Source organism: Nocardioides oceani, from assembly GCF_030412965.1.
In the GTDB taxonomy this organism is placed as follows: Bacteria; Actinomycetota; Actinomycetes; order Propionibacteriales; family Nocardioidaceae; genus Nocardioides; species Nocardioides oceani.
In genome coordinates, this window is sequence record NZ_JAUHJQ010000004.1 from 128,460 (window position 1) to 185,176 (window position 56,717).

Consider the following 56,717-nt stretch of genomic DNA (forward strand, 5'->3'; position numbering starts at 1 on the left):
GTCGTCGACCGGCGGCGACAGCAGGTTGTCGCTGTCGGGGCGCTGGAGCGCCTCCTTGCCGAGGAAGTAGAGCATCGTGAAGCGGCCGACGTAGTTGAGCATGATCGTGGTGATCACCTCGTGCGCGCCGGTGCGGGCCTTGAGGACACCCGCGATCGCGCCCCACAGGCCGCCGGCGACCAGCGCGCCGGCGAGCGCCGCGAGCAGGTGGATGCCGGCCGGGAGGTCGTAGTGGAAGCCGATGAACCCGCCGACGAGCGCCCCGAGCAGGATCTGGCCCTGGGCACCGATGTTGAACATGCCGGCGCGGAACGCCAGGCTCACGCCGAGGCCGGCGCAGATCAGCGGGGCGGCCCGCTCGAGGGTGCGGGTCCAGGCGGTGCCGGACCCGACCGAGCCGGAGATCAGGGCGCGGTAGCCGTCCCAGATCGCCTCGCCGGAGAACTTGAAGAAGTCCCAGGGGTAGCTGAAGAAGTAGCTCAGCGACTCCACGACCCGCGGGGTCGAGAACATGATGAGCACGGCGCCGACGACCAGCGCGAGGACGACCGCCGCGATGCTGTCCACGACGGTGGGCAGCCACGAGGCCAGGTCGCGGTCGCGCCCGGCCTCCTTCTTGCCGGCCGGTACGCCGCCCTGGGTGGTCGTGCCCTGGCCCTGGTCGCCCGCCGGCGGCGGGGTCCCCGGGTTCCCGGGGCCCGCGGGGCCGGCCGGGCCGTTCGGGGTCTCGCTCATGCCGCACCACCGTTCGCGGCTGCAGGGGTGCTGGCCCCGGCCATCATCAGTCCGATCTCCTCACGGGGGATGCTGGGGTCGACGGTGCCGACGATGCGGCCGTCGTACATGACCGCGATGCGGTCGGAGAGCGCGTAGATCTCGTCGAGCTCGGTCGACACGATGATCACCGCGGTGCCGCGGTCGCGCTCGGCGACGATCCGCTTGTGGATGAACTCGATCGAGCCGACGTCCACGCCGCGGGTCGGCTGGGAGGCGATCAGCACCTTCAGCGGCCGGGAGAACTCCCGGGCCACCACGACCTTCTGCTGGTTGCCGCCGGACAGGGACGCCACCGGCGTCTCCATCGTCTCGGTGCGGATGTCGAACTCCTCGATCCGGTGCCGGGCGTTGGCCTCGATGGCGTCGCGCCTGAGCACCGGCCCGCGGGAGAACTCGTCGTTGCGGAACAGGTCCAGCACCAGGTTCTCCCGGACGCTGAAGGACCCGACGAACCCGTCGTGCGAGCGGTCCTCGGGGACGTAGCCGATCCCCTCCTCCAGGCTCTGGCGCGGGCCGTGACGGCTGATGTCGCGGCCCTCGACGAAGATCTGGCCGGCGTCGGGCCGCACCAGCCCGAGCAGCGACTTGATCAGCTCGGTCTGCCCGTTGCCCTGGACGCCCGCGATGCCGAGCACCTCGCCGCCGCGCGCCTCGAACGAGACGTCCTTGACGACGAGGTGGCCGCGGGGGTCGACCACGCTGACGTGGCGCGCCTCGAGCACGACGTCGCCGGCCGTGGGGGCGGCCTTGTCCACGGTCAGCTGCACCGAGCGGCCGACCATCAGCTCGGCCAGCTCGGCCTCGCTGGCCGACGGCTGCGCCGTACCCACCACCTTGCCGCGGCGGATCACGCTGATCCGGTCACCGATCGCCTTGACCTCGCGCAGCTTGTGGGTGATGAAGATGATCGAGGTGCCCTGCTCCTTGAGCCCGCGCATGATGCCCATGAGCTCGTCGATCTCCTGCGGCGTCAGCACCGCGGTCGGCTCGTCGAGGATGAGCACCTTGGCGTCGTTGGCCAGGGCCTTGAGGATCTCCACGCGCTGCTGCACGCCCACGGGGAGGTCCTCGACCAGCGCGTCGGGGTCGACCGCGAGGCCGTAGCGGTCGGAGAGCTCGCGCACGAGCCGGGAGGCGGCGCGGCGGTCGAGCACGCCGGCGCCGCGGGTCTGCTCGCGGCCGAGCATGACGTTCTCGGCGACGGTGAAGACCGGGACCAGCATGAAGTGCTGGTGGACCATGCCGATGCCGGCGTCGATGGCCTCGCCGGGCGTGGCGAAGGTGACCGGCGTCCCGTCGGCCACGATCTCGCCCTCGGTGGGGTCGAGCAGGCCGTAGAGCATGTTCATCAGGGTGGACTTGCCGGCACCGTTCTCGCCGAGGAGGCAGTGGATCTCGCCGGGCTCGACCGTGAGGTCGATGTGGTCGTTGGCGGTGAAGGAGCCGAACCGCTTGGTCAGCCCCTTGATCTCCAGCTTCATGGTCTCCTCGACTGGTGTGCCGGTCGCGGCGCGTCGTTGCGCCGCCGGCCGTCCGCACCCGGTCCCGGGCTCCGGACGACCACAAGACGATAAGGGGCAGGCCGGGGGTGGGTCGCCCCGCCCCGGGCCTGCCCCGCTGGCCCGCCCGGCCCGCCGGGTGGCGGGACGGGCGGACCGAGGTCACTCGACGGTGATCTCGCCGTCGATGATCTGCTGCTTGAGCTCGTCGATCTTGCTGGCGAGCTCGTCGTCGATGTCAGCCTCCGGGCCGAACGGCGCCAGGCCGACGCCCTCGTTCTCCAGCGTGCCCTCGTAGAGCTCGCTGGAGAAGGTGCCCTGCGCCGACTCGAGGATGGCCTGCTCGACGGCGACGTCCATGGCCTTGACGACCGAGGTCAGCAGCACGTCGCAGTACTCGGCGGCCGACTCGCAGCCGTCGGTGTCGACCCAGATGGCCTTGACGTCGTTGTCCTGGGCGGCCTGCAGGCCACCGAGGCCCGCGGGACCGGCGACCGGGAAGATCACGTCGGCACCCTGGGTGATCATCTCCTCGGCGGTGGACTGACCGAGGGTCTTGTTCTCGAAGTCGTTCGTGAACGAACCCTCCTGGGTCTCGGGGTTCCACCCGATGACCTGGACGTCGGCGCCCTCGTCCTCGTTGTACTTCTGGACGCCCTGGTAGAAGCCGTTCATGAAGATGGTGACGGTGGGGATGTTGACGCCACCGAAGGTGCCGACGGTGCCGGTCTCGGACTTCGCCGCGGCGAGGTAGCCCGCGAGGAAGGACGGCTCGGCGGTGTTGAAGGTCAGGCCCTTGACGTTCGGCTGCGGCTTCTCGTAGGCGAAGTCGACGATCGAGAAGTCGATGTCCTTGTTCTTCTTCGCAGCGGCCTCGGTGGCGTCACCGAGGAGGAAGCCGACGGTCGTGATGCTGTTGCAGCCCTGCTGCACCATCTCGTTGATGTTGTCGCCGAACTCCGAGGGAGCGTTGGACTCCACCTCGGCGGTCTGCACGCCGTAGTCCTCGGCGGCCTTGGTCAGGCCGGCGTACGAGGTCTGGTTGAAGGACTTGTCGTCGAAGCCGCCGGAGTCGGAGACGATGCAGGCCTTGAAGTCGGGGAACTGCTCGCTCGGCGCCTCGGAGGTGGCCTCGCTGGTGGGGGCCGACGAGGTCGGGTCGCTCGCGCTCTCCTCGCTGTCGCGCTCACCGCACGCCGTCAGCGAGAGGGCCACCAGCCCGGCCACCATTGCCATACGTGCCGTCTTCTTCACGGCATCCCTCCTGGGGTCTGTTTGTCGCTCTGTGTCGCTCGCCCCGGACGGGGCATCGAGACACCCTAAGGCGACCGGAGGACCCCGACGACCGGATCGGGGGCGTCGTGTCCCGGTTGTTACCTGCGCCGTGACCCGCCCGCTACCTCTGGACCCGGGCGGCCCGGGCGCCGGCTAGCGGTCGGTCGCCACCGCGGCGGCCGCCGCCTCGGCGAGCACCCGGGCCCCGATGCCGATCGCCCGCTCGTCGACCCGGAGGTCGCCCTGGTGCAGGTCGTACGTCGGCCCGCCCGGCGTACGCGTGCCCAGGCGCATCATCGCGCCGGGGACCTGGTCGAGGTACCAGCCGAAGTCCTCTCCGCCGAGGCTCTGCGGCGCGACCACCTGGCCGCCGTCGCCGAGCACGTCGTGCACGGCGCGGGCGAGGATCCGGTTGGAGATCGGCTCGTTGACCACCGGCGGCACGCCGCGCTGGTAGTCCACGACGGCCGTCACGCCGTACGGCGCCACGATCTCGTGCACGACCTCGCGCACGATCTGCTCGCAGTCGGCCCAGGCGACCGCGTCGAGGATGCGGACCGTGCCCGCCAGCGAGCCGACGTCGGGGATGACGTTGGGCGCGGCGCCGGCCCGGACCATGCCCCACACGACCGAGACGCCCGCGCGGGGGTCCATCCGGCGGCTGAGCACGGCGGGGAGCTCGGTGGTCACCTTGGCCAGCGAGAAGGTGAGGTCGCCGGTGAGGTGCGGGCGGCTGGTGTGCCCGCCGCGGCCCTCCAGGCGGACCTCGACCCGGTCGGCGGCGCTGGTCAGCGGGCCCAGCCGCAGCCCGACCTGGCCGACGTCGACCCCCGGGTCGCAGTGCAGGGCGAAGATCCGGTCGACGTCCTCGAGGACGCCCAGGCTCATCAGGTGCACCGCGCCGCCGGGCATGACCTCCTCGGCGGGCTGGAAGAACAGCCGCACTCGGCCGCCCAGCAGCCCCTCCTCGTGCACCCGCGCGAGCGCGAGCGCCGCCCCCACCACGGCGGTGGTGTGCACGTCGTGGCCGCACGCGTGCGCGACGTCCGGCACGGTGCTGCGCCACGGGTCGTCGGTGACGTCGTGCACGGGGAGCGCGTCGAGGTCGGCGCGCAGCGCGGCCACCGGACCCCGCTCCCCCAGCTCGGCGACGACGCCGGACCGCGGCATCCGGGTCACCCGCCAGCCGGCCTCCTCGACCCGATCGGCCACGAGCGCGCACGTGCGCTCCTCGTGCCAGGACAGCTCCGGGTGGGCGTGCAGGTCACGTCGCAGGTCGACGAGCTCCGCCTCGTGCTTCTCGACGGCCTCGCGGATCAGGTCGTGCACGCGGGGGTCCCTGGACATCAGGCTCCCCAGGTTAGTCCCCCGCACCGCACCCCTCGCGCCCCCCACGCACCCCCGCCTCGTGATGCCACGCGTGCGCCGGGGCGCACGGTGGGCATCACGAGGCGGGGAGCGGGCAGGGGAGAGGGCGGCGGGTCAGAGGCCGAAGCGCATGACCTTGCCGTTGGGGACGTCGCCGGGCTCGCCGGACAGGCCGGTCATCGCGTTGGTGGTGGCCCACAGGGAGCCGCCCTTGAGCTCGACCGCGGCAGGCATCGCCGGGCGCCGCACGACGACGCGGTCCCCGCCGCCGGCCGGGACCTTGGTGATCGCCCCGCCGAAGAGCTCGGTGACGTAGACGTCGCCGTTGGTGGCGACCGCCAGGCCGGTGACGCCGACGAAGCCGCTGACGTGCCGGGTGACCGTGCCGGTGGCCGGGTCGATCTTGAACACGCCGCCCTCCGCGCCGAGGAGCGGGTTCTCCGGGCCGAGGCTGCTCACGTAGAGCGCGCCGTCCCGGCCGACCTCGATGTCGGTGGGCACCGCCTCGAGGTTGAGGGTGTGCCCCGCGACGCAGGGGTCCCACTCCTGCGCGGCCGCCGCCTCCTCGGAGACCTCGACCGCCACGGGCGGCAGGGCCGCCACGGGCGTCACCTCTCCCCCGGTGACGGCGAAGACCGCGTTGGCGCCGGCGTCCGCGACGTACACCGTGTCACCGGCGACCGCCGTGGCGTACGGGTGGGTCTCGGTCACGCCGCCGCGCGGCTCGGTGAATTCCGGCGCCTCGCAGCCCTCCTCGAGGCCCTGGAAGCCGTAGGCGTTCCCGGCGTCGGGGTCGGTCGCCCGCTCGGCCGCACCGATGTCGCCGATGGTGCGGGTCCTGCCGTTGCGGACCTGCCGGACGATGCCGCCCTCGTTCTCACCCCACGACACGGCGTAGGTGATGACGTTGCCGGTCACGTCGACGGCGCCGATCTCGCGGCCCTCCATCGCGGTGGCGACGACGACGGGCTTCTCGCCCTTGCGGACCTTCATGAGCCGGCCGGCGAAGTTCTGGGCGACGTAGGCGGTGCCGTTGGACTTCACCGCGAGGCTGAGCGGGCTGAGCAGCCCCTTGGCGACGACCTGGGCGTCGGCGGCCGGGGCGGGGGCGGCGGGGGCTGCCGTGGCGGCGCCGGTCGTCGGCAGGGTCAGGGCGAGCGCGGCGACCGAGGCCGCGGCGAGCGTGGTGCGCTTCATCGGGTTCCTCCAAGCAGGGGTGACTGTGGTCACGATCCTGCGCGGCCCGATGTCCCGTCCGCATGAGGCAGATGTCCCATCTTCGGGGGACCCGTCCGGGTCACTCCCCCGAGGTTCGCCCCTCGTCGTACGCCGCGAGGACGCGGTCGGCGGCCACGGTGGCGGGCAGCTCGCCGGCCAGCACCGCGGCGCGGACGTCGTCGCGGACGGCCCGGACCGCGGGCGAGTGCCGCAGCCGCTGCTCGAGCTCGTCGCGGACCATCGCCCACGTGAAGTCCAGCTGCTGCTCGGCGCGCTTGCGGGCCAGCCCGTCGGTGCCGAGGTGCTCGCGGTGGGCCAGGACCCGCTCCCACAGGTCGTCCACGCCGACGTCGGTCAGGCCGGAGCAGGTGACCACCGGCGGCGCCCACTCCTCCATGCCGCGCACGAGGCGGAGGGCGCCGGCCAGGTCGCGGGCCGCGACCCGCGCCTCGCCCTCGCGGTCGCCGTCGGCCTTGTTGACCGCGATGACGTCCGCGATCTCGAGGATGCCCTTCTTGATGCCCTGCAGCTGGTCGCCGGTGCGCGCGAGGGTGAGGAAGAGGAAGGTGTCGACCATCCCCGCGACCGTGACCTCGGACTGCCCGACGCCGACCGTCTCCACCAGCACCACGTCGTACGCCGCCGCCTCGAGCACCGCCATCGCCTGCACCGTCGCGCGGGCGACGCCACCCAGGGTGCCGGCGCTCGGCGAGGGCCGGATGAACGCCCGGGGGTCCGAGGCGAGCCGGCCCATCCGGGTCTTGTCGCCCAGCACCGACCCGCCGGTGCGCACCGAGGACGGATCGACCGCGAGCACCCCGACCCGGTGCCCGGCCGCGGTCAGCCGGCTCCCGAGCGCCTCGATGAAGGTGGACTTCCCGACCCCGGGCACGCCGGAGATGCCGACCCGGACGACCTCGCGGCCCCCGGAGACCTCGGCCAGCTCGGTCAGCAGCTCGCGGGCCAGCGCCCGGTGCTGCGGGCGCGAGGACTCCACCAGCGTGATCGCCTGGGAGACCGCGGCCCGCCGGCCGGCCCGGATCCCCTCGACGAGCGTGGGGACGTCCGGCGGCATCAGTGACCGAGCTGCTCGCGCAGCCGGGCCAGCAGGTCGAGCGCCGACTCGGCGATCACCGTGCCGGGGAGGAACACCGCGGCGGCGCCCATCTCCACGAGCGTCGGGACGTCGTCGGGCGGGATCACCCCTCCGATCACCATCATGATGTCGGACCTCCCCTGCTCGGCGAGCGCGTCGCGCAGCGCCGGCAGGAGCGTGAGGTGGCCCGCGGCGAGCGAGCTGACCCCGACGATGTGGACGTCGGCGTCGACCGCCTGCTGCGCGACCTCCTCGGGCGTGGAGAACAGCGGCCCCACGTCGACGTCGAAGCCCATGTCGGCGAAGGCGGAGACGATGACCTTCTGGCCGCGGTCGTGGCCGTCCTGGCCCATCTTCGCGACGAGGATGCGCGGGCGGCGGCCCTCGTTCTCCTCGAACTCCGCAGTGGCGGCGAGGACCTGCTGGACCAGGGTGCCGTCGCCCTCGCCGGCGGTGTCGCGGTACACGCCGGAGATCGTACGGATGACGGCCTGGTGCCGGCCGTAGACCTTCTCCAGCGCCTCGGAGATCTCGCCGACGGTCGCCTTGGCCCGCGCGGCATCGACGGCCAGCCCGAGCAGGTTGCCGTCGAGGCCCTGCCCCGCGCCCCGCTCGGCGCTGCCCGTGAGCGCCTCGAGCGCGCGGCGTACGGCGTCGTCGTCACGCTCCGCGCGCAGCCGCTCGAGCTTGGCGACCTGCTGGCGGTAGACGTCGTCGTTGTCGACCTTGAGCACGTCGAGCTTGTCCTCGGCGGCGAGCCGGTAGGTGTTGACGCCGATGACCTTCTGCGCGCCGGAGTCGATCCGCGCCTGGGTGCGGGCCGCGGCCTCCTCGATGCGCATCTTCGGGATGCCCTGCTCGATGGCCTTGGCCATGCCGCCGGCCTGCTCGGCCTCCTGGATGTGGGCCCAGGCGCGCTCGGCGATGTCGTGGGTCAGCCGCTCGACGTAGTAGGAGCCCGCCCACGGGTCGATCGTCCCGGTGGTGCCGCTCTCCTGCTGCAGCAGGAGCTGGGTGTTGCGGGCGATGCGCGCCGAGAAGTCGGTCGGCAGCGCGATCGCCTCGTCGAGGGCGTTGGTGTGCAGCGACTGGGTGTGGCCCTGGGTCGCGGCCATCGCCTCGATCGCGGTGCGCTGGACGTTGTTGAAGACGTCCTGGGCGGTCAGCGACCAGCCGGAGGTCTGGGAGTGCGTGCGGAGGCTGAGCGACTTGGGGTTCTGCGGGTCGAACTGGCGCACCAGGCGCGACCACAGCGCGCGGGCGGCGCGCATCTTGGCGACCTCCATGTAGAAGTTCATGCCGATCGCCCAGAAGAAGCTCAGGCGCGGCGCGAACTGGTCGATGGTCAGGCCGCTCTCGAGGCCGGCGCGGATGTACTCCACGCCGTCGGCCAGCGTGTAGGCGAGCTCCAGGTCGGCGGTCGCCCCGGCCTCCTGCATGTGGTAGCCGGAGATCGAGATCGAGTTGAACCGCGGCATCCGCTGGCTGGTGAAGGCGAAGATGTCGGAGATGATCCGCATCGACGGCGCCGGCGGGTAGATGTAGGTGTTGCGGACCATGAACTCCTTGAGGATGTCGTTCTGGATCGTCCCCGCGAGCTGCTCCGGCTTCACCCCCTGCTCCTCGGCCGCCGCGATGTAGAGCGCGAGCACCGGCAGGACGGCGCCGTTCATGGTCATCGAGACCGACATCTCGTCGAGCGGGATGCCGTCGAAGAGCGTGCGGGTGTCGTAGATCGAGTCGATCGCCACGCCGGCCATCCCGACGTCGCCGCGGACGCGCGGGTGGTCGGAGTCGTAGCCGCGGTGGGTCGCGAGGTCGAAGGCGACCGAGAGGCCCTTCTGGCCGGCCGCGAGGTTGCGGCGGTAGAAGGCGTTGGACTCCTCGGCGGTGGAGAAGCCGGCGTACTGCCGGATCGTCCACGGCTGGGTGGTGTACATCGTCGGATAGGGCCCGCGCAGGAACGGGCTCAGGCCCGGAAACGTGTCGAGGGCGTCGAGGCCGGCGATGTCGGCGTCGGTGTAGACGGGCTTGATCTCGATGCCCTCGGGCGAGGTCCACGCCTCGGCGTCCGGGGTCGTGGACGGCGCGCCCGCGCCACCGGTGAGCGGCAGGCCGGCGAAGCTGTTCGGGACCGTCATGACAGGTGCTCCCTCGTGCGGGTGAGGAACGCGAGGGCGTCGACGCCCATCGCGCAGGAGTCGTCGACGCCGTCGCGCGGCTTGCCCGCGACGACGACGTGCCGGGCGCCGGCCTCGCGCAGGGCGGGCACCAGCTGGTCGGCCCACTCGTCGTACGCCGCGTCGGAGCCGGCGAGGCAGACCACCGGCGTGGTCGAGGCGTCGTACGCCGCCACCACGTCGTCGACGCCCTGGGTCGGCCCGGCGAGCTCGACGGCGATGCCGCCGGCGGCGAGCAGGTTCGTCGCGAACGTCGCCCGCGCGGTGTGCGCCGCGACCGTGCCCATCGTCGCGAGGAAGACGGGTCGGGCCGCCGGGGCGTCGCGCAGCTCCTCGAAGGCGGCCCCGTAGCGGCGGACCGCCTCGGCGGCCGGGTCCGGCGTGCGCTCGGGCAGCTGCTCGGCGAGGTTCGGGAACTCGGTGAGCCCGGTGATCGGGCGCTTGCGGGTGGCGATCTCGCGCTCACGGCGCGCCACGGTCTCGGCGATCGCGTCGTCGAGAGACTCGCCGGAGTCGAGGCGGCCGAGCACCTCCCACCCGGCGACGGCCAGGTCGTCCGTGAGCTTCTCGACGGCGTACGAGCCGCCCGCCGGGTCGGCGACCTTGGCGACGTGCGCCTCGTCGACCAGGAGGTGTGAGGTGTTGCGGGCGATCCGGCGACCGAAGCCGTCGGGGCGGCCGAGCGGGGTGTCGAACGGCAGCACCGTGACCGCGTCCGCGCCGCCGACGCCGGCGGAGAACGCGGCGACGGTGGTGCGCAGCATGTTCACGTAGGGGTCGTACTTGCTCATCATCGGCCGGCTGGTCACGACGTGCTGGCGCTGCTCGGCCGGGGCGGCCTCGCTCAGCTCGAGCACGCGGGCCCAGAGCCGGCGGGCGGCGCGCAGCTTGGCGATGGTCGGGAACTGCTCGTCGGTCGCGGCGTACCGGAACTCCACCAGCGCGGCGGCCTCGTCGAGCCCGATGCCCGCCCCGGTCAGCACGCGGAGCACGCGGGCGGCCACCCACATCGAGTAGCCGAGCTCCTGGGCGTCGGAGGCGCCGAGGTCGTGGGCGACGGTCGCGTCGACGACGACGCCGAGCACGCCCCCCTCCTGCGCGAGGCGGGCGACGGCGACCAGGTCCTCCTCGGACGCACGGCCGTCGACGCCGAGGTTGGTGCCGTCCGCGGGCGTCGTGCCGCAGAGGTGCGCGAGGAACGCCTCGGCCACGGCGACCGGCGCGGTCGGCGCGTCGAGGACGACCGGGGCGAGGTCGAGCAGCACGCCCTCGAGCAGCGCCGGCAGGTCGGTGTCCGCGTCGGCGGTGAGCCACAGCGAGGCCACGCCGCCGTCGAGGTCGACGAGCGCCTCCTCGTTGGCCTGCTTCGCCGCGACCCCGGTCCCGCCGAGGTGCGCCCGCACGTCCCAGGGACCCACGCGGGTGGGCCGCCCCTCGGTGTGCAGGTCCTGGAGGAGGGACGGCGTGCCGAGCGGGGTGACCTCGATGCCGTCCAGCGTCGTGCGGGTCAGCTTGGTCCAGACCGTGGCGTCCGGGTCGTCGTCCCTGAGCCGGCGGGACTTGCGGAGCACCGCGGCCGCGGCCTGCTCCCAGTCCTGCACCGTCCAGCGGTCGCCGTCACCGGCCAGGTCGAGCGTGCCCTGTTCCGGCTCCAGCTCGGTCGGCTCGTCCAGGCCGCCCTCCACCGCGCCTTGGGGTTGCGTCATGGGGCGAACGATAAGGACGTGACGTGACGGTGACCACCGAGTGTGACCTTTTCGACCCGTCCGGTCCGGACGTCGCCGCTACGGTGCCGCTCGTGAAGGTCAAGGACCCCTCGGGCCAGACGTGGCGGATCACCCGTCGCTGGGTGCCGTGGCGGCGGCGGTTCAGGGACGGGCTGGACGCCGTGCCGAGCGGGAGCTTCTCCCTCGCGGGCGACGACCCCGTCAGCCTGGTGCTCTCCCTCCTCGCGGTCCTGCTGCTCCTGCCCTTCCTCCTCGTCGTCGCCGTCGCCTGGCTCGAGCTGCTCGTCCTGTTGCTCGTGCTGCCCTTTGCGGTCGCCTGGCGGGTGGCGCGCGGGAGGCACTGGCACGTCGAGGCGCGACGCGGCTTCACGCCGTGGTGGGAGGTCGACGCCGGCAGCTGGTCGGCCAGCCGGGACCGCATCGCCGCCGTCGCGGACGCCGTCCGCCGCGGCGACACCCCCGAGCGCACCATCGACGCCCCGCCGCTCGAACACCCCTGACCCGACCCGCAGGGCCCGGACGTTCACCCACCGTGCACGCCGACGCGGTCGGGGCGTCACCCGACGTCGTCACGGTGGGCGCATGCGGATCTCGATGGTGACCGAGACCTACTACCCGGCCGTCGACGCGACGACCACGACCGTCAAGGCGACGGTCGACCGGCTCGTCGACCTCGGCCACGAGGTGCGCCTGGTCGCACCGGCGCCGGGGCTGGCCGACTACCGCGGCTGCCGGGTCGACCGCGTCGGCCCGCTGGAGCGCACCGGCGCGCAGGTCCGCGCGTCGCTCGAGGCGTTCCGGCCCGACGTGGTCCACGTGACCTCGCCCGGGGCCCTCGGCCGCAAGGCGCTCAAGCACGCCCGGCGCCTCGGCGTACCCACCCTCGTGGTGCAGCAGGCCGCCCTCACCACCCCCGAGCTCGACCGGTGGCGCACCCGCGTCGCCGGCCGCGCCGACCGGGTGCTCGTGACCGCACCGTGGTTCGCGGCCCGGATGGCCGGCGCCGCGATCGACACGCAGGTGTGGCTCCCCGGGGTGGACACCGCGCGGTTCAGCCCGGCCCTGCGCGACCCGTGGCTCCACGACCGCTGGGCCCGGGCGCGGTCCGCGGACGGCCCGCGGGTGGTGGTCGGGTACGTCGGCGGGCTCCACAAGCGCCACGGTGTACGCCGCCTGGCGGGCCTCGCCCAGGTGCCCGGCATCCGTCCGGTGCTGATCGGCGACGGCCCGCAGCGCGACTGGCTCGCCGAGCGGCTGCCCGAGGCGCGGATCACCGGGGCGCTCGGCCCCGGCGACCTGGCCGTGGCCCTCGCCAGCCTCGACGTGCTCGTGCACCCGGGCGAGGAGGAGACCTGCTGCCACGTGCTCCGTGAGGCGGCCGCCAGCGGGGTGCCGGTCGTCGCGCCGCGCGCCGGCGGCGCCCGTGAGGTGGTGCGGCCGCTGGAGACCGGGTTGCTGCACCCGGTCGGCGACCCGCTGGGGCTGGCGCGGGCCGTGGCGGTCGTCGCGGGCGACCGGCACCGCTGGCTGCTCGGCGAGCGGGCCCGTGAGCTCGCCCTGGAGCGGTCTTGGACCGACGCGGTCGACGAGCTCGTGGAGCGTCACCTGGCGCCGCTGGCCACGCGGCGTACCGCCCTCGTCCCGGTGGGGTGACCAACCCCGGGACGACGTCCGAGGACCGCGCGAAGTTCCTGACCCGCCGGTAACAAGGCGTATGTCACACGCCTCGCCGCGCACGGGGCCCGGGCCGGGAGGTAGCGTGGCACCTCGTGGCAACCCCGACCCTCGTCAAGGGGGCGCGCGCGACGCGCTCCACCGTGGCGCTCAAGATCGTCATGGCCGTCAGCGGCCTCGTCTTCATCGGCTACGTGCTCGCGCACATGTACGGCAACCTCAAGGCGTTCGCCGGCCACGACGCGTTCAACGAGTACGCCCATCACCTGCGGGAGTTCGGCGAGCCGCTGCTCCCCCACGAGGGCTTCCTCTGGGTGATGCGCCTGCTGCTGATCGTCGCGCTCATCGCGCACGTCGCCTCGGCGTACGCCCTGTGGCGCCGCGCCGCGAAGGCGCGCACCGTGAAGTACCAGGTCAAGAAGAACCAGCACTCCTCGCTCTCCTCGCGCACCATGCGCTGGGGCGGCCTGGCGCTGCTGCTGTTCATCGTCTGGCACCTGCTCAACTTCACGGTCCCGAAGGTGAATCCCGCAGGCGGGTCGACCGACGACCCCTACAACCTGATGGTCGACTCCTTCGACGTGTGGTGGATGACCGTCATCTACCTGCTGGCGATGCTCGCCCTGGGCCTCCACCTGCACCACGGGACCTTCAGCGCGATCCAGACCCTCGGCTTCACCAACACCGCCTCCTCCCGCGCCCGCGCCAAGCAGGCCGGCTGGGTGCTCGCGGTCGTGATCGCCGGCGGCTTCTCGCTCGTCCCCCTGTCCGTCCTCGCCGGCATCATCGAGAAGTAAGGAAGGCGCACCATGGCCTCCGCCCAGGGCACCTCGCCCCTCAACCAGCCCTCCCAGCAGGTCTCCGACGACGCGCGCGGCTACTACACGCCCGGTGACCCGCTGGTCGACCCCGTGGCCCCCGCCGGCCCGATCGGCCAGCGCTGGACCCAGCGCATCTTCGACAACCGCCTGGTCAACCCGGCCAACCGCCGCAAGCTCGACATCATCATCGTCGGGACCGGCCTGGCCGGCGGCGCCGCGGCCGCCACGCTCGGCGAGGCCGGCTACAACGTGAAGTCCTTCTGCTACCAGGACTCCCCGCGCCGGGCCCACTCGATCGCCGCCCAGGGCGGCATCAACGCGGCCAAGAACTACAAGGAGGACGGGGACTCGACGTTCCGTCTCTTCTACGACACCGTCAAGGGCGGCGACTACCGCTCGCGCGAGTCGAACGTCTACCGCCTGGCCGAGGTCAGCGCGAACATCATCGACCAGTGCGTCGCGCAGGGCGTCCCCTTCGCCCGTGAGTACGGCGGCCTGCTCGACAACCGCTCGTTCGGCGGCGTGCAGGTCTCCCGCACCTTCTACGCCCGCGGCCAGACGGGCCAGCAGCTGCTGCTCGGCGCCTACCAGGCCATGGAGCGGCAGGTCGCGGCCGGCACGGTCCAGCAGTACACCCGCCACGAGATGCTCGAGGTGATCGTCGCCGACGGCAAGGCCCGCGGCATCATCGCCCGCGACCTCGTCACCGGTGAGATCGAGACCCACCTCGCCGACGTCGTCGTGCTCGCCAACGGCGGCTACGGCAACGTCTTCTTCCTCTCGACCAACGCGATGGGCTCCAACGTCACCGCCGCGTGGCGCGCGCACCGCAAGGGCGCCTACATGGCCAACCCCTGCTACACGCAGATCCACCCGACGTGCATCCCGGTCTCCGGCGCGCACCAGTCGAAGCTGACGCTCATGTCGGAGTCGCTGCGCAACGACGGCCGGATCTGGGTGCCCAAGCGCGCTGAGGACTGCGACAAGGACCCCCGTGACATCCCCGAGGAGGACCGCGACTACTACCTGGAGCGGATCTACCCCTCCTTCGGCAACCTGGTCCCTCGCGACATCGCCTCGCGCCAGGCGAAGAACATGTGCGACGAGGGCCGCGGCGTCGGTCCCGCCGTCACCGAGGTCGGCGAGGACGGCCGCGAGGTCCAGGTCCGTCGCGGTGTCTACCTCGACTTCGCCGACGCGATCGCCCGGATGGGTCGCAAGGCCGTCGAGACGAAGTACGGCAACCTGTTCGACATGTACGCCCGGATCACGGGCGAGGACCCGTACGCCACGCCGATGCGCATCTACCCGGCGGTCCACTACGTGATGGGCGGCCTGTGGGTCGACTACCACCTGCAGTCGACGATCCCCGGCCTGTTCGTCACCGGCGAGGCCAACTTCTCCGACCACGGCGCGAACCGGCTGGGCGCCTCGGCGCTCATGCAGGGCCTGGCCGACGGCTACTTCGTCCTCCCGAACACCATCCGCGAGTACCTCGCCGACGGCCCGTTCGAGAAGATCGACGAGGCCCACCCGGCCGTCGTCGAGGCCCGGACCGACGTGGAGCAGCGGATCCAGAAGTTCCTCTCCATCAACGGCACCCGCAGCGCCGACTCCTTCCACAAGCAGCTCGGCAACATCATGTGGGAGTACTGCGGCATGGAGCGGAGCGAGGAGGGCCTGCGCAAGGCCATCGACCTCATCCGCGAGCTCAAGCAGGAGTTCTGGACCAACCTGAGGGTCCTCGGCACCAACGAGAGCATCAACCAGAGCCTCGAGCGGGCCGGCCGCGTCGCCGACTTCATCGAGCTCGGCGAGCTGATGTGCATCGACGCCCTCAACCGCCGCGAGTCCTGCGGCGGCCACTTCCGCGCCGAGTCCCAGACCGAGGACGGCGAGGCGCTGCGCCACGACGACGAGTTCGCCTACGTCGCGGCCTGGGAGTGGGGCGGCGAGGACGGCCTGCCCGTCCTGCACAAGGAAGACCTGATCTACACGGCCATCGAGATGAAGCAGCGGAGCTACAAGTGAGACTCACCCTCAACATCTGGCGTCAGCGCGACGCGGCGTCGGCCGGGTCGATGCAGAAGTACGAGCTCGACGGCGTCTCGGAGGACATGAGCTTCCTCGAGATGCTCGACGTGCTCAACGAGCAGCTCAACGAGCAGGGCGAGGAGCCGGTCGCCTTCGACTCCGACTGTCGCGAGGGCATCTGCGGCACCTGCGGCCTGATGATCAACGGGCAGGCGCACGGGCCGGAGGTCACCACGACCTGCCAGCTGCACATGCGCTCGTTCAAGGACGGCGACGACATCACCATCGAGCCGTGGCGCTCGGACGTCTTCCCGGTCCTGCGCGACCTCATCGTCGACCGCGGCGCGTTCGACCGGATCATCCAGGCCGGCGGCTACATCTCCGCCAACACCGGCTCGGCCCCCGACGCCCACGCCGCCCCGGTGGAGAAGAAGAAGGCCGACCGCGCCTTCGACGTCGCCACCTGCATCGCCTGCGGTGCCTGCGTCGCGGCCTGCCCCAACGGCTCGGCCTCGCTGTTCATGGGTGCCAAGATCACCCACCTCGGCGAGCTCCCCCAGGGCCAGCCGGAGCGCTACGAGCGGGTCGTCAACATGGTCGGCCAGCACGACGCCGAGGGCTTCGGTGGTTGCACCAACATCGGCGAGTGCACCGCCGCCTGCCCCAAGGAGATCCCGCTCGACGTGATCTCCCAGCTCAACAAGGACCTGCGCACCGCGCTCAAGCAGGGTCGCTGACCCCGCCGGTCCCCCCGCCTCGTACGACGGCCCCTCCCCTTCCGGGTGGGGCCGTTCGTGCGTTCTGGGGTGCAGGGGTCACCGGTTGACCGGGGACCCCTGCGCCCCCTGCACCACCGGCTACCGCCGGCGCAGCGCCTTCACGCCGAGGCGGGCGAGGACGACGCCGATGGCGACGTTGACGACGATGAGCACGGAGTGGGCGACCCAGTAGCCGGTGGGGCGGTCCTCGCCCTCGGCGTGGGCGCTCCAGAGGTTGCGGGTGAACATCGCGTAGGTGAGGAAGTTCCACACCGCGACCCCCACCAGCAGCCAGCCGTGCCGTCGTTCGAGCTTCATCCGGTCCTCTTCCTCCTCAGCAGCGCGACCAGCCCGAGGGCGGCCGCTCCTCCGGCCGCGAACGGGGCGAACGCGGCCCGGACGCCCGAGTGCTGCGCGCGCAGCTCGCGGGGCGTCGGCGTCCGCGGCCCCTGCACCGGGTCGGCCGGCTCCAGCACGCGCTGGGCCATGGCCGCGGGCGAGGTGTACGCGAACGCAGCCGAGTACAGCACGACCCGCGAGAAGTAGTTGATCCAGACCAGCAGGATCAGCGCGATGCCGAACGCCTGGAAGGCCGGCTGCTCCTTGGTCGAGGCCAGCAGCAGCCCCGAGGCCTGCTTGAGCACCTCGAAACCGACGGCGCCGAGCAGGGCCGCCTGCAGCAGCGAGGAGCGCGGGAGGCGGGGCTGGGCGAGCAGGGCGTACAGGGCGTAGAACAGCACCGCGTTGGCGCCCAGGCCGAGCGCCACGGTGAGCAGCTTGACCAGCCAGCCGAGCTCCTGGTCGAGCCCGAGCCAGCCCAGGATGTCCTCGGAGAACCGGCCGACGAAGCCGGCGACGGCGACCGCGACGAGCAGCACGGTGCCGATCACCGCGAGGGTCATCGCGTCGCGCAGCTTGCCGAAGACGAAGTTCGGGTGCTCGCGCTGCGGCATCACGAAGACCGTCTGCAGGGCGGCCCGCATCGCGGAGAGCCAGCCGAGGCCGGAGTACAGCACGCCGGCGAGACCGATGACCGCCGCCCAGCCGCGGAAGGTGCGGATCTGCTCCAGCGACACCTGCCCCTCGTCGGGCCCGACGATCCCCGGCAGGACCGAGGCGATCGCGTCGCGCAGGTTGCGGTTGGCGTCGGGGTAGACCTCGGAGACCAGGCCGACCGTGAACAGCGACAGGGCGAGGATCGGGAAGAACGACAGGAACGCGAAGTACGTCACCGCGCCGGCCTGCTGCGAGGCCTGGGTCGAGCCGTAGTGCTCCTGCATCCGGACCAGGTGGTCGACGAACGGCCGGCGTCGCCGTACGTCGTGCACGCCGTCGGTGACGCGCGCCTGCAGGGATGGCATGCCCCGCAGGTACCCACCGCCGCGGGATGCGGCCCGATCAGCCCTGCAGGGTGAAGTCGCGGCTCGGCTGCCAGCCGAGCGCGGCGTCGTGGACGTAGAGGTGGAACTCCTCGACGAGGAACTCGCACTCGAAGTCCGCCAGGTCCTCGAAGGCCTGGTCGAGCTGCTCGTCGCCGAGGTGGTGGGCGATGGTCACGTGCGGGTGGTACGGGTAGGCCAGCTCCACCTCGAGCGGCCCGCGACGTACGGCGGCGGCCAGCTGCTCGCACTGGGAGATGCCCTCGACCAGCGACACGAAGACCACCGGCGAGACCGGCCGGAAGGTGCCGGTGCCGCGCAGGTGCACGAGGAACGTCGGCTGCCGGTCCGCCACCGCGGCGAGGTGCTCCTCGACGGCCGCGACGTCGTCCTCGGCGAGCTCGGTCGGCGGGACCAGGGTGATGTGGGTGGGGATCATCGTCGCGGTCTCGTCCCCGAGCGCGGTCCGGTAGTCCTGGAGCTCGCTGGCCCAGGGCTGGGGGATCGCCACGGCAACCCCGATCGTCGGCATCCCCCCGACCCTACTGGGCCGCCGCGACGAAGCCGACCCGCTGGTAGACGTCGCGCAGCGTCGCCTCCGCCACCGCCCCCGCGGCCTCGGCGCCCTGCTGCAGCACCGACGTCAGGTGGGCCTGGTCGTCCAGCAGCTCGAGGGTCCGCTCGCGGAACGGCGTCACGAAGTCGACGACGATCTCGGCGAGGTCCTTCTTCAGGTCGCCGTAGCCGCGGCCGGCGTACTCCTGCTCGAGGTCGCCGATCGCGGTGCCGGTGAGCGCGGAGTGGATGGTGAGCAGGTTGCTCACGCCCGGCTTCTCCTCGGTGTCGAAGCGGATCTCCGAGCCGGAGTCGGTGACCGCCGAGCGGACCTTCTTCGCGCTGACCTTGGGGTCGTCGAGCATGTCGATGATCCCGGCCGCGGAGGACGCCGACTTCGACATCTTGCGGGTCGGCTCCTGCAAGTCGGCGATCTTCGCGGTCGCCTTGAGGATGTAGGGCTCCGGGAGCCGGAAGGTCTTCTTGTAGCGGCTGTTGAACCGCTGCGCGAGGTCGCGGGTGAGCTCGAGGTGCTGGCGCTGGTCCTCGCCGACCGGCACGTAGTGCGGGCGGTAGAGTAGGATGTCGGCGGCCTGCAGCACGGGGTAGGTGAACAGCCCGACGCTCGCCGCGCCCTCCCCCTGCTTGGCCGACTTGTCCTTGAACTGCGTCATCCGCCGCGCCTCGCCGAAGCCGGTCAGGCACTGCAGCACCCACCCCAGCTGCGCGTGCGCCGGCACCTGGGACTGGATGAAGATCGAGGACCGGGCCGGGTCGATGCCCATCGCGAGCAGCTGCGCGGCCGCGCGCAGCGAGCGCTCGCGGAGCACCTTGGGGTCCTGCTCGACGGTGATCGCGTGCAGGTCGGCGATGAAGAAGAACGGCTGGTGGTCGCGCTGGAGGTCCACCCACTGCCGCAGCGCGCCGAGGTAGTTGCCGAAGTGGAACGAGTCGGCCGTCGGCTGGATCCCCGACAGCACCCGGGGGCGGGCGCCACCGGACGCCGCGGTGGGCGCGGCCGTCGCAGGCTGGGTGGTGGTGGACATGGGCCTATTCTCCCCCGGACGCGCCCCCTCCCGAGCAGGGGGTACGACGCCGGTCGCCGTGGACGGTCGCCCGCCACGGCCGAGGAGGCCCGACCCCGGCGACGAGGCGTGACAGGCTGCCGGCCATGAGCACCGCCACCGTCCTCGACCTCGGGTCCGGGCGCGCCGAGCTCCGGCTCCCGTCCGGGCCGCTCCCGGCGCTGGCCGACCTCCGCGAGCTCCTCGCTGCGGCCTTCGCCGCTCCCGACCTGCAGTGCGTCGCGGCGTACGTCGCCGTCGACGCGTGGGAGGTCCGCCACCTGCTGCACGCGGCCGGGTTCTCGGGCGACGGGATGCTGCGCGACTGGCTCCCGGGGCCGGACGGCGGCCGGTCCGACGCCTGGGTCGGCACGCTGCTGCGCGAGGACCCGCTCGAGCCGCCGCACCCGTGGCTCGTGGTGCCCGAGCTCGAGGCGGGCGGCCTGGTGCTGCGCCCGTGGCGGGAGTCCGACGTCCCGCGGATCGTCGAGGGCTGCGCCGACGCCGAGACCCAGCGCTGGCTGGGCCAGGTGCCGTCGCCGTACACCCCGGACGCGGCGCGGACCTGGCTGCGGCAGACCGCCGAGCGGCTGGCGGCCGGCACCGGGATGAACTGGGCCGTGGTCGACCCGGCCGACGAGCAGGGACCCGACCGGGCGCTCGGCTCGGTCGGGTGGTTCGACCTGACCGAGGGCGTCGACTGCGAGGTGGGCTACTGGACCCACCCGGACGCGCGCGGGCGCCGGGTGGCGGCGCGGGCGACCGAGGCGGTGGTGGCCTACGCGTTCGACACGCTCGGGGTGCGCCGGGTCCGCGCGTTCGCCGCGGTGGGGAACACCGCGTCGCGGCGGGTGATCGAGGCCTGCGGGTTCGAGCTCTACGGCGTCGAGCGGCTCGGCGCCTGGACCCGCGCCGGCCACGTCGACATGGCGCTCTACGACCGGATGGCGGCCTCGGAGCCGGACGCGACGTCCTGACCCCGGCGGTGGCTCACCGCGGACCACAGCAGGATCGCGACGCCGAGCACGGAGAGCCCCGCGCCGACCAGCGCGGGCGCCCGGTAACCCAGGCCCGCCGCGATGACCAGGCCGCCGAGCCAGGCGCCGAGGGCGTTGGCCAGGTTGAGCGCGGCGTGGTTCATCGCCGCGCCGAGGGTGACGGCGTTGCCGGCGACGTCCATCAGCCGCACCTGGAGGTTGGTGACGAGCACGGACCCGATCACGGTGATCGCGAAGACCACCGGCAGCAGCCACCAGCCGTACGGCGCGACGGCCCAGAAGAGCACCATCACCAGCGTCGAGCCGATGCCGGACCAGATGAGCGAGCGGAAGACCGACCAGGCGGCCAGCTCGCCGCCGAGCCAGGTGCCGACGACCATGCCGAGGCCGAAGGCCAGCAGGAAGAACGGCACCGTGCCGCTGCCGAGCCCGCTGACGTCGGTGACGGTGGTGGCGATGTAGGAGTACACCGCGAACATCCCACCGAAGCCGACCGCACCGGCCGCCATCGTCAGCCACACCTGGCGGTTGCCGAAGAAGTCGCGGGCCTCCTTGCGGCCGGTCGCCTCCTTGTCGCCGGGCACCGACGGCACGAACGCCAGGATCAGCAGCATGGTCAGCGCCGCGATCGCCGCGGTGATGACGTACGCCGCCCGCCAGCCGAGGTGCTGGCCCACCCACGTCGCGGCCGGCACGCCGACGACGTTGGCCACGCTGAGGCCGAGCATCACGCTGGCGACCGCACGGCCGCGCTTCTCCGGCGTGGTCAGGTTGGCCGCGACCAGGCTGGCCACGCCGAAGTACGCACCGTGCGGCAGCCCGTCGAGGAAGCGGGCGACGGTCAGCAGGCCGTAGCCGGTGGCCGCCGCGCTGAGCAGGTTGAACGCGGCGTACGCCGCCATCAGACCGACGAGCAGGCCGCGTCGCGGGAGGCGGGCGGCGAAGAACGACAGGATGGGGACGCCGACGACGACGCCGAGGGCGTACGCCGAGATGACGTGCCCGGCGGTCGGCTCGGAGACCTCGATGCCCTCCGCGATCTGGGGCAGCAGGCCCATCGTCACGAACTCCGTCGTGCCGATCGCGAACCCGCCGACCGCGAGGGCGAGCACCGCCAGCACGAACCGGCGTCCACCGGGAGGGGTGGCGACGTCGGCAGGAGGCGCGGACGCGGGCGCGGTGGAGGTCATGAGGCCTTCCGGTCGGGGGCGTGCCTCATCCTCCAACCGGGGCCGGGCCCCGGCCTATTCCGCGTCGGGTCAGCAGACGGTCGTGATCTCGCCGACGGCGCCGTCGAGCTGGCGCTCGGCCTCGTCGACCGCGACGTCGTCGACCTGCGTCCCCTCGGTGGCGCCGCGCGCCTGGGTGAGGAGCTCGTCGACCGCCTTCCCGGCACGGTCCACCTGCTCGCGGGTCTCGCCGCCGAGGCCCTGCTCGGCGGCGGCCAGGACGTCCCGGACGGCGCTGAGCTCCCGCTCTGCGGCCCGGGGGTCGGCCCGCAGGTCCCCGACGGCGTCGCGGACGCGGCGCTCGGCCTCGTCCATCGCCTGCTGCGCAGCGGCGCACCCGGCGTCCTCGGCCGCCCCGCGCACGATGTCCTCGGCCTCCGAGCACCCGGCGAGCACGGTGGTGGCCAGGGCGGTCGTGAGGGCGGTCGTCACGAGGAGGGTGCGCACGTCGGTGCAACGACCGGGGGTCGCCGGGGGTTCCGGGATCAGCCGGCCAGGTGGCCCCAGCCGCCGGCGAGCTCCGACCACGGCCCGCTCGCGGCGACCCGCCCGTCGACGAGGACCACGACCCGGTCGGCGCGTGCCAGCGCGGACCGCTTGGAGGTGGCCCCGACGACCGTCGTGCCGCGCCGGCGCAGGGCGTCCCAGAGCTCCAGCTCGGTCGCCGCGTCCAGCGCGCTCGACACGTCGTCGGCCAGCAGCAGCTCGGCGTCGGTCGCCAGCGCCCGGGCCAGGGCGAGGCGCTGCACCTGCCCGCCGGAGAGTCGTACGCCGCGGTGCCCGACGAGGGAGTGCGGGCCGCCGGCCTCCTCGACGTCGCGCCCGAGCCGGGCGTCGGCGACCGCCGCGTCGAGCCCGCGCTCGACGGCGTGGTCGAGCACGACGTTGTCGGCGAAGGTGCCGGAGAGCACCCGCGGCACCTGCGCGACGTGCGCCACCTGGCCGGGTCGCAGGAACACCTCGGGGTCCTCGACGTCCTGGCCGTTCCACCGGATGTCGCCGGTGTGGTCGACCAGCCCGGCGAGCGCCGCGAGCAGGCTGGACTTGCCGGAGCCCACCTGGCCCAGCAGCAGCACGAGGTCGCCGGCGTCGACGTCGAGGTCGACGCCGGTCACGCCGCGGGTGCCGTCGTCGTGGATGGCGTCCACCCCGCGCAGCTCCAGGCGCTGCAGCGGGACCCGCGGCGTCGGCGGCGGCTCGGGCGCGCTGCCGCGCACCAGGTCCACGCCGGGCGGCAGCGACATCAGGTCGGCGCCGGCGGCGAGCCGGCTCGTCGCGCGCTGCCACGACCGGGTGCCCGGCGCCTCGGTGATGACCGAGCCCGCGACCCGGCCGAACCAGTCGAAGCCGTTGACCGCCGACGAGACCAGCAGCGCGGTGGCGAGGCCCCAGTGGCCGGCCACGAGGACGGCCCAGGCGGCGACCACGCCGCACTGGACGACGACGACGGGGACACCGTCGAGCGCGGCCTGCACGCGGTGCTCGCGGACCGCGGCGTCCACGCGGCCGGAGTCGACCCGGGAGAGGTGGCGGCGGACCGCCGGCGTCGCGGCCGCGAGCTTGACGGTCCGCACGCAGTCGAGCACGGAGACCAGCGAGCGGCCGAAGCCCGCGCGGGCGCGCGACGCGGCCGCCGCCGACCGGCCGGCGATCGGGCGCCCCACCGACGAGGCGAGCGTCGAGGCGACCATCACCGCGAGCAGGACGCCACCGGCGAGCAGGCTGCCGCCGGCCACGCTCGTGGCCACCACGATGACGAGCCCGGTGGAGAAGTCGACCCAGCGGTCGGCGTACCGGGCGAACCGGTCGGCGTCCATCGTCCGCGCGACCACCTCGCCCGGCGGCGTCCGCGGCAGGCGCTTCTGGCGGGTCTGCCCGACCAGCACCGACATCCGGGTGCGCAGCAGCACGGCGATCCACCAGTGCGGATAGCGGCTGAACGCCGCCGCCAGGGCCAGCGGCGCCGTGAGCAGGCTGGCGACGACGACCGTGGTGAGCGCCGTGGGCGTCCCGCCGTCGGCGAGGTCGGTCACCAGCCGGCCCCACGCCCAGCCGGTCACCGTGCCGAACGCACCGGTGAGCGAGCCGACGAGGAACAGCCCGACGCCGGCCAGCCCCCAGCGCGGGTGGATGGCCAGCGCGTGCACGATGCCGCGGCTCAGCGAGGGTCCGTCGCCGACCTCGGGGCGTTCCGGCGGCGGCCCGCTGCGGCGGGTGCCACCGACGGCCGTCGCCATGGGCATGGGCAGGCCCTCGCCCGCGTCCACCGCAGCGTCCACCGGAGCGTCCACCGCCTCGGGGGCGTCCCCGGCCGACTGCTCGGCGTCGCCGGAGCGCAGCAGGTCCTGGAACCGGCCGGGCGTGGCGGCGAGCTGCGCGTGCCCGCCCTGCTGCACGACCCGGCCCTGCTCGAGGACGGCCACGAGACCGGCGCGCTCGACCGTGCCGAGGCGGTGGGCGACCAGCAGGCCGGTACGTCGCGCGAGGAGCCGGTCCGCGGCGCGCACGACGAGGTCCTCGGTGACCGGGTCCATCCGGGCCGTGGCCTCGTCGAGCACCACCACGCGCACGTCGCGGACGAGGAGCCGGCCGAACGCGACCAGCTGCTCCTCCCCCGCGGACAGGGTCGTGCCTCCCGGGCCGAGCGGGGTGTCGACGCCCTGCGGGAGACCGGCGACCCATCCCTCCAGGCCCAGCTCGGCGAGCGCCTGCTCGACCCGGCCGGCGGGGACGTCCTCGAAGAGCGCGATGTTCTCCGCGAGCGTCCCGGCGAGGATCTCGGTGCGCTGGGTGACCACGCCGACGGTCCCCCGCAGCTGCTGCAGGTCCAGCTCCAGCACGTCGACCCCGCCGAGCAGCACGGTCCCCGGCTCGGGTTCGACCGCGCGGGAGACGAGCGCGGCCAGCGTCGACTTGCCCGAACCGGTGCGACCGACCAGCGCGCAGGTCTCCCCCGCCGGCACGAGCAGGTCGACGCCCTCGAGCGCGAACCGGCCCTCCTCGTAGGCGAAGTGGAGGTCGCGGAAGTGCAGCTCGAGCGGCCCGTCGGGGACCGGCCGGCCGCCGGCGGGCTCCGGCGGCGACTCGAGCAGCTGGCGCAGCCGGATGAGCGCGCCAAGGCCCGCCTGCAGCTCGGGCAGGTGCTGGGCGAGGTTGTTGACCTGGCCGACGAAGGTCGAGGTGACCAGGAAGAGCGTGACGAGCCGGGCCACCGACATCCCGTCGCTGCCGACCAGCGCGACGCCGGAGACCACGACCGCCGCGAGCAGCCCGTGCAGCAGCAGCCCGGCCCGCCGCGCGAGACGCATCTCGACCTCGAGCACCGACCCCAGGCGTCGGTGCGTCTCGGCGGACAGCTCCGCCACGCGACGTACGACGTGGGCCTGGCCGAGGCTCGTGCGCAGGTCGTCGCGGCCGGCGATGCCCTCCTCCAGCGCGGCCGCGTGGTCGGTCCAGGCCATCTCCTCGAGCACCTTGCGCCGCGAGATCTCCGGCAGCAGCGGGCGCACCACGAAGACGGTCACCGCGGTGACCGCCGGCAGCAGCAGCCACGCCGGCCACCACGTCAGCCCCGCGATCACCCACATCGGCACCGTCGCGAACAGCGTGCGCAGGGTGTCCCACACCTGCCGCCGGACCAGGGCACCGACCTCGTAGGTGTCGTCGTCGACGCGGTCGAGGACCTCGCCGACGGCCTGGTCGTTCAGCCGGGCGAGGGGCTGGGCCAGAGCGGCGTCGAGCAGGTCGGCGCGCAGCCGCCCCTCGGCGCGGTCGACCACGCCGGACCACACCACGCGCGCGGCCGAGTCGAGCACCGCGGCTCCGACGACGCACAGCGCGAGGAGGAGGACCAGGTCGGTCCGCGGGTCGGCCGCGAGCCGGCCGGCGACGACCGTGCCGAGGGCCTGGCCGACCGCGGCGACGAAGAGCGCGACGAGGGCCGCTCCGGCCACCCGCGAGCGCAGCCGTCGCCAGTCCACGACGCGCGAGTCCGGCAGCGGCGGCCCTCCGGTGCCGGGCTCGGTCGGGGACGTGCCGTGCTCGGCCGGGGGTGCGCTGGTCACGGTCATCGCGGCTGACGCTACGGGGCGCAGCCGACACTCCTCATCTGGTTTTCACCCCCCGCGCCGGCCGGTGCGGAGGGACCAACGGACGCGGGGGTGGTGGTGCAGGCGGGACTGGTGGGGCCGGCGAGACTGGTGAGGCTGACGGGGCGGGCGGGAGACTTAACGCGAGGTTCGCTGCTGTGTCGGCACGCTGCAGCGTGCCGACACAGTGGCGAACCTGTCGTTGCATGCGGTGCCGCCGGCCGCGTGACATGCGACGCGGCCCGCCACCGGCGAGGGTGACGGGCCGCGGCGCGGGACGAGTGCCTCAGAGCGAGGCGAGCGCCTCGTTGAGCGTCTGCGAGGGACGCATCACGGCCGAGGCCTTGGCGTCGTCGGGGCGGTAGTAGCCACCGATGTCGGCCGGGGCGCCCTGGACGCCGTTGAGCTCGGCGACGATGGTCTCCTCCTCCGCGGCCAGCTTCTCCGCGAGCGGCCCGAAGGCCGCGGCGAGGTCGGCGTCCTCGGTCTGGTTCGCCAGCTCCTGGGCCCAGTAGAGCGCCAGGTAGAAGTGCGAGCCGCGGTTGTCGATGCCGCCCACGCGACGGGTCGGGGACTTGTCCTCGTTGAGGAACGTCCCGGTCGCCCGGTCGAGGGTGTCGGCGAGGACCTTGGCGCCCGGCTTGCCGGCCTGCTCGGCGTACAGCTCCAGCGACGGCACGAGCGCGAAGAACTCACCCAGGCTGTCCCAGCGCAGGTAGTTCTCCTTGACCAGCTGCTGCACGTGCTTGGGCGCCGAGCCGCCGGCGCCGGTCTCGAAGAGGCCGCCGCCGTTCATCAGCGGGACGACCGACAGCATCTTCGCGGAGGTGCCGAGCTCGAGGATCGGGAAGAGGTCGGTGTTGTAGTCGCGCAGCACGTTGCCGGTCACCGAGATGGTGTCCTCGCCGCGGCGGATCCGCTCGAGGGAGTACGCCGTCGCCTCGGCCGGCGCCATGATCTCGATGGTCAGGCCGTCGGTGTCGTGGTCCGCGAGGTACTCCTTGACCTTGGCGATGAGGTTCGCGTCGTGGGCGCGGGTCTCGTCGAGCCAGAAGACCGCCGGCGTGCTGCTCGCGCGGGCCCGGGTCACGGCGAGCTTGACCCAGTCGCGGATCGGCTCGTCCTTGGTCTGGCAGGCGCGCCAGATGTCGCCCGGCTGGACGTCGTGCTCCATGAGCACGTCGCCGGCGCCGTTGACGACGCGGACCGTGCCGGCCGCGGGGGCCTCGAAGGTCTTGTCGTGGGAGCCGTACTCCTCGGCCGCCTTGGCCATCAGGCCGACGTTCGGCACCGAGCCCATCGTGGCCGGGTCGAAGGCGCCGTGGGCGCGGCAGTCGTCGATGACGGTCTGGTAGACGCCGGCGTAGGAGGAGTCCGGGATCACCGCGAGGGTGTCGGCCTCCTCGCCGTCGGGGCCCCACATGTGGCCGGAGGTACGGATCATCGCCGGCATCGAGGCGTCGATGATGACGTCGCTCGGCACGTGCAGGTTCGTGATGCCCTTGTCGGAGTCGACCATCGCCAGCGCCGGGCCGTCGGCCAGCCCCTGCTGGACGGCCGCCTTGATCGCGTCGCCCTCGGGGAGCGCCTCCACGGCGTTGAGCAGGGCGCCGAGGCCGTCGTTGGGCGAGATGCCCGCGGCGCGCAGCTGCTCGCCGTACTGCTCGAAGAGCGTCGGGAAGAACGCCTGCACCACGTGGCCGAAGATGATCGGGTCGCTGACCTTCATCATCGTGGCCTTGAGGTGGGCGGAGAACAGCACGCCCTCGGCCTTGGCGCGCGCGACCTGCTCGGTGAGGAAGCGGCGCAGCGCGGCGACGTCCATGTAGGTGCCGTCGACGACCTCGCCGGCCAGGACCTTCACGCCGTCCTTGAGGACCGTGGTCGACCCGTCGGCGGCGACGAGCTCGATGCGCAGGGTGTCGTCGGACTCGATGACGACCGACTTCTCGTTGGAGCGGAAGTCGTGCTCGCCCATGGTCGCGACGTTGGTCTTGGAGTCGCTGCTCCAGGCGCCCATGCGGTGCGGGTGGGCCTTCGCGTAGTTCTTCACCGAGGCCGGCGCGCGGCGGTCGGAGTTGCCCTCGCGCAGGACCGGGTTGACCGCGGAGCCCTTCACCTTGTCGTACTTGGCGCGGGCGTCCTTCTCGGCGTCGCTCTGCGGGTTCTCCGGGTAGTCCGGGATGTCGTGGCCCTGCTCCTGCAGCTCCTTGATCGCGGCCTTGAGCTGCGGGATGGAGGCGGAGATGTTGGGCAGCTTGATGATGTTGGCCTCGGGCGTCGTGGCCAGCTCGCCGAGCTCGGCGAGGGCGTCGTCGACCAGGCCGAACTGGGCCAGGATGCGACCCGAGAGGGAGATGTCGCGGGTCTCGACGTCCACGCCGGCCTTCGCGGCGTACGCCGAGACGATCGGCAGGAACGAGTACGTCGCGAGCAGCGGCGCCTCGTCCGTGTGCGTGTAGATGATCTTGGCCATGGAACGGCAGCTCCTGTAGCTCGGTGGCTGTGGCGGGTGAAGGGCCGGATCGCGGACGATCAGGTTTCTTGACGTCAAGATACCTGACCTCTCCGCCCACGCCCACCCTCGCACCCGGGCGGTCGCGCTGCCATGCCCCGCCCACGTTTGGGTCGCACCCTCCGCGGGGAGCACCCAGGGCATGAGCACCCCGACCACCGCCCTGCCCTCGACCGGGCAGCGGATCGCCGCCGAGGCCCTCGGCACCTTCCTCCTCGTCATCGTCGCCGCCGGCACCCTCGTGCGCACCGACGACGCGCTGACCGCCGCGCTGGCCTACGGCCTCGCGTACGCCGTCGCCATCGCCGCCTTCGGCCGCGTCTCGGCGCACCTGAACCCCGCCGCCACCCTCGGCTCGGCCGCCGCCGGCCGGACGCCGTGGCGCGAGGCGGGCGTCCTCATCGGCACCCAGGTCGTCGCGGGCGTGCTCGCCGCCCTCGTGCTCTTCGCGCTGCTGCACGGTTACGAGGGCTTCGACGCCGAGGGCTCGATGGGCCACAACGAGTTCGGCGACCTCCGCGACGGGTACGCCGCCTGGGCGGCGTTCCTGCTCGAGCTGGTCCTGACCGCGCTCCTGGTGCTCGTGGTGCTCGCGGTCCTCGACGACCGGCACGAGGACCGCCGCCTCGCCCCGCTGTGGTCCGGCCTCGCGCTGGCCGCGCTCGCCGCCGTCGCCGTGCCGTTCACCGGCGCCTCGTTCAACCCGGCCCGCTCGATCGGCCCGGCCCTCTTCGCCGGCGGCGACGCCATCCTGCAGCTGTGGGTCTTCATCCTGGCCCCGGCCCTCGGCGGCCTCCTCGCCGGTCTGCTCCACCCGCTCGTCCTCGGCCGCTCCGACGCCGCCGTCCCCGGCTCCGGCCTGCGCCTCCCGGCCCGCCGGACCGGTGCCACCGCCGCCTCGACCGACCCCGCCGCCCAGGACTGGAGCCAGCAGCAGCCGATCATCCAGGACGGATGGCAGTGGGACCCGGTCGCGCAGGAGTGGAAGCCCGCCGATCCCGGCTGGGCCACCCCCCAGCAGGACCCCACCCAGCAGCAGCCCTGGCCCGGCACCCCCGGCGGCGACGCCGGCTCCACCGACGGCGGCACCCAGCTCCGCTGACCGCCGCGCGGGACGGACGTTCGGGTGGCGCGTCCTCGGGCGTCGGAGGCGGACGCCGGGGGCGGGAGCCGCCTCCCGGCGCCGCAGGCCGCGTCAGTCCCGCTTGTCGACCGTCCGCCGCTCGACCCGACCGGGGTCGAGCGGGGACGTCGTCTCCAGGACGATCGTGTCCTCGTCCATCTCGGTGACGGCGGCGACGTCCTCCACCTCGCCGGGGACGTACGCCGTGCGCCAGGAGTCGCCGTACCGCGGCTCGGCCGGCATGGCGAGCCCCGCCTGCGCACCGTCGACGCCGGCCTCCCACTCCCCCTCCGTGCCGAACCACCACACGTTCCCGCGGCGGTCCTGGGCGTAGTAGTCGCCCCCGAGGACCGTGACGGTCACCCCGTCGACCTCCGCGGTGCCGCCCGGCTCGCCCGCCGCGCCGAACCACGGGTTGTCGATGCCGTCGACGAAGTCCTCGGGCGCAGGCGACGGGGTCGGGACGACCAGCTCGTCGATGCCGGTGGGCGGGCTGACCGGCGAGGCGGTGCCGCAGCCGACGAGGGTCGCAGCCGTCAGCACCACGGCCGCGAGGCCGCCCGTCGTACGCATGCACGCAGCGTAGGCCCGCAGCGCAGGCCCGCCGGTCCACCCCCGCTGCTAGCGTCGGCAGCGTCCGCCGACCTCGACAAGGAGTCCTCGTGAGCTCATCCCCACTCAAGGTGGCCGTGACCGGTGCCGCCGGCCAGATCGGCTACAGCCTGCTCTTCCGACTCGCGAGCGGTGCGCTCGCGGCAGACCGCCCGATCGAGCTGCGGCTCCTCGAGATCACCCCGGCGCTCAAGGCGCTCGAGGGCGTGGTCATGGAGCTGGACGACTGCGCGTTCCCGGGGCTGGCGGGCGTGGAGATCGGCGACGACGCGGAGAAGGTCTTCGACGGCGTCAACCTGGCCCTGCTGGTGGGTGCCCGCCCGCGTGGCCCGGGCATGGAGCGCGGCGACCTGCTCGAGGCGAACGGCGCCATCTTCACCACCCAGGGCAAGGCGCTGAACAAGGTCGCCGCCGACGACGTCCGCATCGGCGTCACCGGCAACCCGGCGAACACCAACGCGCTGATCGCGATGAGCAACGCCCCCGACATCCCGCAGGAGCGGTTCTCCGCGCTGACCCGGCTCGACCACAACCGCGCCATCTCCCAGCTCGCGGCCAAGACCGGCGCGCCGGTCACCGACATCACCAAGATGACGATCTGGGGCAACCACTCCGCGACGCAGTACCCCGACCTGTTCCACGCCGAGGTCGGCGGCCGCAACGCCGCCGAGGTGGTGGGCGACCAGGCCTGGATCGAGAACGACTTCATCCCGACCGTGGCCAAGCGGGGCGCGGCGATCATCGACGCCCGCGGCTCCTCGTCGGCGGCCTCCGCCGCGTCGGCGACCATCGACGCCGCCCGCGACTGGCTGTTCGGCTCCGCGGAGGGCGACTGGGTCTCGATGGCCGTGCGCTCCGACGGCTCCTACGGCGTCCCCGAGGGGCTCGTCTCGTCCTTCCCGGTCACCACCCGGGACGGTGACTGGTCGATCGTCCAGGGCCTGGAGATCGACGACTTCTCCCGTGGTCGCATCGATGCCTCCGCCGCCGAGCTCGCCGAGGAGCGCGAGGCCGTGCAGGGGCTCGGGCTGATCTGACCCGGGCCCACCCGGTCGTCCGAGGGCCGTCGCAACCGCGCAGGTGAACGGTTGCGACGGCCTTCGTCGTCCGTGGCGCGACACCACCGCGCCACCGGACGAAGGTGAACGCCCGGCGTCCCGGGCGGCTCAGACCGGCTGGTCGGGGATGGTGGCGGAGAGGAAGACGAGCGCGGAGCCGAGCAGCACCAGGACGAGGACGTCGACGAGGCGGTGCCGTACGGCGAGCATGCCGGCGTCGCGGCGGGGCAGGACGAGCCGCAGGACCGCCGCCCCGAGGATCGAGCCGGCGACGACGCGGATGCCGAGGCGCCACTCGCCCGCGGCCACGACGCCGATGCCGGCGGTGGTGACGGCCAGGACGACCAGGTAGAACGCTCCGCCGATCGTCGAGGGGTAACGACGCTCCTCGAGCTGCTCGATCTCCTCGGCGAGCTCGGCGGCGACCTCGTCCTCCGACGGGGCCGCCTCCACCGGCTCCCCGGCCGCCACCGGATCCCCGGGCTGCTCGGGCTCCTCGCCCGGACCGGGCACCGCGCGGTCGCTCACGACGCTCAGGCCGAAGCCTTCGCGGCGAGCGAGCGCTCGGCCATCGTGACGACGTTCATCAGCAGCATCGCGCGGGTCATCGGACCGACGCCACCGGGGTTCGGCGAGACCCAGCCGGCCGTCTCCCAGACGTCGTCGGCGACGTCGCCGGCGATCTTGCCGTCGACCCGGGACACGCCGACGTCGAGGACGGCCGCGCCGGGCTTGACCATGTCCGCGGTGATGATGCCCGGCACACCGGCGGCGGCGATCACCACGTCGGCGGTGCGGGTGTGCGCGGCGAGGTCGCGCGTGCCGGTGTGGCACAGCGTGGCGGTGGCGTTCTCCGAGCGGCGGGTGAGCAGCAGGCCCATCGGGCGCCCGACGGTGAGGCCGCGGCCGACCACGACCACCTCGGCGCCGCGCAGCTCGATGCCGTGGCGGCGCAGCAGCTCGATGCAGCCGAGGGGCGTGCAGGGCAGCGAGCCCTCCTCGCCGAGCACGAGCCGGCCGAGGTTGACCGGGTGGAGCCCGTCGACGTCCTTGTCGGGGTCGACGCGCGAGAGCAGCGCGAACTCGTCGAGTCCGGTCGGCTGCTGCACCAGGAAACCGGTGCAGGCCGGGTCGGCGTTGAGCTCGTCGATCGCCGCCTCGACCTCGGCCTGGGTCGAGGTGCCGGGGAGGTCGACGCGGATGGACTCGATGCCGATCTCGGCGCAGTCCTTGTGCTTGGCGCCGACGTACCAGTGCGAGCCGGGGTCGTCGCCGACCAGCACCGTGCCCAGGCCGGGCACGACGCCCTGCTCGCGCAGCGCCGCCACCCGCTCGGTGAGCTCGGCCTTGATGGCCTTGAGCGTGCCGCTTCCGTCCAGCTTCTGTGCAGTCATCTCGGTGATCCTCTCATCCTGGACGGGTTGCGGTCGGCGCCCACCTCACCGGGTCTCGACACGCTCCGTCGCGGCTTCGTTCCTCGGCCGCGGTCGCTGCTCGACCACCATCGACCAGGTCCGCTGCTGCGTCCCTGATCAGTGCGCGAAGTGGCGGGTGCCGGTGAAGTACATCGTCACGCCGGCCGCCTTCGCGGCCTCGATGGTCAGCTCGTCGCGCACCGAGCCACCGGGCTGGACGATCGCGGTGACGCCGGCGTCGATGAGGATCTGCGGCCCGTCCTCGAAGGGGAAGAACGCGTCGGACGCGGCCACCGAGCCGGCGGCGCGCTCCCCCGCCCGGGAGACCGCGAGCCGGCAGGAGTCGACGCGGTTGACCTGGCCCATGCCGATGCCGACCGAGGCGCCGTCCTTGGCGAGCAGGATCGCGTTGGACTTCGCCGACCGGCAAGCCTTCCAGGCGAACGCGAGGTCGGCGAGCACCTCGGCGGAAGCCGCCTCACCGGTCGCGAGCGTCCAGGCGGCGGGGTCGTCGCCCTCGGCGTCGACGTGGTCGACGTGCTGCATCAGCAGCCCGCCGCTGATCGGCCGGGTCTCCACGGCGGCGGCGCCGTCGACGGGGCAGACGAGGATGCGGATGTTCTTCTTGCCCTGCAGCACCTCGACGGCGCCCTCGTCGTACGCCGGCGCGACGATCACCTCGGTGAACACCTCCGCGACCTGCTGGGCCATCTCCACCGAGACCGGCCGGTTGACGGCGATGACGCCGCCGAAGGCCGAGGTGGGGTCGCACGCGTGCGCCTTGCGGTGGGCGTCGGCGACGTCGGCCCCGACGGCGATGCCGCACGGGTTGGCGTGCTTGATGATCGCGACGGCCGGCTCGGCGAAGTCGTTCGCGGCACGGCGCGCGGCGTCGGTGTCGACGTAGTTGTTGTACGACATCTCCTTGCCGTGCAGCTGCTCCGCGGCGGCCAGGCCCCCGGGCCCGTGGCCGGAGGTGTAGAGCGCGGCGGGCTGGTGCGGGTTCTCGCCGTACCGCAGCACGGCCTTCTTCTCCCACGTCGCCCCGGCCCAGGCGGGGAAGCCGGTGCCCTCGGAGGAGTCGGTGAGCACGCTGCCCATCCAGGAGGCGACCGCCACGTCGTACGCCGCGGTGTGGGCGAACGCCTCGGCCGCGAGCGCCGCACGCTGCTGGAGGGTGAAGCCGCCCGCGGCCGTCGCGGCCAGCACGTCGGCGTACCGCTCGGGGCTGGTGACGATCGCGACCGACGGGTGGTTCTTGGCGGCCGCGCGGACCATCGAGGGGCCGCCGATGTCGATCTGCTCGACGCACTCGTCGGGGCTCGCGCCGGAGGCGACCGTCGCGGTGAAGGGGTAGAGGTTGCACACGACCAGGTCGAACGGCTCGACCTCGAGGTCGGCGAGCTGCTGCACGTGGTCCTCGAGCCGGCGGTCGGCGAGGATCCCTGCGTGGACCCGCGGGTGCAGCGTCTTGACCCGGCCGTCGAGGCACTCGGGGAAGCCGGTCAGCTCCTCGACGCGGGTGACGGGGAGCCCCAGCTCCTCGATGCGCCGGGCGGAGCCGCCGGTGGAGACGAGCGCGACGCCCGCCTCGTGGAGGCCCTGGACCAGCTCGTCGAGGCCGGACTTGTCGTACACGGAGACCAGCGCACGCTGGATCGGGACACGGCGCTCGGCGGCGGGCCCGGGGGTCTGCTCGGACACGTGAGGTCACTCCTGCTCGGCTCGGCGTGGAGGAGCACCCAGGCGGACGATGCTCCCGACGTCACTCCCCGGTGGTTGCCCACCCGCGCCAGTCGTGTGGGCCCAGCATAGAGGCGCTCAGCCGCCGAGGCGCACCCGCCGGCCGTCGACGACGAAGCCCTCGCGGGCCATCCGGCCGACGGTGTCGACGAGCATCGCGCGCTCGGCGGCCTTGATCCGCTCGTGCAGCGACTCGACGTCGTCGTCGTCCTCGACCGGCACGGCGGTCTGCGCGACGATCGCGCCGGTGTCGACGCCGGCGTCGACCACGAAGAGGGTGGCGCCGGTGACCTTGACGCCGTAGGCCAGGGCGTCGGCGGGTCCGTGCATCCCGGGGAACGACGGGGACAGCGCCGGGTGGGTGTTGACGGTGCGCCCGCCGAACCGGGCGAGGAAGTCCTCGCCGACCAGCTTCATGAACCCGGCCAGCACCACGAGGTCCGGCTCGAACGCCGCGACCCGGTCCGACAGCGCCCGGTCCCAGTGCTCGCGGCTGGTGAACTGCCCGACCTTCGTCACGAACGTCGGCACGCCGTGCCGCTCGGCCCGCGCCAGGCCCTCGATGTCGTCGCGGTCGGCGCCGACGGCGACCACGCGGGCGCCGTACGCCGGGTCCGCGCACGCGTCGAGGAGCGCCTGCAGGTTGGTGCCGGAGCCGGACACGAGGACGACGAGGCGGGCGGGGCTGCTGGGCACGGCCCGGAGCCTAGACGGTCCGCCGACCGGGCTCGGTCAGTCCGCGGTGGCCGCGGACCGGCGCTGCCACCAGGTGGTGGCGAGGGCGCCGACGAGGCCGCCGATCCCGAAGGCCGTGATGGCGTGGAGCGCCACGTCGAGCTCGAACGGCCCGACCTCGCGCATCCGGCCGGGGCCGACCGCGCCGCCGGCCAGCCCGGCGAGGAAGCCGAAGACGATGCCGGCCAGGACGCCGGCGGCCAGGCCGCGGGCCAGCGCCTCGCCCCAGCCGTCGGCCGGCACGAGCCGGTGGTGGCGGGCCACGGCGACGGCGGCGACGAGGGCGGGGACGACGGCGAGGTACGCCGTCCAGGCCGGCGGCGGGCCGTTGTCGGGCAGCGCGGCCAGGAGCGGGAACATCGGCAGCGGTCCGAGCACCACCGCCGAGGGCGAGACGAGGGTGCCCGTGCCGACCGCGAAGCCGGGGCCGAGCAGGTAGGAGCCGGAGAAGGCCAACGCGTTGGGCACCACGAGCAGCGAGAGCAGCACGAGCAGCGCGGAGGCGCCGAGGTCGGTGTGCAGCTGGGAGAGGACGTTCGCGGCCGTGCCGAGGTCGACCACGAGCGCGCCGAGGAAGGCCACGCCGGTGGCGAGCAGCCAGCCGAGCAGGATCCGGCGGCAGGCCGGCAGCGCCAGGCGGAGCACGGGCGGGACGAGGGCGGCCCAGATCGCGGCCCGGCCGGAGCCGACCGCGACGGCGGGCGCGCCGAGGGCCAGGCAGAGCATGAGCGACCAGGAGACCACCCGCCCCGTGGCGACCCCGGAGCCGGTGTCGCTGGCGAGCACGCAGGTCACGACGGCCACGACGACGTACCCCGCCGCGAGCAGGCCCGCGGCCACCGGCACCGTCCAGTCCCGCTCGCCGTCGGCGATCCGGTCGGCGTCGGGGCCGTGCCCGGAGACCGAGTCCCCGACGCGCAGCCCGACCCGCCACACCGTCCAGGCGCAGGCCAGGGTCACCCCGAGCGGCACGGCGGTGACCGGCACGCCCTGCACGCTCACCCCCGACCCGTGCCCGAGCAGCCACCCGAGCGCGCCGACCCGCAGGCCGTCGCTGGAGCTGCCGTGGGCACCGGCGTCGGTGAGGAACCAGCCGACGACGCCCAGCGCCAGGCACACCAGCAGCGGGGCCAGCGCCGCGGCCGCTCCCCCGAGCGTCGCGACCAGCACCAGCGGGCGCCGGTGGGCCAGGTCGTGGAGCCCGCCCGGGCCCGCGCTGCGGGTCGTCGACGGCGGCAGCAGGGAGGTCATGACCCCTCGATCATCACCCGCACGACCGGCATGGCCGTGCAGGCACGCCGCGCGGGTACGGTGGTCGGCGCCATGCCGCCCGCCGTCGACGCCGACCCCCGCCCCCCGTCGGAGGGGCGACCGGACCGCACCGACCCCACCGCGGAGTTCGACGCGTTCTACAAGCGGTCCCGCGACCGGCTGCTGCTGCAGACCTGGGCGCTCACCGGCGACCTCACCGCCGCCCGCAGCGCGGTCCGCCACGCGTACGTCGTCGCGTGGCACCACTGGCGCAAGGTCGCCCGTCACGAGGACCCGGAGTCCTGGCTGCGCCCGCACGCGTGGGCCTACGCGCAGCGGCGGCACACCGCGCGCCTCGGCCAGCGCGACAAGGACGTCGACCCGGGCGTGCGGGCGACCCTCGACGCGCTCGCGGCCCTGCCGGCCGGCCAGCGCCGCGTGCTGCTGCTCTCGCTGCTCGCGCCGGTGCCGCTGGACGAGCTCGCCCGTGAGGTCGGTCTCCCCCGGGAGGAGGCCGAGCGCGAGCTGCAGACGGCCACGGCGAGCTTCTCGGTGGAGCGGGACGTGCCGAGCACCGACATCGGCGCGACGCTCGAGCCGCTCGCCGCGGCGGTCGCCGAGGTCCGGTGGCCGCGCCCGACGATCCTCCGGCGCGCCGGTGCCGGCCGCCGCCGTGCCCACACCGCCGCCGGCGTGCTGGTCACGGTGGCCGCGCTCGTGGTCAGCGGCGTGGTGGTCTCCGACGGCGGCCTGCGGACCACGCTGGACCGCGAGGCGACGGCCCAGCGCTCGGCCGCCCTGGGCGGGGACGACGGGGACGGCGAGGAGCCGACGCCGCCGCTGGTCGCCGAGGCGCTGCTGAGCGCCCGGACCGTCCAGTCCCGGGTCAAGGGCACCGGCTGGCGCGAGGGCCGCACCGACGGCAACACCGAGGGCGACGGGACGGTGCTGCCCTGCCAGGCCGACCGGTACGCCGACCCGCGCGGCACCGCGGCCCTCCTGCGCACCTACGAGGCCGGCGGCAAGGACGGCCCGCGACGGACGGCCTGGCAGCTCGCCGAGGCCTCGCGCTCCGAGCGGGCCGCCCGGCGTACCTTCCAGCGCAGCGTCGGGTGGTACGCCGGCTGCACGGAGTCCCGCGTGCAGCTGCTCTCCACCCGCACCGTCGGCGAGGTCGGCGACCAGGCGATGCTGCTGGCGCTGCGGTCGTGGTCCCGGCCGGTCCGCACGACCGTCGTCGGCGTCGCGCGCACCGGCCTGCTGACCACCACCACCGTGCTGCGCGTCGGCAACGACGCCCGCCCTGACGTCCGCGGCGGCACGGCCCTGCTCGCCGACGCCGTCCGCGGGCTGTGCGCGCTGCCCGACGGCGGGTCGTGCGTCGGGCGTCCCGAGCCCCGGCTCGCGCCGCCCGTGCCGGTCGGCGAGGTGCCCAGCCTGCTCTCGGAGATCGACCTTCCCCCCGTGCGGCGCGTCGCGGCCCCGTGGACCGGCAGCCCCACGGTGCGCGCGGACACCAACCCCGCCTCGACGCCCTGCGACCGCACCACCTTCACCGGCGACGGCATCCGCCGGAACGTCACGCGCACCTTCGTGGTCCTCGACTCCGGTCTCCCGCCGGAGTTCGGGCTCAGCGAGACCGCGGCCTCGCTCAGCCGGCCCCGCGCGACCGCGTTCGTCGACGGCGTCCGCCGGCGGATCGACCGCTGCGCGGACGACGACCTCACGACCGAGGTGCGCCAGCTCGCCTCCAGCGACACCCGGCGCGAGGACCTCACCGTCTGGGTCGTCACCACCGAGCTGTCCGACGAGACGACCGTCCGGTACCTCATGGCCGTGCTCCGCGCCGGCACCGCCGTCGGGCAGGTCGGCTTCGTCCCGGCGGGCGAGCGCACGATGAGTGACGCAGACTTCGTCGCGCTCTCCCGGCGCGCGCTCGAGCGGCTCCACGAGCACCCCGCGCCCTAGACCGCCGAGGCGCCCCCGCAGGAAAGTGCCGCGGCCGTGCAACCGTGGCGACCGCCGGGGCGTATCCCTCCCGACCGACCCACCGAGGGTCGGCCGGGAGCAGAGTGAGACGGGACGGGTCGATGGACGAACGCGAGTTCGACGACTTCTACGCCGCGTCGTTCCAGAGGGTCACCGGGCAGGTCTACGCCATGATCGGTGACCGGGACGAGGCACAGGAGTGCGTCCAGGAGGCCTTCGTGCGGGCCTGGGCGCACCGGCGCAAGCTGGACCGCGCCGAGCACCCCGAGGCGTGGGTGCGCACCACGGCCTACCGGCTGGCGGTCAGCCGCTGGCGGCGTACGTCGCGGGGCCGGCGACCGGCCGACCGCGCCCTGGGCGCGGCGACCGAGGCGCCCGCGCCGAGCGAGGCGCACGTCGCGCTCGTGGCCGCGCTCAAGCAGCTGCCCGAGGCGCAGCGCCAGGCGCTGGTCCTCCACCACATCGCCGACCTCCCGGTCCAGGCCGTGGCCCGCGAGACCGGCGTGCCCGAGGGCACCGTCAAGGCCCGGCTCAGCCGTGGCCGGACCGCGCTCGCGGCCCTGCTCTCCGACGACACCGGCTACCAGGAGGGTGCGAGCCGTGCGTGACCCGATCGAGGACCTCCAGCACTTCCGCTCCGAAGGGACCACCGTGAACCCCCTGCCCGCCTCCGAGGTACGCCGCCGCGGCGACCGGATGCGGCGGCGGAACACCGCCCTCGCGACCGTCGGCGGCGTCGCCGCCGCGCTCGTCGCCATCGCCGTCCCCGTCGGCATCGCCCAGTCCGGCGCGGACCCGCGACCCGACATCAGCCCCGCCCCGCCCGCCGTCGCGTGGCTCCAGGAGGTGCCGGCGGAGTTCCCGCTCACGGCCGGCCTCCGCGGGGGCCCGGTCGGCGACGCAGGCGTCCGCGACCTCGAGCAGTGCGCGGCCGACACCTGGGGTCTCGACCGCGCCGTCGCCCGGGCCGACGCCTCGGTCGGTGACGTCGAGGGGTTCCGCGGCCGGACCCTCGCGGTGTACGCCGACGCCGACGCCGCCGCTGCCGCGCTCGAGGGCGTCCGGGCCACCGTCGCCGGCTGCGCCGAGGATCCCGCCGGCTCGCTGGGCTACACCCTGGACGACGAGGACACCGGGACCGCCGGGGCCGAGACGGTCGTCGTGGCCGAGCAGGCCGAGCTCGACCCGGGGTCCTTGAGCGACCTGACCTTCACCCGGCTCTCCCGCGACGGCAACGCGGTGCTGGTCGACCAGGCCTACACCACCGCCGGCGGCAGCGACGTCGTCGAGCAGGCCTCCCGCCTCCTCCTGGAGGACTCCGCGCTGCCGCGGACCGCGCTCTGCGTCTTCGCCGCCCAGCCGTGCGACCTGGCGACGGTGCTGGCCGACGAGCCCGGCGGGTCCGCCGCGCCCGCGGTCCCGGACGGCTTCCCGCTGCTCGACGGCTGGCCGACCGAGTCCGAGGGCGGGGAGTTCGGCCTCGCCGGCCCGACCCGCGACGGACTCGACGTGCTCGAGCCGGAGGCCTGCGGGGCGGTGGCCGAGGTGCCCGAGCACACCGACCTCGTGCGAGGCGGCTACAGCAACCCCGAGGACTACCGCCAGCGCCAGCTCGTCACCTTCGCCACCGAGGAGGAGGCCGACGCCTACGTCGACGCGGTGCTGGCGATCTTCGAGGACTGCATCGACCTCGTCGTCGAGGACGGCTCCCGGCGGCTGACCCAGCTCGTCACCGACGTCTCCGGCACCGGCGACCGGGCCGGCGGTGCGGTCACCCGCTACGAGCGCGACGGCGAGCCGATCCCGGGGATGAGCACGCTGCTCGTCGTCCGGGTCGGCAGCGCCGTGCTGCTCGCGACGCACGACACCGAGGGCAGCGGCGGTCTCGACCCGGCCCTGGCCAGCCAGGAGGCGTTCAAGGCGGTCGTCGACGAGTCCCGCGGCGTGATCGAGGCGATGGGCGAGCTCTGAGGCACGGCGCGCACACGACGTACGACGCACGAACGGCCCCCGGCGAGTCGCCGGGGGCCGTTCGGGTGCTGCTGGTGGAGCCGTCGCTCAGAGCGACTGGAGGATCTCCCGCATGAGCGCCGCGGTCTCCGACGGCGTCTTGCCGACCTTGACGCCGACGGCCTCGAGGGCCTCCTTCTTGGCCTGCGCGGTGCCGGACGAGCCCGACACGATCGCACCGGCGTGGCCCATCGTCTTGCCCTCGGGGGCGGTGAAGCCCGCGACGTAGCCGACGACCGGCTTGGTGACGTTGTCCTTGATGTACGCCGCCGCGCGCTCCTCGGCGTCGCCGCCGATCTCGCCGATCATCACGATCGCCTTGGTCTCCGGGTCGTTCTCGAAGGCCTCGAGGGCGTCGATGTGCGTGGTGCCGATGATCGGGTCACCACCGATGCCGATGGCGGTCGAGAAGCCGAAGTCCCGCAGCTCGTACATCATCTGGTAGGTCAGCGTGCCCGACTTCGACACCAGGCCGACCGGGCCCTTGCCCGCGATGGTGTGCGGGGTGATGCCGGCCAGCGACTCCTCCGGGGAGATGATCCCGGGGCAGTTGGGGCCGATCATCCGGGTCTTCTTGCCCTGCAGGTAGGCGAAGACCTCGGCGCTGTCCTGCACCGGGACGCCCTCGGTGATGACCACCAGGAGCGGGATCTCGGCGTCGATGGCCTCGATGCAGGCGTCCTTGGTGAAGGCCGGCGGCACGAAGGCGACCGAGACGTCGGCGCCGGTGGCCTCCATGGCCTCCTTGACGGTGCCGAAGACCGGCAGCTCCTTGCCGTTGAGCTCGACGGTGGTGCCGGCCTTGCGGGCGTTGACACCGCCCACGATGTTCGAGTCGGCCTGGAGCATCAGGTTGGTGTGCTTGGAGCCCATCCCGCCCGTGATGCCCTGGACGATGATCTTGGAGTCCTTGTTGAGGTAGATCGTCATGCTGTCAGGTCTCCTTGTCTCAGGCGTTCGCCAGCTCGGCGGCCTTGTCGGCCGCACCGTCCATCGTGTCCACCTGCGTCACCAGCGGGTGGTCGAGCTCGTCGAGGATCCGGCGGCCCTCCTCCACGTTGTTGCCGTCCAGGCGCACGACGAGCGGCTTGGTGGCGTTGTCGCCGAGGATCTCCAGCGCGCCCTTGATGCCGTTGGCGACCTCGTCGCAGGCGGTGATGCCGCCGAAGACGTTGACGAAGACGCTCTTGACCTGCGGGTCGTTGAGGATCACGTCGAGGCCGTTGGCCATCACGGTGGCGTTGGCGCCGCCGCCGATGTCGAGGAAGTTCGCCGGCTTCACGCCGCCGTGCGCCTCACCGGCGTACGCGACGACGTCGAGGGTCGACATGACCAGGCCCGCGCCGTTGCCGATGATGCCCACGGCACCGTCGAGCTTGACGTAGTTGAGGCCGAGGTCCTTGGCCTTCGCCTCGAGCGGGTCGGCCTCCTCGCGGATCTCGAACTGAGCGTGGTCGGGGTGACGGAACTCCGAGGCGTTGTCGTCGAGCGACACCTTGCCGTCGAGGGCCTCCAGCTTGTCGCCCTCCAGGCGCGCCAGCGGGTTGACCTCGACGAGGGTGGCGTCCTCCTCGACGTACACCTTCCACAGCGCCTGGACCATCTCGATGGCCTGGTCGCGCAGCTCGGCGGGGAACTTCGCCTCGTCGACAATCGCGGCGGCCTTCTCCGGGGTGACGCCCTCGAGGGCGTCGATCGGGATCTGGCGGACGGCCTCGGGGTTGGTCTTGGCGACCTCCTCGATCTCCACGCCGCCCTCGACCGATGCGATGCACAGGTGCGAGCGGTTGGAGCGGTCGAGCAGGAAGGAGAAGTAGTACTCCTCCACCGGCGGAGTGGCGGGCGTGACCAGCACGCGGTTGACCGTGAGGCCCTTGATCTCCATGCCGAGGATGTTCGAGGCGTGCTCGAAGGCCTCGTCGGCCGTCTTGGCGAGCTTCACGCCGCCGGCCTTGCCACGGCCGCCGGCCTTGACCTGCGCCTTGATGACGGTGACGCCACCGATCTCCTCGGCGGCGGCCTTGGCGGCCTCCGCGGTCTCGACGACCGTCCCGAGGGTGGTCGTCACACCGTGCTTGGCGAAGAGCTCCTTCGCCTGGTACTCCATCAGGTCCACGAAATTCCACCAGTCCTATTCAGGGTGCGGGCCGCGTCCGGCGCGGGGCGCGCGGCGGCCCGGGGGTGTCCTCGCGGCACCCTAGACCTGTCGCCGCGTCCGCGACGAGGGTGGGAGGTGCCGACGTGACGCAACGCATACACGTCGCATCCGGCCCCCGGTGCCCCAGGACGCCGGGCTCACCCGTGCACCGTTCAGCGGTACGGCGTGTCGTCCGCCACCCCGGCGGCGTCGTCGAGCCGGGCGAGCAGCGCGGCCGGCTCCTCGTCGGGGGTGGTGAGCACCAGCCGGACCACCTCGTCGTCCGCAGTGCTGTCGGTCTCGCTGTCGGTGTCGCTGTCGGTCCCGCTGCCGGCCTCGCCGGCGAGGGCCGCCGTCAGCGCCGCGGCGTCGTGCGCCGCGGGCGCGAGCAGCACGACGAGCTCGACGTCCTCCTGCACCGCTGCTGCCTCGACGAGCGCGTCGTCCACGTCCTGGCCTGCGTGGACGACCTCGTGGCCGGCGTCGCGCAGGGCCCGCGCCAGCCGTGGGAGCGCCTGCTCGACGGACGGCGCCGAGGCGTCCGCCGACGGCCCGGCCGAGGTGTCGGTCGAGGACGGTGCTGCGAAGGGCACGGCGGCGAGGAGGACCCGGGACACGGGGCGCAGCCTAGGGCGCGCCGGCCGGCGTCACCGCGTGTTCGATGAGCCGCTCCCGGCTGTCCACCACCTGTCCAGCCCGATTTCGGAGGCCGTGACACGTCCGTTACAGTCGCCTCTCGCCCTCACCCACCGCGTGGGTCGGGCCTGGAAGCGCACGCCCTGCAGCCGACAGCAACGGAGTCACCATTCATGGGTAACCACCGAGCGGACCGTCGCGGCCCTCGCCGCCGTCCCTCGGAGACCCCTGGGGGGACCCCGCTCGGACGGCGCGCGGCTCGCGATCCGTTTACCCCGGAGCTCCGCGAGGCAAACCCGCGCGTGACCACGCCGGCCCCGGCCGGTGACGCCACCACCGTCTTCCGCGACCACGACGTGACCGTCGAGCTGCCGCTCGTGCGCAGCGAGCCGGGCAAGCGCAAGGCCGTCAAGCACGCCGGCTCGCGCGGTCCCCTCTTCCGCGGCCTGCCCTCCGCCCCCGTGCTGCTCGGGGCGGCCGCCCTCGCGGTCTCCGTCGGCGGTGCGGTCACCAGCGGCACGCCCGACCTGGTCGCCGAGCAGCCCAAGGCCCACCAGCCCAGCGCGCTGAGCGGCGCCAGCGGCGTCTCCACCGTCGACGCGCTCGACCGCTCCAGCAGCGTCAGCCGCGACTCGCGCCGCGACGCGCTCGCCGACACCGCGGACGCCGAGCTCGTCGCCGCCGCGGCCAAGCAGATGCGCCAGCGCAACACCGCCCTCGCGCAGTTCGCCAAGGACGCCGAGGCGCACGCCCAGGAGATCGCCAAGAACCAGTGGGTCATGCCGATCGCCGGCTACCGGCTCACCGCCCGGTTCGGCGACTACGGCCTCTGGGCGAGCTACCACACCGGTCTCGACTTCGCCGCGCCCACCGGCACGCCGCTGCTCGCGATGGCCAACGCCGTCGTCACGAGCGTCGGGTACGACGGCGCCTACGGCAACAAGACCGTGCTCACCCTCGAGGACGGCACCGAGATCTGGTACTGCCACCAGACCTCCACCACCGTCTCCCCCGGCGACGTCGTCCGCGCCGGCGAGGTCATCGGCACCGTCGGCTCCACCGGCAACGTCACCGGCCCGCACCTCCACCTCGAGGTCCGTCCCGGCGCCGGCGACCCGGTCGACCCGTACGCCGCGCTGCAGGTGCACGGCCTCAACCCGTAGCGAGGACGCGCCAGCGGACTCGCTGGTGGTGGTCGAGCAAGCCGCGCGACCGAGGGACGAGGTCGCGACCGGCGTGTCGAGACCTCGGTGAGGTGCCCGCCCGCGGTGGGGACTAGAGCTTCTCCACCGGCGCGTAGCGCAGCAGCAGCCGCTTGACACCCTCGCTGCCGAAGTCGATCGACGCGACGGCCTTCTCCGCGACGCCCTCCAGCGCGACGACCGTGCCCATCCCGAACGAGTCGTGGAGCACCCGGTCCCCCGGCTCGAGCGAGGGCACCTCGCGAGCCGGCTTGGACTTCGCGGCGGCGTCGGCACGCACCGCGGCCGAGGAGAAGTTGCGGCGGCCGGCGGCGGTCGGGGTGCCCAGGCGGGTGTTCCCGCCGGTGAGGTCCGGGCGGCTCCACGAGGTCTGGGCCGCCTCGGTGCGCTTCCAGTCGACGAGGTCGACCGGCAGCTCGTCGAGGAACCGCGAGCCGGGGTTGTGCGACGGCGCGCCCCAGGCCGAGCGGACGACGGCGCGCGAGATGTAGAGCCGTTCGCGGGCACGGGTGAGGCCGACGTACGCCAGGCGCCGCTCCTCCTCCAGCTCCGGCTGGTCGCCGAGCGCGCGGGCGTGCGGGAAGACGCCGTCCTCGAGGCCGGTGAGGAAGACGACGGGGAACTCCAGCCCCTTCGCGGTGTGCAGCGTCATCAGCGTGACCACGCCGTCGTCGTCCTGCGGGATGGAGTCGGTGTCGGCGACCAGGGCGACGCGCTCGAGGAAGTCGCGCAGGCCGGGGGCGACCGTGCCGGCGTCGACGTCGGCGGGGTCGGCCGAGGGGCCGGCGACGGGGTCGTCGGAGAACTCCCGCGCGACGGCGACGAGCTCGGCGAGGTTCTCCAGCCGGGTGGCGTCCTGGGGGTCGTCGGAGTCCTCGAGCTCGGCGATGTACCCCGAGCGGGCCAGCACGCTCTCCAGCACGACGTCGGCACGCTCACCCGCGTCGACCATCGACTGCAGCTCCTCGACCATCGCGACGAAGCCGCGGATGTTCGTGGCCGAGCGGGTGGCGAGCCCCGGCGCGTCGTCGGCGCGGCGCAGCGCGTCCCAGAAGGTGATCCGGTCGCGGTCGGCCAACGAGGTCACGCACTCGACCGCACGGTCGCCGATGCCGCGCTTGGGGGTGTTGAGGATGCGGCGCAGCGAGACCTGGTCGTCGGGGTTGGCGAGCATCCGCAGGTAGGCGAGCGCGTCGCGGACCTCCCGCCGCTCGTAGAAGCGGACACCGCCGACGACCTTGTACGGCTGGCCGGTGCGGATGAACACCTCCTCGAACACGCGCGACTGGGCGTTGGTGCGGTAGAAGACCGCGACGTCCGCGGGGCGCACGCCGTGCTCGTCGACCAGCTCGTCGATCGTCGAGGACACGAACCGGGCCTCGTCGTGCTCGTCGTCGGCGACGTACCCCACGATCCGGGCGCCGTCCCCGGCGTCGGACCACAACCGCTTCGGCTTGCGGCCCTTGTTGTTGCCGATGACGGCGTTCGCGGCGTTGAGGATGGTCTGGGTGGAGCGGTAGTTCTGCTCGAGCAGGATCGAGGTGGCGTTCGGGAAGTCCTGCTCGAAGTCGAGGATGTTGCGGATGTTGGCGCCGCGGAAGGCGTAGATCGACTGGTCGGCGTCGCCGACGACCATCAGCTCGGCCGGCTCCACGCGCTGGCCGTCGTCCGTCGCCCCGGTCTCCTCCATCGGGTCGGCGCACAGCTGGTGGATGAGGGCGTACTGCGCGTGGTTGGTGTCCTGGTACTCGTCGACCAGCACGTGGCGGAACCGGCGGCGGTAGGTCTCGCGGACCTCCGGGTAGGCCTGGAAGAGGTTGACCGTCGCCATGATCAGGTCGTCGAAGTCGAGCGCGTTGGCCTCGCGCAGGCGCCGCTGGTAGAGCTCGTAGACGGCGGCGTAGGTCTCCTCGAGCTTGTTCTTGGCGTCCTTCTTGACCTCGTCGACGTCGCGCAGCTCGTTCTTGTGGTTGCTCACCCAGTGCAGCAGCGCGCCGGGCTGGTAGCGCTTGGGGTCCAGGTCGAGGTCCTTGCAGACCAGCTGCATCAACCGCTTCTGGTCCGCGGCGTCGTAGATCGAGAAGCTCGACTTGTAGCCGAGCTTGTCGGCCTCCTTGCGCAGGATGCGCACGCAGGCGGAGTGGAACGTGCTGACCCACATGATCCGTGCGCGCTTGCCGACCAGGTCCTCGACGCGCTCCTTCATCTCGGCCGCGGCCTTGTTGGTGAAGGTGATCGCCAGGATCGACCCCGGGTGGGCCTGCCGCTCCTGGATCAGCCACGCGATGCGCCGCGTCAGCACGCGCGTCTTCCCCGACCCCGCACCGGCCACCACCAGCAGCGGCGCACCCGCGTGGACCACGGCGGCCCGCTGCGGCTCGTTGAGCCCCTCGAGCAGCTCCTCACGGCTCGGCCCGCGCCGCGGCGTACGTGCCCGGCCGGAGGCGGGGTCGGCCGTCGGGTCGGCCGTGGGGTCGGCCGTGGCGGGGGTCCGGGGGTCGGCGAGCAGGTGCTCGAAGCCGGGAAGGGAGGGGGTGCTCATGCTGCTCCCAGCCTACGTTCCGCTGGGGACGGTGGCGGGGTCGCGGGCGTTGTAACGCGACGTTCGCTGCTGTGTATGCACGTTGCAGCGTGCCGACACAGCGGCGAACCTGTCGTTACATGGGCACGGCCCGCCGCGACCCCACAGCCTGCCGCGACGGCAGCTCCGTCCACAGGCGGCATGGCAGGACTGGCCGACGCCGCGGTCGCGGCCGAACGTGGAGACATGACTCCCGTCGTCCTGGCCGCGCTCCGCAAGCCGCCGCACCTGATCACCCGCCGCGACGCGCTCGCCGCAGGGATCACCGACCGCGAGGTGGACCGGCTGGTGCGGACCGGGACCTGGGTCGCGGTGCGACGAGGCGTGTACGCCGAACGGACACATGTCGAGTCGCTCGTCGAGCGGGCGCAGCGCCAGCGGCTCCAGGACGAAGCCGTCGCGCTGACCACGCGGATCGGCCACGTGCGCAGCCACGACAGCGCGGCGGTCGTGTGGAGGCTGGCGGTGCCGCTCCCGGCGCGGCCCGTCACCCACCTCACCGTTCCCGTGCCGGAGCGGGCCCGGAGCCGTCCGCAGCGCTGTCGGTTCCGCCACGGCGTCAAGCACCACCTCGCGCCGTACGACGCTGCTGACCGGCCCACCGTCGTCGACGGGGTGGCGGTGCTGGGGCTGGCCCGGACGGCCGTCGACCTGGCCCGCGAGCACGAGCTCCTCACCAGGGTCGCGGCCGTCGACGGGGCGCTGCGGGCGGGCGTCGCGCGCAGCGAGCTGACCGAGGTGGTGGCGCGGATGGACTGCTGGCCGCACGTCAACCGCGTCCGGCAGGCGATCGACCTGGGCGACCCGGGTGCCGAGTCCGTAGGCGAGACGCTGGCGCGGATGCTGCTCCTGCGGCTGGGTCGCGGGCGCCAGCAGACGCAGTTCGGCCTGTCCCGCGACGGCCGCACCGCCTTCGCCGACCTGCGGCTGGGGCGGCACCTGTTCGAGTTCGACGGTCGGCTGAAGTACCGGCGCGGCGTCGTCGACGACCGGCCGGCGGAGGAGGTCGTCTGGGAGGAGAAGCGTCGCCAGGACTGGTTCTGCTCCTACCGGCTCGGCATGAGCCGGCTGGTGTGGGAGGACGTGCTCGGCGCCGGCACGGTCGCCGCCCTGGCACGGCTCGAGCGGGAGGTCGCCTCCACCGAGGCCCGCTTCGGCTCCGACATCAGCGACCTGGCGCCGTACGTCGTCGAGCGTCGCCGGCCGGCGGCCTGACGGGTCCCGCGGATCAGCCGGAGCACCGGTCCTCCGGACATGTAACGCGACGTTCGCTGCTCTGTATGCACGTTGCAGCGTGCCTACACAGTGGCGAACCTGTCGTTACATGACCGGTCGAGCCCGAGACGCCGCGGGCGCAGGACCCGCCAGCACGCGGAGGGCCGGGTCAGGCGTGGGCAGAGGCCCAGAAGACCGCGACGCCGATGTTGACGACCGTGAGGGCGAGGAGCAGGGCCCAGAGGCCCTGGCTGATCCGCTCCTTGCGGAGGTTGGCCATCACGAGGGCCAGGATGACCAGGCCGATGACCAGCTTGACGGTGATCTTGGCGTACGACGGCTCGCCGAGGTCGCCGGCCTCGATGACGCCGACGAGGGCGATGCCGGCGACGAAGGCGGTGCCGGACCCGTCGCGCATGAGGGCGTTGACGGCCTTCTCGGGCAGGCGCGCCTGGGCGAGAAGGCCACCCAGCAGGGCCGCGAAGCCCAGGATGTGCACGAAGAGCAGGATCAGCCGCACGGTCTCCATGAGCCGCAGGATAGGGCGTCGCCCGGTCCGGCGGGGCGGCCGGACCGGGCGGGGCCTCAGACCTTGAGACTCGGGTCACCCCGATCGTAGCCCTCGGGCCGGTCCTGCCCGCCGAAGGCCATCTCGAGCACGAAGAGCACCACGCCGAGCCCGAGGAGCGCGCCGCACCAGATCAGCGAGGCGGGGTCGTCGTCGACGACGTACCAGAGCAGGCCGAGGTTGCCGACGATGCCGAGGACGAGGAGCGGGGTGGAGGCTCGGTAGGTCTGGTCGGACTCGTCCTGGCCACGGAGGCGGAGGGCGGAGACGATCACCATCGCGTAGACGAACAGCAGCAGCACGACCGTGACCGCGGCGAGACGGGTGACCAGGTCCACGCCGACACCGGTCTCGTTGAGGACGGCGCCCGCGACGAGCAGCCCGCTGACGACGAGGGCGGAGAAGACCAGGCCGACCCACGGGCTCTTGCGGCCGGAGTGCAGCTTGGCGAACACGCCGGGGACGACGTCCTCGTTGGCCATGCCGTAGAGGATCCGTGACTGGGTCACCACCGCCACCAGCGTGGTGTTGGTGATGGCGGTCATCGCGATGAGCGCGAAGACGATGGTGATGACGCCGGCCGGCAGGGGCAGCACGCCGGACTCGACCACGTCGAGCAGCGGGGCGTCGGACTCCGCCAGCTCCGGGATGGGCAGCGACAGGGCGGCGGCGACGGACACGGCGACGTAGATGAGACCGGCGCCGACCATGCCGCCGATGAGCGCCTTGGGGAACGTGCGGCGGGGCTCGGTGCACTCCTCGGCGATGTTCGCGGCGTTCTCGAAGCCGGTCATCGCGAAGAACCCGAGGGCGACGCCCGCGACGATCGCGAGGATCGTGCTGTTGCCCTCGCCGGGGTCGAAGTCGGTCAGCACGCCGAAGTCGGCGTCGCCCTTCGCGACCACGATGATGCCGACGACGATGACGATGGCCAGGCCGACCACCTCGACGATCGTCATCACGAGGTTCGCCACGACCGACTCGGTGATCCCGACGAAGTTCACGATGGTGAGGCCCACGATGAACAGCAGGCCGATCAGGAGCGCCGGGGGCGCCTCCCACAGCTCGGCGAAGTAGCCGGAGAAGCCGGTGGCCAGCGAGCCGGCCGCGGCGAAGCTCGCCGAGAGCATGGCGATGGTGACGAGGAACGTCAGCGGCGGCGAGTGGAAGGCCTTGTTGACGTAGAGCGAGGCGCCGGCGGCACGGGGGTACTTCGTCACCAGCTCGGCGTACGCCAGGCCGGTCAGCGTCGCGACGCTGATGCCGATGGCGAAGGCGATCCAGAAGGCGCCGCCGACCGCCGCCGCGACCGCGCCGACGAGCACGTAGATGCCCGAGCCGAGGACGTCGCCCAGGACGTAGAAGAAGAGGAGCCGGCCGGTGATCGTCCGTTTGAGCCCGGTCTCCTCGAGCTGCTCCGAGCCAGCGGTGTCGGCGGTCATGGGGTTCCCCCGGTCAGGTAGTCGGTGCAGAGCCCGTTACCCCCGGCACCGACCAGGGAAACCGCAGGTCAGAGCAGGCGCCGGTCCGAGGCCCAGCGGGTGAGCTCGTGCCGCGAGGAGAGCTGGAGCTTGCGCAGGACGCTCGACATGTGGGTCTCGACGGTCTTGATGGAGATGAAGAGCTCCTTCGCGACCTCCTTGTAGGCGTAGCCGCGCGCGATCAGGCGCATCACCTCCCGCTCCCGCTCGGTGAGCCGGTCGAGGTCCTCGTCGACCGCCGCGACCTCGATGGACCCGGAGAACGCGTCGAGCACGAAGCCCGCCAGCCGCGGCGAGAAGACTGCGTCCCCCTCGGCCACCCGCGCGATCGCCGAGACCAGCTCGGGCCCGGTGATGGTCTTCGTGACGTAGCCCCGCGCGCCGCCGCGGATCGTCCCGATGACGTCCTCGGCCGCGTCGCTGACCGACAGCGCGAGGTAGCGCGTCCCCGGCGCCGTCGCCGCCGCCGACGCCCGGCGCATCACCTCGACGCCACCGCCGCCGGGCAGGTGGACGTCGAGCAGCACGACGTCGGGGCGGTACGCCGCCACCGCGGCGACGGCCTCGTCGACGTCGGCCGCCTCCGCCAGCACCTCCACCGCGCCGGCGCCGGCCGTGCCGAGCTCCGCGATCACCCCGCGGCGGAACATCGCGTGGTCGTCGACCACCACGACCGAGACCGGGGCCTGCTCACTCATGGCTCTCCTCCTGCCGGGGCAGGTGCAGGCGCACCTCGGTCCCCTCGCCGGCGCCGGTGCGGACCTCCGCGGTCCCACCGTGGCGCTCCATCCGGTCGATGATGCTGTGCCGCACGCCGTACCGGTCGGCCGGGGTGGCGTCCGGGTCGAAGCCGCGGCCGCGGTCGCGGACGAAGACGTCGACGGCGCTCGGGGTCACCTCGGCGTACACGTCGACGTGCCCGGTCCCCGCGTGCTTGGCGGCGTTGGTGAGCGCCTCGCGGGTGGCCTGGACGACGGCGCGCAGCGGCTCGGCGAAGTCGCAGTCGCCGACCGTGACGACCTCGACCGAGACGCCGTGGGCGTCCTCGACCTCGGCCGCGACGCCGCGCAGCGCGCTGGCGACCGTCCGCTCGTCGGTCGACTCCCCGGCGTACAACCAGGCCCGCAGGTCCCGCTCCTGCGAGCGGGCGAGGCGGGCGACGGCCGCCGCGTCGCCGGCGTTCTTCTGGATCAGCGCGAGGGTCTGCAGCACCGAGTCGTGCAGGTGGGCCGCGACGTCGGCGCGCTCCTGGGTGCGCACCCGCTCGGCGCGCTCGGCCGCGAGGTCGGAGACCAGCCGGAAGACCCACGGGCCGGCGACCAGCCCGACGCCGATGACGCCGAGCCCGCCGGCCACGACCGCGCCGCGGGCCTCGCGCAGCGAGCCGCTGTCGAAGCCGAAGACGAAGAACGCCGACACGACGAGCGCGACGCCGAGGCCCACCCGGACGTACGCCGCCCAGCCGCCGCGGCCGAAGACCATCTGGACCGGGTCGAGCCGCCCGGTGTGGTCCAGCCACCGCTCGCGCTGGACCTCGTCGGCCTGGCGCCACAGCAGCGCGAGGCCGGCCAGCCCGAGCGCGATCGGCCACAGGGTGGCGCCGCGGCCGAACGCCGCCTCCACCAACAGCACCGCACCGACGCCGAGCGCGACGACGGCGACCACCGGACCCAGGTCCTGCAGGCGGCGCACCCGCCCGGGTCGCCGGCCCCGTCGCCGGGCGCTGGCGAGCCCGGGCGCCTCGTCCTCCACGTACGGCTGCGCGGGCAGCACCAGCCACAGCCCGCCGTAGAAGGCGACGCCCAGCCCCCCGAACGCCGTGGCGAGCACGAACGCGACGCGCACCCACGGCACCGGCAGCGCCAGGTGCGCCGCGAGCCCCGCGGCCACGCCGCCCACCACCGGTTCGGTGGTGTCGCGGTAGGCACGGCGGACACCGTCCCGGGGCGGCGCGGCGGTCGCGGAGGTCTCGGCACTCATCTCCGGCTCATCGTCGCACCCGGAGGGGGCGCCCACCACGGGGACGGACCCCGGTCCGACCCTGACCCCGACCCGGGGCCCGGCCCCGGGATCGCGGTGCGGCGGTCGGGCGCGGACCAGGGGTTCCCCCGATGGTCCGGAGCCCCGCGGGCGGCCAGGCTGGGTGCCATGACCACGACCCCGCCGGAAGCACCTCCCGACCCCGGACCGGAGCACGCCTCCGGTCCCCGCACCTCCCGGGAGGAGGTGCGCGACCTCGGCCGGCTGCGCCGCAGCACCACCGACCGCAAGGTGGCCGGCGTTGCCGGCGGGCTCGCCCGCCACCTCGACGTCGACCCGGTGATCCTGCGGGTGGCGCTGGTGGTGCTGGTCTTCTTCGGCGGCGCGGGGCTCATCGTGTACGGCGCGGTCTGGCTGCTCGTCCCCCAGGACGACGCCGCGGAGGCGCCCTTCCACCTCGACGACCGCAACCGGACCGTCGCGCTGACGATCGTCGGCGTCGTCGCGCTGCTGTCGATGCTCGGCGACTCCTGGGGCGTCTTCAGCTTCCCGTGGCCGTTGGCGCTGGTGGCCCTGGCCGCGCTGTTCCTGCTCGACCGCTCCGACCGCAACCGGCGCCGCGGCGAGCAGGGCGCGGCCGTGCCGCAGGCCCCGGCGCCCGCCTGGCCCACGACCCCGCCGACGACCTCGGCGATGACCCCCGAGCACGCCGCGGTCGGCGCGCCGATGACGGCACCGATGTCGGCGACCGGGCAGCCGACGGCCTGGACGCCGGCCCCGCCGCCGACGCCGCTCCCGCCGACGGCGCCGCTGCCACCGGTCGCGCCGTCCCGGCGGGAGCGGCGGGGACCGGTGCTGTTCTGGTTCACGATGGCGCTGTGCGCGCTGGGCGTGGGCGTGCTCGGACTGCTCGACCAGGGCGGGGCGGGCGTGCCCGACGCGGCGTACTCGGCACTGGTGATGGCAACCTGCGGCGTGATGCTCGTGCTCGGCGCCTTCTGGGGCCGCGCCGGGGGGCTCGTCGCCGTCGGTCTCGTGGCGGCACTCGGGACCGCCACCACCGTCCTCACCGAGTCGGTCGACGGCGGGCGGAGCACCTACGCACCGGCCAGCGCGGAGGGCGTGGCCTCGACCTACCAGTCCGGCACCGGCGAGCTCGTCCTCGACCTGACCGACGTCGCCGACCCCGAGGACCTCGACGGCCGCACGGTGCTGGTCGAGAACGGCGTCGGCCGGATCGAGGTGCTGGTCCCCGCCGGCCTGGACGTCGAGACCGAGGCCACGGTCGGCATCGGCAACGCCCGGGTCTTCGGGACCGACCAGGGCGGCGTCGGGATCGAGACCAGCTATCTCTACGACGCACCCGGCACGGACAACCCCACCCTCACCATCGACGCCCACCTGGGCATCGGCCAGGTCGAGGTCCACACCGAAGGAGAGCCCCGATGACCTCGATGAAGCGCACCTGGGAGCGCGGTCGGCACCCCGTCGACGTCGGCCACCTCGTGATGGGGATCGCGCTGCTCGGCCTCGTGGCCGTCTGGGCGGTCGTGCAGTCCGACGCCGTCCGGGGCGAGGACGTCCGCTGGCTGCTCCCGCTGCCGTGGGTCCTCGCCGGCGTCGCCGGCCTGCTGGTCACCACGCTGGCCCCCCTGCGCCGCCGGTCGGCGACACGCGAGGAGCCCCGGGACTAACCGGTGCGCTCCTGGGCGGCCAGCCAGTCGGCCCGCGCCTCGACGGTGAGGCCGGGCTGGTCGCTGAACAGGCCGTCCACGCCCGCGTCGAGCAGGCCACGGACCTCGGCGTACGGGTCCGCGACCAGCTCGGCGCGCAGCGTCCAGGCGTGGACGGCCAGACCGGCGGCGTGCGCCTCGGCGACCAGCTCCGGGGTCGCCAGGCTCTTGTGCACGCCGAGCACCTGCGCGTACGTCGCCACGTGGGCCGGGTCGGGCCGCTCGTCCTCGTCGACCAGCTGCACCAGCGGCACGTCGGTCCGCTCGGCCAGCCCGCGCAGGACGTCCTCCTCGAAGGACTGCAGCTGAGACCGGCCGCCCGGGCCGTCCAGCCGGTGCCGGGCCAGCACCTCCAGCAGCGTGGACTCCACGGGCATCCCGATCGAGGCGAAGTACGTCGCCTCCTTGATCTCCGCGCACAGCCGGATGCGGCGGCCGGACCGCCGGGACTCGTGGTGGACGAGCGCGCAGATCTCGTCGAGCGTGGGGACCGCCCAGATGCCGTCGTACCGGGTGTTCTCCGGGCGCATCCCGGGGTGCCGCTCGACGGCGCGCAGCGTGCGCAGCTCGGCGAGGGTGAGGTCCTCGGTGAACCAGCCGGTGAGCTCGCGGCCGCCGACGACCTTCGTGCGGCGGCGGTCGGCGAGCTCGGGGTGCAGCGCGACGTCGGTGGTGCGGGAGATCTCGTTCTCGTGACGGGCGACCAGGACCCCGTCCTTGGTCGGCACCAGGTCGGGCTCGATGGCGTCGGCGCCCATGCGGACGGCGAGGCGGTAGGAGGCGAGGGTGTTCTCCGGCCGGTGGCCGGAGGCGCCGCGGTGACCGATGACCTGCGGCAGGGCGGTGACGGGTGCGATCACACGACCAGCGTCCGGGCCGCGGGTGACCGGGCAACGGGGTCGACGTGAACGCCCGGTGTCAGGATGACGACATGGCTGACGACCGAGCCGACGACCGGGCCCTCCCCTCCCTCGGCACCCTGGTGTCCCTGCCCGCGACCGAGCACCCCGAGCTGCTCGCGGCGCCGGTCGCGGCCGCGCTCGCCGCCTGGCCGCGCGCGGACCGGGTGGCGGTCACCGAGATCGACCCGGGGCTCGCCGACACCGCCGCGCTGACCGAGGCCTTCGACCTGCCGTTGACCGCGTCGGCCAACTGCGTGCTCGTCTCGGGTCGTCGCGACGGCGAGGAGAGGGTCGCGGCCTGCGTGGTCCGCGCCGACACCCGTGCCGACGTGAACAACCGGGTCAAGCGACTGCTCGACGTGCGCAAGGCGTCGTTCCTGCCGATGGACCGCGCGGTCGAGGAGTCCGCGATGGAGCACGGCGGGATCACGCCCGTCGGGCTGCCGGCGGGGTGGCGGCTCCTCGTCGACGCGCGGGTGGCCACGATCGACGTCGCGGTCATCGGCTCGGGCGTGCGCCGCTCCAAGCTGCTGCTCCCCGGCCGGCTGCTGGCCGAGCTCCCCGCTGCCGAGCTGGTGGAGGACCTCGCCGGCTGAGGCAAAATCCTTCGCTGACCTGCGGCGAGGCGTCGCGCGAGCGGAACGTCGCCGGGAGGATGACGACGTGGAGCACGGACGGGACGAGACGCACGAGGAGCGGCTGGACCGCAAGTGGGCGGACCTGCTGCAGGAGCTGCGCGTGATGCAGACCGGCACCCAGCTGCTCGCCGGGTTCCTGCTGACCCTGCCGTTCCAGGAGGTGTTCCGCGACGACCTCGAGCGCTACCAGCACGGGGTCTACCTCGCGCTCGTCGTCATCGCCCTGGTCACGACCCTGCTGGTCACCACGCCGATCGCCATCCACCGGCGGATCAGCGGGCAGCACGTCAAGGAGCGGCTGGTCGACAACGCGCAGCGGACGCTGCGAGCGGTGCTGACCTGCATCGGGCTGATGGTCGCCCTGCTGTCGTTCTTCGTCTTCGACGTCGTGGTCGGCCCCGTCGCCGGGGCGGTCACCGCGGTCGTGCTGGCAGCGGTCGCCGCCCTGCTGCTGGTGGTCGTGCCAGCACGACTGGCCGACGAGTGAGCATGCGTGAGCGGCACGGGTGAGCGGCATGGGTGAGCGGCATGGGTGAGCGCCGTCGGGCGGCGGTGGTCGCCGGCCTGCTCGCAGCGCTCCTCCTGGCCGCCGGCGGCTGCGCGGGCGACGACGCACCACCCCCGTCCGCGGCGCCCTCGCCGTCGGTCCGCACGCTGACCCCGCTGCCGGCGCGGCCCGAGGAGCCGCCGACGGGCCGGCTGCTGGCCGACATGCGGCAGTCGTCCCGGGACGCGGCGCTCGGGCGGATCCAGGTGTGGGTCGACAACGACACCGCCCGCACGGTCACCCCGACCCGGATCACCTACCGCGACCCGCGGCTGCGGGCGCCCCTGGTCGCGGAACGGCTGCGGGCGGCGCCGGCGGGGGCCGAGCGCGGCTACCCGCTGGTGCTCCCCGACCGGCCCGCCTGCGGCTCGCCGGCCGCCGGTGGCCGGGCCCGGGCGACGGCCACCGTCCGCCACGACGGGCGGACCGAGACGGTCCCCGTCGAGGACGAGACCGACGTGGTCGGCCGGTTCGTGCGGGCTCGCTGCTTCGAGGTCGCCGTCGCGCGGGTGGTCGACCTGCGGTGGTCCGACCGGGTCGTCGCGCCCGGCGACGTACCCGTCGAGGTGGGGGACACCGCCACCCTGACCCTGCTCGCGACCCCCACCGGGGCGCGCGGCCACGAGCTCGTCATCGAGACCGTCGGCGGCACGCCGATCCTCTCCCCCGTCGACGGCGCCTCCGCCTGGTCGCCGGGCCTGCGCGTGAGCGGCGACGGGCCGCCCGTGCGGGTGGCGCTGCCGGTGAAGCCGACCCGCTGCGACGCGCACGCGTTCCTGGAGTCCGGCGGCGCCACGGCGCTCCGCGTCCGCCTCCGGCTCGACGGCCGGGCCGGGGAGCTCGTGCTCCCCATGGGCCCGGTCGGCGCGGCCGCCGCGGTGGCGTTCGCTGCCGACTCGTGTGGCC

The 56,717-nt window shown here is 73.6% G+C and carries 49 protein-coding genes and 1 riboswitch (2 of these 50 cut by a window edge); of the genes, 18 read left to right on the plus strand and 31 right to left on the minus strand.

Annotated elements, in window-relative coordinates:
• From QWY28_RS11950 to QWY28_RS11985, 8 genes are all read right to left on the minus strand, one after another.
• Positions 1-735: the 5' portion of an ABC transporter permease gene (locus QWY28_RS11950; RefSeq protein ID WP_300952785.1), read on the minus strand. Its footprint begins 528 nt before the window's first position; the window shows 735 of its 1,263 coding nt (coding positions 1-735); the start codon lies at positions 733-735; the stop codon falls past the left edge of the window.
• Positions 732-2,258 carry an ABC transporter ATP-binding protein gene (locus tag QWY28_RS11955; protein WP_300952786.1) on the minus strand — a complete coding sequence of 509 codons (1,527 nt, stop codon included), beginning with the start codon at positions 2,256-2,258 and terminating at the stop codon, positions 732-734. The genes QWY28_RS11950 and QWY28_RS11955 overlap by 4 nt, the downstream gene beginning before the upstream one ends.
• A 180-nt stretch (positions 2,259-2,438) precedes the next feature.
• Positions 2,439-3,530: a BMP family lipoprotein gene (locus QWY28_RS11960; protein ID WP_300952787.1), complete on the minus strand. Its 1,092-nt coding sequence runs from the start codon at positions 3,528-3,530 to the stop codon at positions 2,439-2,441.
• Between the two features lie 174 nt (positions 3,531-3,704).
• Positions 3,705-4,898 (minus strand): amidohydrolase, encoded by a 1,194-nt coding sequence (locus QWY28_RS11965; RefSeq protein WP_300952788.1) that lies wholly within the window; start codon positions 4,896-4,898, stop codon positions 3,705-3,707.
• A gap of 135 nt (positions 4,899-5,033) precedes the next feature.
• On the minus strand, positions 5,034-6,116 hold the full coding sequence (locus QWY28_RS11970; RefSeq protein ID WP_300952789.1) for a ScyD/ScyE family protein: 1,083 nt from the start codon (positions 6,114-6,116) through the stop codon (positions 5,034-5,036).
• A 100-nt stretch (positions 6,117-6,216) separates the two neighbouring features.
• On the minus strand, positions 6,217-7,212 hold the full coding sequence (gene meaB / locus QWY28_RS11975) for a methylmalonyl Co-A mutase-associated GTPase MeaB (protein ID WP_300952790.1): 996 nt from the start codon (positions 7,210-7,212) through the stop codon (positions 6,217-6,219).
• Positions 7,212-9,374 carry a methylmalonyl-CoA mutase gene (gene scpA / locus QWY28_RS11980; protein ID WP_300952791.1) on the minus strand — a complete coding sequence of 721 codons (2,163 nt, stop codon included), beginning with the start codon at positions 9,372-9,374 and terminating at the stop codon, positions 7,212-7,214. Before scpA ends, meaB begins: the two co-directional genes overlap by 1 nt.
• A complete protein-coding gene (locus QWY28_RS11985) occupies positions 9,371-11,119 on the minus strand; it encodes a methylmalonyl-CoA mutase family protein (protein ID WP_300952792.1) in 1,749 nt (582 codons plus the stop codon). The genes scpA and QWY28_RS11985 overlap by 4 nt, the downstream gene beginning before the upstream one ends.
• Positions 11,120-11,211: 92 nt before the next feature.
• Between QWY28_RS11985 and QWY28_RS11990 the strand changes: the two genes are divergently transcribed.
• The 5 genes from QWY28_RS11990 (at position 11,212) to QWY28_RS12010 (ending at position 16,406) form a co-directional block, all read left to right on the plus strand.
• Complete coding sequence (locus tag QWY28_RS11990; RefSeq protein WP_300952793.1) at positions 11,212-11,640, plus strand: hypothetical protein; 429 nt, start codon at positions 11,212-11,214, stop codon at positions 11,638-11,640.
• An 82-nt stretch (positions 11,641-11,722) separates the two neighbouring features.
• Positions 11,723-12,793, plus strand: a complete 1,071-nt coding sequence (locus tag QWY28_RS11995; protein WP_300952794.1) for a glycosyltransferase — start codon at positions 11,723-11,725, stop codon at positions 12,791-12,793.
• A gap of 116 nt (positions 12,794-12,909) precedes the next feature.
• Positions 12,910-13,611, plus strand: coding sequence for a succinate dehydrogenase cytochrome b subunit (locus tag QWY28_RS12000; RefSeq protein WP_300952795.1), 702 nt, complete (start codon positions 12,910-12,912; stop codon positions 13,609-13,611).
• A gap of 12 nt (positions 13,612-13,623) precedes the next feature.
• Positions 13,624-15,666: a fumarate reductase/succinate dehydrogenase flavoprotein subunit gene (locus tag QWY28_RS12005; RefSeq protein WP_300952796.1), complete on the plus strand. Its 2,043-nt coding sequence runs from the start codon at positions 13,624-13,626 to the stop codon at positions 15,664-15,666.
• Positions 15,663-16,406, plus strand: a complete 744-nt coding sequence (locus QWY28_RS12010) for a succinate dehydrogenase/fumarate reductase iron-sulfur subunit (protein WP_300952797.1) — start codon at positions 15,663-15,665, stop codon at positions 16,404-16,406. The genes QWY28_RS12005 and QWY28_RS12010 overlap by 4 nt, the downstream gene beginning before the upstream one ends.
• A gap of 120 nt (positions 16,407-16,526) precedes the next feature.
• Here QWY28_RS12010 and QWY28_RS12015 read toward each other — a convergent pair whose 3' ends face one another.
• Genes QWY28_RS12015 through trpS form a run of 4 tightly spaced genes read right to left on the minus strand, consistent with a single transcriptional unit; the run spans position 16,527 to position 19,407 of the window.
• The gene (locus QWY28_RS12015; RefSeq protein ID WP_300952798.1) at positions 16,527-16,745 is read right to left on the minus strand and encodes an SCO4848 family membrane protein; all 219 of its coding nucleotides are present in this window, start codon (positions 16,743-16,745) and stop codon (positions 16,527-16,529) included.
• Entirely contained in the window at positions 16,742-17,788 is a 1,047-nt protein-coding gene (locus QWY28_RS12020) for a YihY/virulence factor BrkB family protein (RefSeq protein ID WP_300952799.1), read from the minus strand. The genes QWY28_RS12015 and QWY28_RS12020 overlap by 4 nt, the downstream gene beginning before the upstream one ends.
• Before the next feature lie 37 nt (positions 17,789-17,825).
• A complete protein-coding gene (locus tag QWY28_RS12025; RefSeq protein WP_300952800.1) occupies positions 17,826-18,338 on the minus strand; it encodes a 2'-5' RNA ligase family protein in 513 nt (170 codons plus the stop codon).
• A gap of 10 nt (positions 18,339-18,348) precedes the next feature.
• Complete coding sequence (trpS, locus tag QWY28_RS12030) at positions 18,349-19,407, minus strand: tryptophan--tRNA ligase (RefSeq protein ID WP_300952801.1); 1,059 nt, start codon at positions 19,405-19,407, stop codon at positions 18,349-18,351.
• 125 nt (positions 19,408-19,532) lie between these two features.
• Here trpS and QWY28_RS12035 point away from each other — a divergent pair, with 125 nt between their 5' ends.
• Positions 19,533-20,402, plus strand: a complete 870-nt coding sequence (locus QWY28_RS12035) for a GNAT family N-acetyltransferase (RefSeq protein WP_300952802.1) — start codon at positions 19,533-19,535, stop codon at positions 20,400-20,402.
• Here QWY28_RS12035 and QWY28_RS12040 read toward each other — a convergent pair.
• From QWY28_RS12040 to QWY28_RS12055, 4 genes are all read right to left on the minus strand, one after another.
• Positions 20,360-21,613, minus strand: a complete 1,254-nt coding sequence (locus tag QWY28_RS12040) for an MFS transporter (RefSeq protein ID WP_300952803.1) — start codon at positions 21,611-21,613, stop codon at positions 20,360-20,362. The genes QWY28_RS12035 and QWY28_RS12040 overlap by 43 nt on opposite strands.
• A 69-nt stretch (positions 21,614-21,682) precedes the next feature.
• Positions 21,683-22,084: a hypothetical protein gene (locus QWY28_RS12045; protein ID WP_300952804.1), complete on the minus strand. Its 402-nt coding sequence runs from the start codon at positions 22,082-22,084 to the stop codon at positions 21,683-21,685.
• Between the two features lie 53 nt (positions 22,085-22,137).
• Positions 22,138-25,722 (minus strand): ATP-binding cassette domain-containing protein, encoded by a 3,585-nt coding sequence (locus QWY28_RS12050; RefSeq protein WP_300952805.1) that lies wholly within the window; start codon positions 25,720-25,722, stop codon positions 22,138-22,140.
• Positions 25,723-26,026: 304 nt separating this feature from the next.
• On the minus strand, positions 26,027-28,216 hold the full coding sequence (locus tag QWY28_RS12055; RefSeq protein WP_300952806.1) for an NADP-dependent isocitrate dehydrogenase: 2,190 nt from the start codon (positions 28,214-28,216) through the stop codon (positions 26,027-26,029).
• Between the two features lie 181 nt (positions 28,217-28,397).
• Here QWY28_RS12055 and QWY28_RS12060 point away from each other — a divergent pair, with 181 nt between their 5' ends.
• On the plus strand, positions 28,398-29,357 hold the full coding sequence (locus QWY28_RS12060; RefSeq protein WP_300952807.1) for an aquaporin: 960 nt from the start codon (positions 28,398-28,400) through the stop codon (positions 29,355-29,357).
• Positions 29,358-29,450: 93 nt separating this feature from the next.
• Here QWY28_RS12060 and QWY28_RS12065 read toward each other — a convergent pair whose 3' ends face one another.
• Entirely contained in the window at positions 29,451-29,951 is a 501-nt protein-coding gene (locus QWY28_RS12065) for a hypothetical protein (RefSeq protein ID WP_300952808.1), read from the minus strand.
• Positions 29,952-30,040: 89 nt separating this feature from the next.
• Between QWY28_RS12065 and QWY28_RS12070 the strand changes: the two genes are divergently transcribed.
• Positions 30,041-31,027, plus strand: coding sequence for a malate dehydrogenase (locus tag QWY28_RS12070; protein ID WP_300952809.1), 987 nt, complete (start codon positions 30,041-30,043; stop codon positions 31,025-31,027).
• Between the two features lie 129 nt (positions 31,028-31,156).
• Here QWY28_RS12070 and QWY28_RS12075 read toward each other — a convergent pair whose 3' ends face one another.
• The 5 genes from QWY28_RS12075 to QWY28_RS12095 form a co-directional block, all read right to left on the minus strand.
• Entirely contained in the window at positions 31,157-31,576 is a 420-nt protein-coding gene (locus QWY28_RS12075) for a DUF3017 domain-containing protein (protein ID WP_300952810.1), read from the minus strand.
• Between the two features lie 5 nt (positions 31,577-31,581).
• On the minus strand, positions 31,582-32,442 hold the full coding sequence (locus QWY28_RS12080) for a bifunctional methylenetetrahydrofolate dehydrogenase/methenyltetrahydrofolate cyclohydrolase (RefSeq protein WP_300952811.1): 861 nt from the start codon (positions 32,440-32,442) through the stop codon (positions 31,582-31,584).
• 138 nt (positions 32,443-32,580) lie between these two features.
• Positions 32,581-34,167, minus strand: a complete 1,587-nt coding sequence (gene purH / locus QWY28_RS12085) for a bifunctional phosphoribosylaminoimidazolecarboxamide formyltransferase/IMP cyclohydrolase (RefSeq protein WP_300952812.1) — start codon at positions 34,165-34,167, stop codon at positions 32,581-32,583.
• A 29-nt stretch (positions 34,168-34,196) separates the two neighbouring features.
• Positions 34,197-34,273, minus strand: a riboswitch (ZMP/ZTP riboswitch).
• Between the two features lie 11 nt (positions 34,274-34,284).
• A complete protein-coding gene (purN, locus tag QWY28_RS12090; RefSeq protein WP_300952813.1) occupies positions 34,285-34,902 on the minus strand; it encodes a phosphoribosylglycinamide formyltransferase in 618 nt (205 codons plus the stop codon).
• Positions 34,903-34,938: 36 nt separating this feature from the next.
• Positions 34,939-36,192: a cell division protein PerM gene (locus QWY28_RS12095; protein ID WP_300952814.1), complete on the minus strand. Its 1,254-nt coding sequence runs from the start codon at positions 36,190-36,192 to the stop codon at positions 34,939-34,941.
• A 30-nt stretch (positions 36,193-36,222) separates the two neighbouring features.
• Here QWY28_RS12095 and QWY28_RS12100 point away from each other — a divergent pair, with 30 nt between their 5' ends.
• The 3 genes from QWY28_RS12100 to QWY28_RS12110 all read left to right on the plus strand — a co-directional run bounded on the left by QWY28_RS12100 (position 36,223) and on the right by QWY28_RS12110 (position 40,152).
• A complete protein-coding gene (locus QWY28_RS12100; protein WP_300952815.1) occupies positions 36,223-38,160 on the plus strand; it encodes a SigE family RNA polymerase sigma factor in 1,938 nt (645 codons plus the stop codon).
• Positions 38,161-38,282: 122 nt separating this feature from the next.
• Positions 38,283-38,789, plus strand: coding sequence for an RNA polymerase sigma factor (locus tag QWY28_RS12105; RefSeq protein WP_300952816.1), 507 nt, complete (start codon positions 38,283-38,285; stop codon positions 38,787-38,789).
• The gene (locus QWY28_RS12110) at positions 38,782-40,152 is read left to right on the plus strand and encodes a hypothetical protein (RefSeq protein WP_300952817.1); all 1,371 of its coding nucleotides are present in this window, start codon (positions 38,782-38,784) and stop codon (positions 40,150-40,152) included. Before QWY28_RS12105 ends, QWY28_RS12110 begins: the two co-directional genes overlap by 8 nt.
• A gap of 87 nt (positions 40,153-40,239) precedes the next feature.
• On the opposite strand, the gene sucD is transcribed toward QWY28_RS12110, so the two are convergent.
• The 3 genes from sucD to QWY28_RS12125 all read right to left on the minus strand — a co-directional run bounded on the left by sucD (position 40,240) and on the right by QWY28_RS12125 (position 42,945).
• Positions 40,240-41,121 carry a succinate--CoA ligase subunit alpha gene (sucD, locus tag QWY28_RS12115; protein ID WP_166191196.1) on the minus strand — a complete coding sequence of 294 codons (882 nt, stop codon included), beginning with the start codon at positions 41,119-41,121 and terminating at the stop codon, positions 40,240-40,242.
• 19 nt (positions 41,122-41,140) lie between these two features.
• Positions 41,141-42,307, minus strand: coding sequence for an ADP-forming succinate--CoA ligase subunit beta (sucC, locus tag QWY28_RS12120; RefSeq protein WP_300952818.1), 1,167 nt, complete (start codon positions 42,305-42,307; stop codon positions 41,141-41,143).
• A gap of 194 nt (positions 42,308-42,501) precedes the next feature.
• Entirely contained in the window at positions 42,502-42,945 is a 444-nt protein-coding gene (locus tag QWY28_RS12125) for a hypothetical protein (RefSeq protein WP_300952819.1), read from the minus strand.
• 321 nt (positions 42,946-43,266) lie between these two features.
• On the opposite strand from QWY28_RS12125, the gene QWY28_RS12130 reads away from it, so the two are divergent.
• Positions 43,267-44,127 (plus strand): M23 family metallopeptidase, encoded by an 861-nt coding sequence (locus tag QWY28_RS12130; protein WP_300952820.1) that lies wholly within the window; start codon positions 43,267-43,269, stop codon positions 44,125-44,127.
• A gap of 112 nt (positions 44,128-44,239) precedes the next feature.
• Here QWY28_RS12130 and pcrA read toward each other — a convergent pair whose 3' ends face one another.
• On the minus strand, positions 44,240-46,708 hold the full coding sequence (gene pcrA, locus QWY28_RS12135; RefSeq protein ID WP_300952821.1) for a DNA helicase PcrA: 2,469 nt from the start codon (positions 46,706-46,708) through the stop codon (positions 44,240-44,242).
• Positions 46,709-46,933: 225 nt separating this feature from the next.
• Between pcrA and QWY28_RS12140 the strand changes: the two genes are divergently transcribed.
• Entirely contained in the window at positions 46,934-47,962 is a 1,029-nt protein-coding gene (locus tag QWY28_RS12140; protein WP_300952822.1) for a type IV toxin-antitoxin system AbiEi family antitoxin domain-containing protein, read from the plus strand.
• Positions 47,963-48,131: 169 nt separating this feature from the next.
• Here QWY28_RS12140 and QWY28_RS12145 read toward each other — a convergent pair whose 3' ends face one another.
• The 4 genes from QWY28_RS12145 to QWY28_RS12160 all read right to left on the minus strand — a co-directional run bounded on the left by QWY28_RS12145 (position 48,132) and on the right by QWY28_RS12160 (position 51,991).
• The gene (locus QWY28_RS12145; protein ID WP_300952823.1) at positions 48,132-48,491 is read right to left on the minus strand and encodes a hypothetical protein; all 360 of its coding nucleotides are present in this window, start codon (positions 48,489-48,491) and stop codon (positions 48,132-48,134) included.
• Between the two features lie 56 nt (positions 48,492-48,547).
• Positions 48,548-49,972, minus strand: a complete 1,425-nt coding sequence (locus QWY28_RS12150) for an APC family permease (RefSeq protein WP_300952824.1) — start codon at positions 49,970-49,972, stop codon at positions 48,548-48,550.
• Positions 49,973-50,040: 68 nt separating this feature from the next.
• A complete protein-coding gene (locus QWY28_RS12155; RefSeq protein ID WP_300952825.1) occupies positions 50,041-50,709 on the minus strand; it encodes a LuxR C-terminal-related transcriptional regulator in 669 nt (222 codons plus the stop codon).
• Positions 50,702-51,991: an ATP-binding protein gene (locus tag QWY28_RS12160; protein ID WP_300952826.1), complete on the minus strand. Its 1,290-nt coding sequence runs from the start codon at positions 51,989-51,991 to the stop codon at positions 50,702-50,704. The genes QWY28_RS12155 and QWY28_RS12160 overlap by 8 nt, the downstream gene beginning before the upstream one ends.
• Positions 51,992-52,159: 168 nt before the next feature.
• Here QWY28_RS12160 and QWY28_RS12165 point away from each other — a divergent pair, with 168 nt between their 5' ends.
• Together QWY28_RS12165 and QWY28_RS12170 are read left to right on the plus strand one after the other, a co-directional pair.
• Positions 52,160-53,440 carry a PspC domain-containing protein gene (locus tag QWY28_RS12165; protein ID WP_300952827.1) on the plus strand — a complete coding sequence of 427 codons (1,281 nt, stop codon included), beginning with the start codon at positions 52,160-52,162 and terminating at the stop codon, positions 53,438-53,440.
• On the plus strand, positions 53,437-53,685 hold the full coding sequence (locus QWY28_RS12170) for a hypothetical protein (RefSeq protein ID WP_300952828.1): 249 nt from the start codon (positions 53,437-53,439) through the stop codon (positions 53,683-53,685). Before QWY28_RS12165 ends, QWY28_RS12170 begins: the two co-directional genes overlap by 4 nt.
• Here the strand turns inward: QWY28_RS12170 and QWY28_RS12175 are convergent.
• Positions 53,682-54,584, minus strand: a complete 903-nt coding sequence (locus QWY28_RS12175) for a glycerophosphodiester phosphodiesterase family protein (protein WP_300952829.1) — start codon at positions 54,582-54,584, stop codon at positions 53,682-53,684. The genes QWY28_RS12170 and QWY28_RS12175 overlap by 4 nt on opposite strands.
• Positions 54,585-54,655: 71 nt before the next feature.
• Here QWY28_RS12175 and QWY28_RS12180 point away from each other — a divergent pair, with 71 nt between their 5' ends.
• The 3 genes from QWY28_RS12180 to QWY28_RS12190 form a co-directional block, all read left to right on the plus strand.
• Positions 54,656-55,222, plus strand: coding sequence for a YbaK/EbsC family protein (locus QWY28_RS12180; RefSeq protein ID WP_300952830.1), 567 nt, complete (start codon positions 54,656-54,658; stop codon positions 55,220-55,222).
• A 67-nt stretch (positions 55,223-55,289) separates the two neighbouring features.
• On the plus strand, positions 55,290-55,751 hold the full coding sequence (locus QWY28_RS12185; RefSeq protein ID WP_300952831.1) for a DUF6328 family protein: 462 nt from the start codon (positions 55,290-55,292) through the stop codon (positions 55,749-55,751).
• Positions 55,752-55,792: 41 nt separating this feature from the next.
• Positions 55,793-56,717 carry the 5' portion of a hypothetical protein gene (locus QWY28_RS12190; protein ID WP_300952832.1) on the plus strand. Its footprint extends 14 nt past the window's final position, so 925 of the gene's 939 nt are visible here — the first part of the coding sequence; it begins with the start codon at positions 55,793-55,795; its stop codon lies beyond the right edge, outside the window.

Coding starts and splice junctions, on each gene's coding strand:
- QWY28_RS12065 (WP_300952808.1), bottom strand. CDS start 29,951: ATGCGTACGACGGGCGGCCTCGCGGCCGTGGTGCTGACGGCTGCGACC.
- QWY28_RS12060 (WP_300952807.1), top strand. CDS start 28,398: ATGAGCACCCCGACCACCGCCCTGCCCTCGACCGGGCAGCGGATCGCC.
- pcrA (WP_300952821.1), bottom strand. CDS start 46,708: ATGAGCACCCCCTCCCTTCCCGGCTTCGAGCACCTGCTCGCCGACCCC.
- QWY28_RS11985 (WP_300952792.1), bottom strand. CDS start 11,119: ATGACGCAACCCCAAGGCGCGGTGGAGGGCGGCCTGGACGAGCCGACC.
- QWY28_RS11970 (WP_300952789.1), bottom strand. CDS start 6,116: ATGAAGCGCACCACGCTCGCCGCGGCCTCGGTCGCCGCGCTCGCCCTG.
- QWY28_RS12035 (WP_300952802.1), top strand. CDS start 19,533: ATGAGCACCGCCACCGTCCTCGACCTCGGGTCCGGGCGCGCCGAGCTC.
- QWY28_RS12100 (WP_300952815.1), top strand. CDS start 36,223: ATGGCCGTGCAGGCACGCCGCGCGGGTACGGTGGTCGGCGCCATGCCG.
- QWY28_RS12160 (WP_300952826.1), bottom strand. CDS start 51,991: ATGAGTGCCGAGACCTCCGCGACCGCCGCGCCGCCCCGGGACGGTGTC.
- sucD (WP_166191196.1), bottom strand. CDS start 41,121: ATGACGATCTACCTCAACAAGGACTCCAAGATCATCGTCCAGGGCATC.
- QWY28_RS12080 (WP_300952811.1), bottom strand. CDS start 32,442: ATGACTGCACAGAAGCTGGACGGAAGCGGCACGCTCAAGGCCATCAAG.
- QWY28_RS12005 (WP_300952796.1), top strand. CDS start 13,624: ATGGCCTCCGCCCAGGGCACCTCGCCCCTCAACCAGCCCTCCCAGCAG.
- QWY28_RS12020 (WP_300952799.1), bottom strand. CDS start 17,788: ATGCCATCCCTGCAGGCGCGCGTCACCGACGGCGTGCACGACGTACGG.
- QWY28_RS12055 (WP_300952806.1), bottom strand. CDS start 28,216: ATGGCCAAGATCATCTACACGCACACGGACGAGGCGCCGCTGCTCGCG.
- QWY28_RS12040 (WP_300952803.1), bottom strand. CDS start 21,613: ATGACCTCCACCGCGCCCGCGTCCGCGCCTCCTGCCGACGTCGCCACC.
- meaB (WP_300952790.1), bottom strand. CDS start 7,212: ATGCCGCCGGACGTCCCCACGCTCGTCGAGGGGATCCGGGCCGGCCGG.
- QWY28_RS12050 (WP_300952805.1), bottom strand. CDS start 25,722: ATGACCGTGACCAGCGCACCCCCGGCCGAGCACGGCACGTCCCCGACC.
- scpA (WP_300952791.1), bottom strand. CDS start 9,374: ATGACGGTCCCGAACAGCTTCGCCGGCCTGCCGCTCACCGGTGGCGCG.
- QWY28_RS12180 (WP_300952830.1), top strand. CDS start 54,656: ATGGCTGACGACCGAGCCGACGACCGGGCCCTCCCCTCCCTCGGCACC.
- QWY28_RS12105 (WP_300952816.1), top strand. CDS start 38,283: ATGGACGAACGCGAGTTCGACGACTTCTACGCCGCGTCGTTCCAGAGG.
- QWY28_RS12015 (WP_300952798.1), bottom strand. CDS start 16,745: ATGAAGCTCGAACGACGGCACGGCTGGCTGCTGGTGGGGGTCGCGGTG.
- QWY28_RS11955 (WP_300952786.1), bottom strand. CDS start 2,258: ATGAAGCTGGAGATCAAGGGGCTGACCAAGCGGTTCGGCTCCTTCACC.
- trpS (WP_300952801.1), bottom strand. CDS start 19,407: ATGTCCACCACCACCCAGCCTGCGACGGCCGCGCCCACCGCGGCGTCC.
- QWY28_RS12145 (WP_300952823.1), bottom strand. CDS start 48,491: ATGGAGACCGTGCGGCTGATCCTGCTCTTCGTGCACATCCTGGGCTTC.
- QWY28_RS12155 (WP_300952825.1), bottom strand. CDS start 50,709: ATGAGTGAGCAGGCCCCGGTCTCGGTCGTGGTGGTCGACGACCACGCG.
- QWY28_RS12095 (WP_300952814.1), bottom strand. CDS start 36,192: ATGACCTCCCTGCTGCCGCCGTCGACGACCCGCAGCGCGGGCCCGGGC.
- QWY28_RS12170 (WP_300952828.1), top strand. CDS start 53,437: ATGACCTCGATGAAGCGCACCTGGGAGCGCGGTCGGCACCCCGTCGAC.
- QWY28_RS12165 (WP_300952827.1), top strand. CDS start 52,160: ATGACCACGACCCCGCCGGAAGCACCTCCCGACCCCGGACCGGAGCAC.
- QWY28_RS12140 (WP_300952822.1), top strand. CDS start 46,934: ATGACTCCCGTCGTCCTGGCCGCGCTCCGCAAGCCGCCGCACCTGATC.
- QWY28_RS11995 (WP_300952794.1), top strand. CDS start 11,723: ATGCGGATCTCGATGGTGACCGAGACCTACTACCCGGCCGTCGACGCG.
- QWY28_RS11965 (WP_300952788.1), bottom strand. CDS start 4,898: ATGTCCAGGGACCCCCGCGTGCACGACCTGATCCGCGAGGCCGTCGAG.
- QWY28_RS12025 (WP_300952800.1), bottom strand. CDS start 18,338: ATGCCGACGATCGGGGTTGCCGTGGCGATCCCCCAGCCCTGGGCCAGC.
- QWY28_RS12150 (WP_300952824.1), bottom strand. CDS start 49,972: ATGACCGCCGACACCGCTGGCTCGGAGCAGCTCGAGGAGACCGGGCTC.